Source organism: Clostridium tertium (assembly GCF_902652255.1).
In the GTDB taxonomy this organism is placed as follows: domain Bacteria; phylum Bacillota; class Clostridia; order Clostridiales; family Clostridiaceae; genus Clostridium; species Clostridium tertium_A.
On record NZ_CACRTO010000013.1, the window covers coordinates 1 to 57,671 of the forward strand.

Sequence of the window (57,671 nt, forward strand, 5' to 3'; positions counted from 1 at the left end):
ACAAACAATAGCAACTCTTTCTTCTTCAGTAAACTTTCTTATGAATCTCGTACTCATTTCTTTCCCCCTCAAGTAAGTTATTTTAATTATAATTACACTGAGTGTAATAGTCCAACATTCTGAGGGGGCCTATGAGTTCTTCATTTTTAATTTTTAATTCTTAATTTGGGCTGTTTGTGCGACAGCCCCTTTTATTTTAAATAGTTCTAATAATAATATATATTTTAGTTGAAAAATATGGATTAAATAAATATAATAAGAATGAAAAAGTTTGTAGGAGGTTTAACAAATGAGAAAGTTAAACAAGAAATTATCTTTAGTTTTATTATTAGTATTTTCTATATTTTTAATTGGATGTGGAAATAAAGAAAAAGCAGAAGAAGTAAAAGAAGATCCAACATTGAAAATTGGCTTAATGCCTGCAGTTGATACAGCTCCGATTCTAATTGCTGAAAAGAATGGATATTTTAAGGATGCTGGAATTAATGTTGAAATTGAAATTTATACTAATGCTCAAAATAGACAAAGTGCTCTTCAAAGTAATGAAATAGATGGAGCAATGACAGATTTTATTGCAGTCGCAACAAATGTAAACGGTGGCTTTGATATAAAAGCTACAACTATGACTGATGGAATGTTCCCAATTTTATCTAATGAAGGCGCTACTGAAAAGAAAGATGTTAAAGTAGGAGTTATGGAAGTAAGCGTTACTAATTATTTAATAGATAAGTGGTTAAGCGAAGACTATAATATAGAAAAAGTATTTGTTACTGAGATACCTGCTAGAATGGCTGCTTTAAAAACTAATGAAATAGATATGGGTATATTCCCAGAACCAGTAGCTTCAAATGGAGAATTACAAGGATTAACTAAAAATATTTATGGAATGGATGATGAATTCTCTCCACAATGTATGGTATTTACAGGAGATTCTATTTCTAAAAAACCAAATACTATAAAAGCTTTCCATGAAGCATATAATAAAGCAGTTGATGAAATTAATAAGAATCCTGAAATTGCTAAAGAAATATTAATAGAAAAAATACCAAATACTAATCCGGAAGTTAAGGATATTATGACATTGCCAACATATAAGAAAGCTGCCCTTCCAAGTGATGAGTACTTACAAAGTATAATAGATTGGACTGAGAAAACATTAAATAAAGATTTAAATGTGAAACCAGCTGATTTATTAGAAGGAAAATTTGTTGAATAATTTAATAAAAATTAAAGACTTATCTGTAAAGTATAAGGAAGAAATAGCAATAGATAATTTAAGCTTATATATTGAAAAAGGAAAATCTTACGCTATTATAGGCAAGTCTGGATGTGGAAAGACAACCCTGCTATATACTATGGCAGGGCTTATTTCTAATTATGAAGGGGAATTAGAAATAGATGGAGAAACATCATTAATACTACAGAATTTAGGACTTTTTAATTGGTTTACAGTATATAAAAATATATATTTAGGATTAAATAAGAGTAATTTATCTAAAGAAGAAAAAAATAAAGTAGTCGATATGATTATTGATGAATTGGGACTAGCTGATATTAGAAATAAGTATCCTAAGGAACTGAGTGGTGGACAAAAACAAAGAGTGGCTATAGCAAGAACAATAATAAACAATCCAGAAATACTTTTATTAGATGAGGCTACATCAGCTCTAGATTCAATTAATAAAGAAATGATTCAGGAGTTATTACTTGAGATTAAAATAAAGAAGAATATTACTATGATTTTAGTTACTCATAATATAGAGGAAGCTGTTTATTTAGCAGAAGAAATAATAGTAATGAAATATGGTAAGATAGATAACATAATTCCTAATAAATACTTTGGTGATAAAGATATAAGGACAAAAAACGAATATATAGAAATATGTAATAAAGTAAGAGGTAGTCTTTATGATTAAGGATAAGGTTTTAAAATTTTTTAAAAGTTTATATGGAGTTATTATAATAATTATCTTATGGTATTTATTAAGTTTAGCAATAGGAACTAATATGGTACCAACACCTAAGGCTACATTATTAGAATTAATAAGACTAATGCAGAATGATTTTATGTATCATATTTTATATAGTCTTTATAGGATATTAGGAGCCATAATTATCTCATTAATTATAGGGATTCCTCTTGGGATATTACTAGGTAGAAGCACTATTTTTGATAAAATAATATCACCAATAGTTTACTTGCTTTATCCAATACCAAAGATAGCTTTTTTACCAATCTTTATGGTTATGTTTGGTATAGGTGATAAATCAAAGATAATACTTATGGTTACTATTATAGTATTCCAAATCTTAATAGTAACAAGAGATGCAGTAAATGAAATAGATAAAGATGTTTTAATATCTGCTAAGGTTATGAAATTCAATAAATTTCATACAATGACAAAAGTAATAATACCTAGTATTTTGCCAAAGATATTTTCAGCTTTAAGAGTAAGTATAGGAATAGCTATTTCTGCATTATTCTTTAGTGAGAATTATGCTACAAAATATGGACTAGGTTATTATATAATGAACTCTTGGTCAATGGTAGATTATAAGGGGATGTTTGCAGGAATATTAGCTTTAAGTATAATGTCATTAATAATATTTAGGATAATAGATTTATTAGAGAAAAAAATATGCCCTTGGAAATAAATATCATAGAAAAAGTCTGTATCAAATTTTATATTAATATTGATACAGACTTTTTTTATACATAATTAATTGCCTATTATTGTAGAACTATCAAGTAATCTTTATAAATAAGCCAAGAATAAGTTCAATAGTGACCTCTTCTGCAACTAATGTAAAATGTTTAATTATATTCTTGTATTTATATTCTAAATCTTTAACTCCAGAAGTTATAACCATATTAATCTCCTTAAAATGATATAATATTAATACAATTATTAACAAATAAAGTGTGATAGTATAAATTTAATATTAATTTAAGGTTAGTGTGATAAAATAATTTAAAGTTAAATAATTAGAAGTTTTTCTTTTGAAAAGAGGTGTGTTAATATATGAGATTATTACTAATTGAAGATGAAAAAGAATTATCTGAAGCCTTAGTTGAAATATTGAATAAAAATAAATATGTTGTAGACGCTGTTTATGATGGAGAAGATGGATTAAATTACGCATTAACAGATATTTATGATGTTATAGTTCTAGATATTATGTTACCTAAATTAAATGGTCTAACTGTATTAAAAGAGCTAAGAAAAAAGGGGATATCAACTCCAGTAATTATGTTAACAGCAAAAAGTCAAATTGAAGATAGGGTTCAAGGACTAGATTTAGGGGCCGATGATTATTTAACTAAGCCTTTTGCTGCAGAAGAGCTACTTGCAAGGCTTAGATCTATAACAAGGAGAAAAGGTAATGTCATAAATGATAATTATCTTTCTTACGGCGATGTGAAATTAGATTTAAATACATATGATTTAGAGGTAAATGAAGAAAATATTAGGCTTACTCTTAAAGAATTTGAAATAATAAAATATTTTATGGAAAGACCTAAAAGTGTAGTTAGTAAGGATGATCTTATTACTAAGCTTTGGGGATTTGATTCAGAAGTAGAGTACAATAATATTGAAGTTTATATTTCTTTTATTAGAAAAAAACTTCTACATCTAAACTCTAAAGTTAATATAGTGACTATAAGAGGTGTTGGATATAGAATGGAGGAATAGTATGTTCGAAAAGTTAAAAAAGAAATTCATTCTTATAAATATGACTCTTTTAACATTAGTTTTTATACTTATTTTTGGAACTATATATGTTACTACTGTAGCTAATATGAATAGAGATTTAGAAAGGGATTTAAGAGGTGCTATTCAAAACCCTAGAAAGCCAGGACCGGACTTTAAAAATGGAAATAGTATTATAATAGATTTAGATTCTGAGAATAATGTAGCAAATGTAACTACAAATATAGAAATTAATAATGATGAGTTAGAAGGTGTTATATATTCTATAGTTAAAAGTGAAAATATAACTGATAAGATTGATATTTCAGGAAGTAGCTATGGCTATTTAAAAGAGTACACTCCAAAAGGTTTAAAGATTGCATTAATAAGTAGAGAACTCCAAATAGATATGATTAATAACCTTCTAAAGGTTTTTTTAACTGTAGGAAGCATAAGTTTGCTATTACTTTTCTATATAAGTGTTTATCTAACTAACAAGACTATTAAACCAATTAAGGAAAGCTTTGAAAAGCAAAAGCAGTTTATAGCTGATGCATCTCATGAGCTTAAGACTCCTCTTGCAATAATAAGAACTAACACTTCAGTAATAACTTCTAATAAAGAAGAAACTGTAGGTAGTCAAATGAAATGGATAAATTACATAAGCAATCAAGTAGATAGGATGGCGAAGTTAATAGATGATATGCTATCTTTAACAAAGCTTGATAGTAATATAATTGTAGAAGAAAAAGTAACTTTTGATTTTAGTAAGGCTTTAAATAGTATACTACTAGCTTTTGAGGCAGTTGTTTTTGAAAATAATATTATATTAGAAACAGAAATACAAGAAAATATAAGCTTAAAGGCAAATAAAGAAGAAATTAAAAAGCTTTGTAGTATATTACTAGATAATGCGTTAAAGTATACAAATTATAATGGGAAAATAAATGTTTTATTATATGAGGATAAAAATAAGGTTTATCTTAAGGTTAAAAATACTGGAGATGGTATTAAGAAAGAGGATTTAGATAAGATATTTGAAAGGTTCTATAGGGTAGATACTTCAAGAGCTAGAGAAACTGGCGGATATGGATTAGGATTATCTATAGCAAAATCAATAGCTAAAAGTAATAATGGTAGAATATATGCTGAAAGTGATATTGGAAAAGATACTACTTTTATAATTGAGTTTAATCTTCAATAGAATTATTAAGGTTAAAGTTCTGACTATTTTAAGGTGAGCTTATTTTAATAAAGAGGTGAATTCATATTTATTGGTATATAGATACCATAGATTATAGGGTTATAGATATTTAAATAGGGAGAGAATTATTATGAATGATAGAGAATATATAGAAAGAGAAGCAAGAATACTTTATAAATATATAGTAGAGGATAATGAAAAGTTTGATAATAACAAACAGTTATATGCAAGAATATTAAATAATATCAGGAGTACTGCTGAATGTGATATTGGTGGAATTGAAACACTAGATTTGTCATTAAGTGAAATAAAAGAAATTATTAAAGATATAGTAGAAAACTATAAAGAAATATGATTATGGTATGATAATAGGAATTGTTATACTTAATAAGTAATAATGAAGATGAAAACTCAGCTTTTAATAGCCTCACTTAAAATAGTGAGAATAAAATTGAAAGCTGAGTTTATTAGTTCAAAATAATAATAGCAAATTTAAAGAATCAATATAAATGTGCCAATAGTAATGAATATTCCACCTATTACTGTTTTAAATGTAACTGCCTCTTTTAAAATTACAAAGGCAAGAACCATAGTGATTACAACACTAAATTTATCTATAGGAACTACTTTAGAAGCTTCTCCTATTTGTAATGCTTTATAATAAAATAGCCAAGATAGACCAGTTGCAATTCCGGATAATATTAAAAATATCCAACTTTTTTGAGTAATATTGCTAATTTGATTTATACTACCATTAATTAATACAATTCCCCAAGCCATAACTAATACAACAACTGTTCTAATAGCAGTTGCTAAATTAGAGTTTATGTTTTCGATACCTATCTTAGCTAAAATTGAAGTAAGTGCAGCGAACAGAGCTGATAGTAAAGCATAGACTATCCACATGTTGGTTCCCCCTTTAAGATTAATTTTCTTAAACATTATTATTTCCTCCATAAAAATGTAGTTAGTATTATTATATAGTAATAGATTGTATAATAAAAGATTACATGTTTTGTATTGTTATAAATTATATATTTAAAGGAAAATCATGTTATAATTTTAATACATATGATATATGTCATTATTTTTACTATAAGTTTAAGAGCAGGGGGAACTATGAATAGTACAACTTTAAAATTGATAGCACTTTTTCTAATGTTTTTAGATCATATTTTTGCTTTTATTGATGGGATGCCAATATGGCTTACATGGCTTGGGCGTATATCAGCTCCAATTTTCATGTTTACTATGGTATGGGGATTATATTATACACATGATAGGAAAAAGTATTTATTAAAGATATATTATTTTAATATTATAATGGCTGTTGGGGATGTTATACTTGCTATGGCTTTTCCAAAAAGTGATAAATTACTAGTAAATAATATTTTTAATACACTTTTATTAATAGGAATTGTAGCCACAATAATTGATAAATATAAGAATGGCGAAAAGATGGAAGGTAAGAAGCTTCTAAATAAATTTTGGATTTTACAAGGAATTAGTATTTTAATTACAGTTGTAATAGTAGCAATGTTCCATAAAATTTATAATTTAGCCTTAATACCATCAGCTATTTTACCTAATATTTTATTTTGTGAAGGTGGACCACTTTGGTTTGTTATAGGAATAATGTTATATGTATTTAAAGATGACAAAAAGAAGCTTATGATGTATTATCCAATATTTTCAGCAATAACATTTGTATTTATAAGTGGTTTTTCATTTACCTACGAAAATCTATTTTTAATTAATTATCAGTGGATGATGATTTTAGCTCTGCCTTTTATGCTTATTTATAATGGTGAAAAAGGAAGAGGCCTTAAGTGGTTATTTTATATTTTTTATCCAGTACATATTTTTATCTTATTTATATTAGGAAATTATATTTAAAAGACATTAATTGGGTTGTTAAATAATGAATAAGTAGAGTATTTAAACTTTCTAATAAAACCGTAAAAAGACTTAGCATGATTTAGTGATTTGAAACAAATTACATAAGTTACTACTAAATATTAATTAGTAATTGTATTAAGGGCTGATTTATTCCAGCCCTTAATAGTTATTTATAATCAGTATGAGTTGAAGGCTCACTTTCACCGGAAGGTGTTTTTTTTATTGCCTTATTTCTAGACTTATCTTTATAATTTGGTGCAGTGGGATCAAGTGTGTTTTTAGACTTCATATAGTTACCTCCTTTAGCTGAATTCTATAATTATCTTTTCCAATTAATAAATAAATATTATACTTTTAATTAAGTTATATTTTATAATAATAGAGTTATGTAAATTACTAATTAAAACATATATATTAATATTAGAAGAGGGTGTAAAAATGGATACAAAAAAGATTTTTATTATTGAAGATGAGAAGAAAATAAGAAATGAATTATGCACATTTTTAAATAAATATGGATATATAACTAACTACTCAGTAGATTTTGAAAATATAGTAGAAGAAGCTTTAAAAGAGAAGTATCATTTGATTTTATTAGATATAAATTTACCTTATTATGATGGTTATTATGTATGTAGAGAAATAAGGAAGAAAAGTAATGTGCCAATTATAGTAGTTACAAGTAGGGATAGTGAAGTTGATGAACTTATGAGTATGAATTTAGGGGCAGATGATTTTATTACTAAGCCTTATAATACTCAAATACTTTTAGCTAGAATTGCATCTATATTAAGAAGAAGTTATAGCAATCAGGAAGTAGATATTTTAGAGTATAGGGAGTTAGAGCATAACTTATCTACTAGTGAAGCGAGCTTTAAAGATAAGAAGATTGAACTAAGCAAAAATGAAAGCAGAATCTTATATGTACTCTTAAAAAATAATGGGAAGATAGTATCAAGAAATGAAATTATTGAAGCATTATGGGAGTCTGATGAATTTGTAGATGATAATACATTAACAGTAAATATAAATAGGCTAAGAAAAAAGCTAGAAGGAATAGGAGCAGGAGATTTTTTAAAAACTAAGAGAGGTCAAGGATATATTTTAATATGAATATAGTAGATTTTTTAAAAGAAAGAATATTGTTTTTAATTTTAAGTCTAGCTGTTTTAATGTTTTCAAGTCTACTTCTTATTTATTTGAAAGTAGATTTGTATGCAATTATTTTTATTGCATTATTAAATTTAAGTAGCCTTTTAATTTATCATCTATATGATTTTTTTAATAAGAAAAAATATTATGATGAGGTAATATGCAACCTTGAAGCTTTAGATAAAAAATACTTAATTTCAGATGTTATTGAAGAAGGTAGCTTTTTAGAAAGTAAGCTTATATACCACATTATTAATGAGGTTACTAAATCAATGAAAGATGATATATCAGAGCTTAAAATAAATAATAGAGAATATAGAGAATATATAGAGCTTTGGGTACATGAGATAAAGACACCTATATCTAGTTGTAAATTACTTATAGAAAATAATAAATCAGATTTAACTGATAGTATTAATGAGGAAGTTATAAAGGTTGAAAATTATATTGAGCAAGCTTTATTTTATGCAAGAAGTAATACTCTTGAGAAGGATTATATTATCAAAGAACTTAATCTGAAGAGTGTTGTTAATAAGGTTATAAGGAAGAATTCCAAGATTTTAATTCAAGAAAGAATAAAAATAGAAACTAAAGATTTAGAGAAAACAATATATACAGATAGCAAATGGATAGAATTTATTCTAAATCAAGTTTTATCAAATTCTATAAAGTATATTGATAATAGTAAGAGTGAAAACAAAATAAAGTTCTATACTAGAGATATAGGTGAAAATATAGTTTTATATATTGAGGACACAGGAATAGGAATAACTGAAAAAGATGTTATAAAGGTTTTTGAAAAAGGATATACTGGAGAAAATGGTCGTAGATATAGTAAGTCTACAGGGATGGGATTATATCTATGTAAAAAGTTAACTTCAAAACTTGGGCTTGGAGTTAATTTGGAATCAAAAGTTAATAAAGGTACGAAGGTAGCAATTATTTTTCCTATAAATAAATACTTTATAGAGATGCAATAAAATAATTAGGGTTAAGGATAAATATTATGAAGATAAGAAGATATAAATCAGAAGATTTCAAAGAAATTGCAGATCTATTTTACAATACAGTTCATTCAATTAATATAAAAGATTACACTGAAGAACAAGTTAATGTATGGGCAACTGGAAAATTAGATTATGAAAAATGGAATAAATCCTTAGAGGAACATTTTTCATTAGTAGCAATAGAAAATGAAGTAATCATTGGATTTGGAGATATAGATGATACTGGATATTTAGATAGGCTTTATGTACATAAGGATTATCAGGGAAGAGGAGTTGGAACTTACATTTGCAATGAATTAGAAGTAAAATGTAAAACTAAAAATTTCCTTGTTCATGCTTCAATTACGTCAAAACCTTTCTTTGAAGGAAGAGGGTACAGAGTTGTCAAAGAACAGGAAGTAGAACGTAATAGTATTAAGTTAAAGAATTTTATAATGAAAAAAGAAAATAATTAGTATAATATTTACAGCATATGTTATAATTGAGATATAAAATCAATCAGATATTATTTATTTAGTTAAAAAAATTAAATAAATTAAAGGAGGAGAAATATGCTTGAATTTAAATATGATACTCAATTATTAATTGAGGGAACTAATTTATCAGAAGATGGAATTAATGAATATATAACTAAGAACATAGAAGGAGATTGCTTGCTAGCAGTAGGGGATGAAGATTTAGTAAAGGTGCATTTCCATACTAATACACCTTGGAAGGTTCTTGAGTATTGTGCATCACTAGGAGATATCTATGACGTAGTTATCGAAAATATGGAACGTCAAGAAAATGGTCTACAAGGCTAGTTAAATAATTAAAAATGAATAATGAAGAATGAAGAATTGATGAAAAAACTCCTAGGGGAGTTTTAAATAAGAAAAATGATTTAATGTAATTCTAGAGAATTATATTAATAATTCTTCATTTTGATTTGGCTGTCTTTGTGACAGCCTTTTTTATTGATTAAATTGAATATAATATCTATTTCTAAACTTACAAAAGTGTAAGTTTAATGTTATATATATCAATGGATTAAATTTTGAAAAAGCAATAAAATAAGCCTATAGTAAGAAATAGGAGGATTAAGCATGAGTAAAGAAATTTTAAAAGTTAGCAATATAGAGAAGTATTATGGAAAAAGAGGAAATATAACAAAGGCTATAGATAATATAAGCTTTACAGTAGAAGAAGGAGAATTTGTTGGGGTAATGGGTGCTTCTGGTAGTGGGAAAACTACGCTTTTAAATTGTATTTCAACTATTGATAAAGTAAGTAGTGGACATATTTTTATTTCTGGAAATGATATTACAAAATTAAATTCTAAGAAGATTTCTAAATTTAGAAGAGAAGAATTAGGATTTATATTCCAAGATTTTAATTTGCTAGATACCTTAACAGCTTATGAAAATATAGCTTTAGCTTTAACTATAATGAAAGTGAATCATAAAGAAATAGATAATAGAGTAAAAGAAGTTGCAAAGAAATTAAATATTGAAGAAGTTTTAAATAAATATCCTTATGAAATGTCCGGTGGACAAAAGCAGAGAGTTGCATCAGCAAGAGCAATAATTACTAAGCCTTCATTAATTTTAGCAGATGAACCAACAGGTGCCTTAGATTCTAAATCTGCAAAGATGTTACTTGAAAGTATGGAAGATTTAAATAAAAATCTTAATGCAACTATTATGATGGTTACTCATGATGCATATTCAGCAAGTTATGCTAAAAGAATATTATTTATTAAAGATGGTAGGATATTTAATGAATTAATTAGAGGTAATGATTCAAGAAAGGAATTCTTTGATAAGATAATTGAAGTTATTACTCTTCTTGGAGGTGACCAAAATAATGTATTCTAAGTTAGCTTTTAGAAACTTAAAAAGAAGTTTTAAAGATTATGCAATTTATTTTTTAACATTAGTATTTGGTGTTTGTATATTTTATGCTTTTAACTCAATACAATCTCAAGGAATAATGTTAGATTTTAGTGAAGTTCAAAAAGAAGCTTTTGAGATGGTTGATCAAGTAATGGGATATGCGTCAATATTTATATCATTTGTTTTAGCATTTTTAATTATATATGCAAAAAATTACTTAATAAAAAGAAGAAAAAAAGAGTTTGGAGTATATATGACTCTAGGAATGGATAAGGGGAAATTATCTAAAATACTTTTTATTGAAACATTATTAGTTGGTATAATATCCCTTGTTATAGGCTTAGGACTTGGGATTATTATATCTCAAGGTTTATCGTTATTAACTGCAAAGATGTTTCAAGTTAAAATAAGTCATTTTAAATTTGTTTATTCGCACTCAGCTATGATTAAAACTATAATTTCCTTTGGAATTATTTATATATTAGTATTAATGTTTAACTCAGTATCAATTGGAAAGGTACAGTTAATAGATTTATTAAATTCTTCAAAGAAAAATGAAAATATAAAAGTAAGAAATGTTTGGGTTTCTGTTTTTACATTTATAATAAGCTTAGTTATGATAGGCCTAGCTTATTATACAGTTCTTGATAATGGAGCTTCAACAATAGGTATAAATGGAACAAGTATCTTACTTGGTGCTGGTGGAACATTTTTATTCTTCTTCTCTTTATCAGGATTTTTATTAAAGCTAGTGCAATCTAATAAAAGATTTTATTTAAAAAACTTAAATATGTTTGTGCTAAGACAAATAAATAGCAAAATAAATACTGTATTTATATCAATGTCCTTTATATGTTTATTATTATTTACAGGTATATGTATGCTTGCAGGAGGTCTTGGAATCAGTAGTGCATTAAATTCTGATTTGAAAGATTTAACTCAACATGATTTAACTATAATAAATTATGATGGAGTAGATATTGAAGAATACTTTAAGGAAAAAGGATTAGTCTTAGGTGATTATTCTGATGATTATGTTAGTTACATTAATTATAAAAGTGATTTAAAATATAATGATATTATAAAAGAAGAGGATAGAAAAGAATTAAAGGATTTATATCCAATTGCAACTAATAGTGAAGTACAAATAATTTCTTTATCAAAGTTTAATGAACTTATGAAGATGGATAATAAAAAGGAAATATCTTTAAATCCTGGAGAGTATGCAATATTTTCTGATATAAAGGAAGCTAATAAGGCCTTAAACACTGCTATAAAAGAAGATAAAGAAATTAATATAAATGGAAATATACTAAAGCCATCAGATAATAAGGTTATTGAATTAGTAGCATATAATGATATTATGAAAAATAATATTTGTACTATTATAGTAAATGATAATATTGTAAGTGATTTAATTCCCTATAAATCATATGTAAATATGAATTATAAAAATGATGATAGTAAGATAATTATTGCTAAACTTGAAGAAGTAAATAAAAGAAGTGGAGATACTTACTTTGTGTCTAATGATAAAGAATCATTATTAGCAAGTTCATCAAGCATGGGAGCTACTATAGCATATTTAGGAATATATATGGGAGGTATCTTCTTAATAACATCGGCTGCTGTTTTAGCTCTGCAACAGTTATCAGAATCAACCAATAATATTGCAAGATATAACTTATTAAAGAAGATAGGTGTAGATGAAAAACTTATAAATAAATCATTACTAATACAAATAGCAATTTACTTTTTAATGCCGCTGTCTTTAGCCTTAATACATTCAATTGCAGGATTAGAATTTTCTAAAAGAGTAATAACTATGTTTGGAAGTATTAGCATTATGAAAAATGTATTAATAGCACTGGCAGTTTTAGTTGTTATATATGGAGGATACTTTATATCAACTTATTTCGGGGCTAAGAAAAATATAAATAATGTAATTTAGATTTAAACACCGTATTATTCAAAATGAATATACGGTGTTTTTTTATTAAAATCTATACTTGAAAATATTTCTCAAATAGTTATAGTGTATAATAAGAGTATAAAATGAATATTTAAGAGAGGTAGGAAAATGAATATTAAGTTAAGTGCATTAGATCAATCTCCTATAAGAGAGGGATCTACATCAACAGAAGCATTGAATAATACTATAACCCTTGCGGTAGAATTAGAAAAGTTAGGATATTATAGGTTCTGGGTGTCTGAGCACCATGATACAAAAAGCTTAGCAGGATCAAGTCCAGAAGTTCTAATTTCAAGTATTGCAGCTAGGACTAATAAGATTAGGGTAGGATCAGGTGGAGTAATGCTTCCTAACTACAGTCCTTATAAAGTTGCTGAAAACTTTAAGGTTCTTGAAGCACTATATCCTAATAGAATAGATTTAGGGTTAGGTAGAGCCCCTGGTGGTATGCCACTTGCAACAAAGGCATTAATGCAAGGAAGAAGTATTTTTAATGACAATTATGAGGAGAAGGTATTAGATTTAGTTAGATATATTTATGATATAGTTCCAGAAAATCATGAATTCAGTGGCTTAAAGGCGACACCAATAATAAATACTTATCCAGAAATTCATATACTAGGATCTAGTGGTGGAAGTGCAGGACTAGCATCAGGTATAGGGGCATCTTATGCTTATGCACAGTTTATAACTGGAGGGATGGGAGTAAGTTCTGTAAATTGGTATAGAGACAATTTTAAGAAATCAGTTATTTCTTCGGCACCTAATACTATAATTTGTAGTTTTGTAATTTGTGGAGAAACAGAAGAAGAAGTTAATAATCAAATAGCGATAATGGATTTGACATTATTACTAGTTGAAATGGGAAAATCTTTAGGTGTACCTTCACTAGAAAAAGCATTGAATTATAAATATTCTGAGGCAGAGATGAAAGTTGTTAATAGGAATAGAAAAAGAATGATAGTTGGAACACCAGATAAAATAAGAGAACAGCTTATAAATATGAGTAAGCTTTATAATACTGATGAATTTATGATAATTAATTTAAATACAAGTTTAGAGGAAAAGTTAAAGTCTTATAGATTAATTTCAGAAGCTTTTAAGGAATAGAGATTGTGTTATATGCACAATCTTTTTTATAATAATTAAATTTATGATAGTATATAATATGTAATAATACTTATTTTAGGAGGTCTAACATGAAAATATTAATTACTAATGATGATGGAATAAATGCAAGAGGAATATATGCTTTAGCAAAAGAGATAGCTAAAAAACATGAAATTACAGTTGTGGCACCTAGAGAGCAAAAGAGTGCTTCAAGCCATTCTATATCAATTCATAATCCTATAAGGATAAGAGAAGAAAAGATAGATGATGGATTTAAGGCATATAGTTTAGTTGGAACGCCGGCTGATTGTACTCAGGCTGGTTTATCATTACTTTGTAAAGAGGTTGATTTAGTTATTTCAGGAATAAATAGAGGACTAAATTGTGGAACTGATATACTTTATTCAGGAACTGTTTCTGCTGCGGTAGAAGGAGCTATATATAATGTTCCTTCAATTGCTATTTCTATGGAGGTAGATTGGGAAAGGGAAGATGAAGATTATAGCAAGGCAGCTAAATGGATAAGTAAAGTAGTAGATATAGCTGAAAAAAGTTATTTAAGAAAAGATGTTGTATTAAATGTTAATGTACCAAATGTTGATGAAAAAGAAATAAAAGGAATTAAGGTTTGTAAGCTTGGTAAATCTACTTATAAAACTAATTATATTTTAGTAGAAGAAAATGAAGATATGATATATGAAATAAAGGGAACTAGAAATGCAATATCAGAAGACGATTCTGATTTATATTTCTTATCACAAGGTTACGTAACTTTAACACCTTTACATTATGACTTTACTAATTTTAAGATTTTAGATGAGGTAAAAAATATATTTGAAAACTAGGTGATAATAGTGGATGAAGAAAATATAGAGAAGATTTTAAAAGAAAGAAAATATATGAAATTTAGACTAGTAATACAAGGGATAATAATTGGATTATTAGTAGGGATAGTAATAGTTTTAAATAGAATATTAATAAGTAAATTATCAAATGTATTCAAAGGGTTTTATCTTTGGGGAAATAAAGGTATTTTAAATGTAGTTCTTGTTTTGATAATTTTAACTTTGATTGGATTAATTGTAGGTTATATGAGTAAAGTTGAGCCTATGATTTCAGGTAGTGGTATTCCACAAGTTAAGGGAAGAGTATTAAATAAGCTGAAATTAAATTGGCTTAGAATTCTAGTCTTAAAATTCTTTGGTGGAGTTATAGCATTATCAGCAGGTCTAACTTTAGGAAGAGAAGGTCCATCTGTACAAATAGGTGCCTCTGTTGGAGAAGGAGTCGCAGAAAAGACATATAAAAGATTTCCTGTAAAAAAAGAATTCTTAATAACTGCAGGGGCTTCTGCTGGGCTATCTGCAGCTTTTAATTCTCCATTATCAGGAATAATATTTGCTTTAGAAGAAATACATAGAAATTTTTCACCTTTAGTATTATTACCAGCAATGGCTTCTGCCATTACTGCAGATTTTGTTTCTAAAAACTTTTTAGGAATGGAACCATCACTGAACTTTTCTGAATTATCAATAATACCACTAAAGTATTACTGGATATTAATATTATTAGGAATTTTTGTTGGTATAATGGGAGTTTTATTTTCTAAAGGAATAGTTTTATTTCAAAATATCTATGCAAGGTTCAAAAATTTAAGTCAAGAAGTAAAAGTTATGATTCCATTTGTTATAACAGCAGTAGTTGGACTTTTATATCCTAGTTTATTAGGCGGAGGACATGAACTAATAATGGATTTGACATCTAGCAAAATAACATTAATAGCTTTAGTAATAATATATATTATAAAATTTTTACTTCTATTAATATGTTTTGGCTCTGGTGTACCAGGAGGAATCTTTTTACCTATGCTTTTATTGGGGGCTATTTTAGGGAATATAGCAGGTGTGATTTCAGTAGATTATTTTGGCGTAAATGCTATTTATATAAATAATTTTATTGCTTTAGGTATGGCTGCATACTTTTCGGCTGTAGTTAAGGCTCCTATAACAGGTATAGTTCTTATAATGGAGATGACAGGATCCTTTAGTCATTTATTATCTTTATCAATTGTAGTAATCATTTCTTATATTACTTCAGAATTATTAAGAAACGAGGCGATATATGAAACTTTATTGGAAAGATTGCTTAAGAAAGTTGGTGTTTCTAATAACGATGATAAGGATAAGAAAACTATATTAGAATTTGTAGTTGAAATGGGAAGTTTGGCAGAGGGAAAATATATAAATGAAGTGGAGTGGCCAAAAGATTCTCTATTAGTTTCTATTAAAAGAGGAGAAAAAGAAATAATTCCAAGAGGATATGTAAAGCTAGAAAGTGGCGATTATATAGTTATTCTTGTAAGTTTACATAAGTCTCCACAGGTTATAGATGAGGTTAATAGTTTAACCTTAGTATAATAACTTATTTAAATTTTATAAATAAATTATATTTTATGGGGGCTGTCGCACAAACTGCCCAAATTAAGAATTATTCATTTTTAATTTTTCATTGTGCGACAGCACCATAAAAATCTATTTGGGTAATTTGGAACAAATTACATCCTTAATTGTTAATTATCAATTATTAATTGTCAATTGTTCCACGATTCCTTCTTTTAGTGCTTTTGCAATTTTATCTTGGTTACTATCTAATGTTAAATATCTCTCATCTAAAGAGTTACTTAAAAAACCTAATTCTACTAAGGCTGATGTAGCTGAATTTAATTCTACTACGGCTAGAGCATCTTCTTTTTTTACATAGGTTTTAACACCTCTATTGTCTGTATAGTTTAAATTTTCTAGTGATAACTGAATATTCTCAGCAAAAGCTTTACTTTTCTCATCTGAAGCTTTATACCATGTTTCTATACCTTTAGCACTAGTATTATCATAGTTACTATTGCAATGTATTGAAATAAATAGATCAGAATTAAAAGCTTCTGAAATTCTTATTCTTTCCTTCAGGCTATCATTTGCATCATCTACCCAAGAAAGTGAGTCATTAGTTCTAGTATAAACAACTTTAATATTTTCCTTTTCTAGTAATTCTCCAAGTTTCAAAGTAATATTTAATACAATATCCTTTTCTAAAGAACCAGAAAGACCTTTTGAACCAATATCAAAATCACCATGGCCAGCATCTATACATACTATAAAGTCTTTTTCTTTTGATGGAGCAAATGTAACTTTTTTGTTAATAAGGCCTTTGCTATTTAAAATAAAATAAACAGATAAGCAAAATATTAAAGTGAATAATAATGTTAAACGAAATATTATCTTTCTTCTTCTTTTTCGTTTATAAAGGAGTTTTCTTTTGTTTGCTAAGTCAAAGCTAGGTATATTCATATTACACTCCTTACTAGTATTATATCTTTACATAATATAAGTATAATAAGAAAAAAGATAAAAGTAAATATTTGGAAATGAATAAGTGTTATTTCATTAGTTGATAATATAGAAATATTGATATAAACTATAGTAAAGGGGGGAACTTATATGCCTAAGATATTACAAAACGCAAGAGAAACTATACTAAAAGAAGGCTATATCTTGCTAGAAGAAAAGGGATACAATAATTTTAGTATGAGAGAGCTCGCTAATAGATGTGAAATAGGACTCGGAACGGTATATAATTATTTTGATAATAAGATGTCTCTAGTTATTGAGATTTTTAATACAACGTGGATTGAAATAATAGAAGAATTAAGAAGTATAAAAGATAAGGATATTAAGTTAGAAGAAAAAATAAAGTTTATATATAAAAGCTTAGAAAAGTTCTTAAAGTATCATAAAGAAGTATTTTTTCATATTACTAAGGAAGAAATGGTAGTTAAAGCAGAGAAGACAAACTCAGATAAATGCACAAAGTATGATGTCATGGAAGAATTATATGTTATAGTAGATGAAATAATAGAAGTACATAAAGATAATAAAGATATTACTATAAATATGGAAACAAGAAAATTAACTTCTTTTTTAATAAGTAATATGATTACTTTATCTATGAAAAATACTGAATATACTATAGATGATTTTCTATATATGTTGGTGAATAAATTATAAAAAAATAAAGGAGAAATCTAGTATATGAATTGGTTGAATAAGCTGGAAAGAAAGATCGGTAGATTTTATATAAAGAATTTAATGCTAATAATTATAGCTGGAACAATTTTAGTGTATGCTTTTAGTATGATGGCTCCAGATTCTAATTTAATTAATAATATTATTTTGGATCCTTCTAAGGTAATGGAAGGAGAAGTATGGAGGTTAGTAACCTTTATATTTGTGCCATCTAGTCTTAATATTATATCCTTTATATTTGGATTATATTTTAATTATCTAGCAGGTACAGGACTTGAAAATGAATGGGGAGAGTTTAAATTTAATTTTTATTACTTTGTAGGTATGATAACTACAATTATAGTATCAATGATAACTGGTGTAAGTGCTACAGGATCATATATTAATATGTCTCTATTCTTAGCATTTGCTATGATTTATCCTAATTTTCAAGTGTTATTATTCTATATAATACCTGTTAAAGTAAAATATTTAGCTATACTTGATTGGGTATTTATTGGTTTGAGATTTATAGGGTTCTTAAGTATATTTAGTATTGGTGGAATGCTTATAACTTTAGTTCCAGTGTTAAATTTCTTTATATTCTTTGGAAAACAATTAGTTACAGGCACTAGAAGTAATGCAACTAATTTCAAGAGACAACAAAAATTTAAGTCTCAAGTAAGACCATTAGAAGTTCTTCATAGATGCGTAGTATGTGGTATAACAGAAGCGGATGACCCTAAGATGGAGTTTAGATATTGTTCTAAATGCTCAGGAAAGCAATGTTATTGTATTAACCATATTAGAGACCACGAGCATAAATAATGAATAATGTATAATTAAGGTGGAAACTCAGATTAGCTGGGTTTCTTTTTTGTTTTAAAACTCATATATGAGTTTTTTCATTAATTCTACATTATAGATTATAAATTATAAATTTTTTAATCGTGCGTAGCACTGACCTTTCTTATTAAAACTAAAGATGTAATTGTTTAATTATGGTATAAATAAGAATAATTATTAAATAAGAGTAATAGTAATTATCATTTGTTTATAGTATAATATAGTTGATAAAAAATGAGTATTTATTAAATGTGAAATATAATTATATTATTTTTATATATTAAAATACAGATACATATAGATTTTATTTTTAGTAAGAAGGGAAGAAAAATGGAAAGTAACGATTTAAAAAAAATAAATGATAATCCTTTATATATAAGGTATATAGAAAATCCAAGTGAAGATATTATTTTAGCTGCTGTTAAGAAAAATGGATTAGCAATAAGATATGTGAATAATCCTTCAAAGGAAGCTAAGGAAATAGCTATTAGAAATAATCCATTAGCTGTAGAGTATATTGAGGATTTAGATGAAGAAAATTCTATTTTAGCAGTTAGATTATTGTGGAATTCATTAAAATATATTAAGAATCCTACAGAAAAAGTAATGCTTGAAGCAGTAAATGCTAAGGGCTGGGCAATACAATTTATAGAAAATCCAAGTGAAGATATAATGCGTAAGGCTGTAAGTAAAGACTATGATTCAATTAAATATATAAAGAATCCTAGTGAAGAAGTTCAATTAGCTGCTATAAATAAGTATTGGGCAGCAATAAAGTTTATTAATAATCCAAGTTTAGAAGCTAGACGAGCTGCTGTTATTGGAAATGAGGAAGCTATTAACTATATAAACTTTGATTTAGATGAACTAAGGATATTAATTGGTGACAACATAAAAGTTGTAAAATATGTTTATGACTCTATAGATGTTGACTTTGTAGTAAATATTGTTATTGAAAAAGTTAAAGAAGAGTTAGTAGATGAAAAATACATTAAAGACTTTTTAGAACTTGAGATACTAGATATGGATAAGGTTAATTTTATAAGAGAGTATGGAAGTAAGAAAGCTAAAGTTATATTAGTTGATTATAAACTTTCAAGATAAGGCATGAGAGAGGTGAGAAAATGAAATTTTCAGAAGCAATAAATACAGTAGAATTAGTATTAGAATCAGGAAGTGTACCTTTAATAATAGGGGAAGCTGGTATAGGTAAGACTTCTTTAGTAAAGAAGATATGTAATGAAGATAATTATTACCTAGTTAATATAGATGCAAATCTTCTTAAGGAAGGTGAAATTGGAGGACTCCCTATAGTTGAAAATGGGAGAACTAAATATGCAACTCATTATAAACTTATAGAAATAGAAAAGGCAATAGAAGATGAAAAGTATAATGGAGTATTGTTATTTATAGATGAGTTAAATAGATGTGAACATGCAGTTCAGCAAGAACTTATGAATTTAATTTTAAATAGAGAAATAAATGGCTTTAAATTACAGGATAATGTTAGAATAGTAGCTGCTATGAATCCATCAAACAAATATGATGGTTTTGAGGATAGTGACTATCAAGTAGTTGATATGGATAAGGCTCAAGAGGATAGATTTGTATGGTTAGAATTAACTTCAGATATTAAAGAATGGATTAAATGGGCAATGAGTGAGGAAGTAAAGGTCCATGAACATATAATAGAATTTTTATCAACATTCCCAGAATATCTAAATACTCCAAACTCTAATGAGTCTATTAAAGCAACACCAAGAAGCTGGGAAAGAGTAGCTAAAGCTTATGAGGTATATATAAAAAATACAAATAATTATTCTTTAGATACTTTCTACAATGTAGTTAAAGGTAATATTGGTGTTAGTATAGCTACTGACTTTTTAAACTATATTAAGAATATAAAAAATCCTTTAATTAAACCTGAAGAATTGTATCCTTATACAATTTTACCAATGGATATAAAAGAGGAATTAAGAAAAGAAAGTCATTCAAGATTATATATTTTAGCTAAGAATTCTTTAAGATATTTAAGTGAAAATAATAACGAGTCAAATAGGAGATTATTCTCTGACTTATTGACATGTTATCCTAAAGATTTAAGACTTGGGATTATGAAAGAAATAAAAGATGATGTATCCTTAGAACTTTATAATGAATTATTAAATGAAGATATGTTCTTAGATGCATTCTTTGAAATATTTGGATAGAAGGTAATGCTATGACATTTGAAGAAAAAAGAGATAGTTTACTTAAACAAGCCATAGATATTAAGGAAAATGGAAAAATATATAGTGCCTTTGAAAGAGAGTTCTTTTCATTGGTTGAAGGTGTAGTTATTGATATGCTTGAAGGAGAAGATAGCTTCTTTGGGCAATTTCTAGTTAGAATAGAGAGAAGCATTAGATACAATATTACTTGGCCACTAGCAACTATCCCAAAGATGCAGGGCTTTAAAATGTATTTTAATCCTTTATTATTTCTACTTTGTGATAAAAGGGAGATGCAAGCATTATTTAAGCATGAAATATATCATATAATGTATGGTCACCATCAGAGAGAAAGAGAACTTAAAAATAAATATACTACTACAGCTGTTAACCTAGCTTTAGATATATCTATTAATCAATTTATTAAGAATCTACCTACGGATAGCTATAAATTAGAAAGAGTAAACTTAGAGTATGGTGCAAATTTAACTGAAGATGCGCCTATAGAAGTATATGCAGAGGAAATAGAAAAGGCAATTAAAGCAAAAATAAAAGATAGCAAAAAAGCAGAAAAAGATGAAGTTGTTGGGGATATGTTGGATATTTCAAAGGCTCATGATGTTTGGGAAGAAAGCAATTTAAATGATGATTCAATTAAAGATATTACTAAGAAAACTGCAATAGGATCATATAATGGTAAGGCTCCAAAGGATATCGAAGGTATTATTAAAGCTTATAATGAGAAAGCGGAAATATCATGGCAGGATGCCTTAAAGAAAGTAATACCATCTTTAAGAGCTGGAGAAAAGAAAACAGTTATGAGAAGAAATAGAAGGCAACCGGAGAGATTAGATATTAGAGGAACTTTACCTAATAGTGTCCCAGAAGTTATTGTAGCCTTAGATATAAGTGCTTCTATGAGTGAACAAGAATTTAATAAAATATTAGTTGAGGTTTTAGAAATAACTAGAACTAGAACAAATAAGATTACGTTAATTGAATGTGATAATGAAATTAGACGTGTTTATGAAATAAAGTCTAAAAATGATATAAAGAAAAGGGCATCTAAAATTGGTTCAACAAGGTTTTCGCCAGTTTTTAAATATATAAGAGATAATAATTTAAGAAACCATGTAGTAGTATATTTTACAGATGGTGTTGGGGAAAAAGAACTTGAGTACAAACCATTTAAGAAGAATACTATCTGGGTTTTAACTGGAGATGAAGAGCTATCTTTAAATGAGCCTTATGGTGAAATAAAGAGAGTTGAAACTAATTCAGTTAAGGGTGAAGGTGGTACTGCTGGATTAGATATGATTAAAGAGTATCAACAGGAGCATGGAAGATATTTTTAGAAGATAATTTTAGCAGCTTGATTCATTCAAGTTGCTAATTCTTTACATCAGTATATGTAGGCTAGTATTTGTCAATAATTTATGATATAATAGCAGAGTGGGGGTGCTCTATGAGGTCTTATAAAATAAGTAAGAATAATAGTATTCTATTAATAATAGGAATTCTAATTGTCAGCCTACTAATAAACGTTTACAGTTCTATTATGAATTCGCGTTATAAGTTATTAATAGGTAAAGAAACTTATTATAGTGTGAAAGAAATAAAAAATAGGAACGAAAGTGTTTTATCTTTATTAGATCAGTGTATTAAGGCGAAAAGTGTAACTAATGAGGAAATGCTTATATTATATAAGAATTATACAGCTATTTCTGATGAATATAATAATTTATGGTCCAAGTATAAAGATTATGGCAAAGAAGAAATTATAAGTTTTAATAAGAAGACAAAAGTTAATGATATTTCTAATGAAATGTCTACTAGCCAAGTTTATACTAGGATAGAAAGTTTACTTTTTGAATATTTGAGTTTTGAAATGAAAAACCGTAATGAAAAAATTATTTTAGAAGGCGGTATTCTTGATGACTTTTTAGCTATGAAAGAGATGTCGAAGAGTATAGATACTTTCTATAAGGATTTCAATGATACTAAACTGAAAAATGTTGACGAAGAAAATAAAGAGTCTACTTATATTAAAAAAGAGTACTGGATTGATGTTCTAAAAGAAATAAATTCAGTTATGGAACCGTATTTAAATTATGAATTTACTATAAAAAAATAGGTATAATAAAAAACTCAGCGAATAGATTAGCTGGGTTTTTATTATAATTATAAAGGTATTATTTAAAAACATTATCAAAAATAAACAAACAATAATAGTATATTTTATATTTTTTATTTTAAAATTGAGTTGAACCATGAATTTTATGATATATTAAATATATAGTAATAAATTATACTATTTAATAAAAATTAGTTAATATAAATTTGTAGTAATAAAAGAAAGGAGAAAGTATGATTTTAAATAGAAATGATCAATGCTGGTGTAATAGTGGCAAGAAATATAAGAAGTGCCATTTGGAATTTGATGAAAAGATAGAGGCTTATAAAGCTAAGGGGCATGAAGTTCCGTCAAGAAATATGATAAAGAATAGTGAGCAAATTGAAGGCATTAAAGAAAGTGCTAAGATAAATAATGCTGTATTAGACTTAGTACAAGAAAAAATAAAAGTGGGAATGAATACTGAAGAAATAAACAAATTGGTTCATGATCTTACAGTAAATAGTGGAGCTATACCTGCACCTTTAAATTATGGAGGATTTCCTAAAAGTGTCTGTGTATCTATAAATGATGTAGTATGTCATGGTATCCCAAGTGAAGATACTATATTAATGGATGGGGATATAGTAAATGTAGATGTATCAACAATTTATAATGGATACTACTCAGATGCTTCTAGAATGTTTATGATAGGGAATGTAGCCGAAGAGGATAGAAAGCTAGTAACAGTTGCAAAGGAATGCTTAGACAAGGGATTAGAGGCAGTTAAACCTTGGGGATTCTTAGGCGATATAGGAGCAGCTGTGCAAGAACATGCTGAAGCTAATGGATTTTCAGTAGTAAGAGCTTTTGGTGGTCATGGAGTAGGAATAGAGTTCCATGAAGATCCTTTTGTTGCCCATGTAGGTGAAAGAGGCGAAGGGATGCTATTAGTTCCTGGAATGGTATTTACTATTGAACCTATGTTAAACCAAGGTGATTATGAAGTGTTTGTAGATGAAGATGATGAATGGACAGTATTTACTGAAGATGGCGGATATTCAGCTCAATGGGAGTACACTGTATTAGTTACTGAGGATGGTGCTGAAATAATAGCATACTAGGAAATTAAAAATTAAGAATTAATAATGAATAATTAAGGAGAAAACTCAATTTGGAGTTTTTGAAATTACATCATTTTTAAAGGAGCTGTCTATATGGCAGCTCCTTTAATGTAAAATAATATAATTAATTAGGAAGCTTATATAATCTAATTTAGAGTATAAAAAATGAGCTATTGCTAACAGAAAACTGTTAATACAATAGCTCATTAATATTATGTCATAAAATTTAAAGGATTAGTGACATCCGCCACCGCAAGATCCACATCCGCCACTTTCTGATTCAATGATTGGTTTAAGAGATAATCCTCTTCCTTCATTTTCTTCAGTTGAAAGTAGTTTAAATCCACCAAATTCATCAACTAGTTTTTCTTCAACTACGAAAACTATGTCGTTAACCTTTTGAGTAATGTCTCCTTCTTTAGCATCATCTACTGATATATTAAAAGCAGGACCACTACATCCAAATCCAGCTAAATTTACTCTTATGCTGTAGTTATCAACTTCATTTTCATCTAAGAATTCCTTGAATTCTTTGTATGCTTCTTCGCTTATTATAATTTTATCCATATCTTCACCTTCTATTTCTAAATGATAATTTATATCACTAGTATATCATAGTGGACATAAATATCAAGAGTTTTTTAAAACAATATATCAAATTTACAAATACTTATTGTTTTTATTATGTATCATAAATATAATAATTATTATAACATTAATAATCAGAGTAGAAGGGAGGCTTTAAATTGAAGCCTTATGATTTTGACTATATAAAAAATAAAATAAATGAATATAATGGTTTGATATCTGCTGGAAAGATAGGAAACTTTGAAATAAAAAATATAAAAAATCCAGGTGAATATATAGATGGATATATGTATAGGAGAAAAGGAGAACTAGACTTAAGCATATTAGAATTACATGGACCAGATAATATTTGGATGAGAATTTCCCCAATGGAAATCGAAAGTTCTTATATGTTTATTAAGTATGCAAAAGGAGTAATTGGAGTAGTGGGACTTGGACTTGGGTATGTTGTCCAAGAGCTTGCAAAAAAAGAAGATGTAGATAAGATTATAGTTTATGAAAAAGAAAAAGATATAATAGATCTTTACTATTCAAATTTTAATCCAAATAAGAAAATTGAAATAATAAATTCAGATGCCTATAAAGCAAAAGGTGAGAGATTTGATTATTTTTATGTAGATATTTATGAATATAAATTACATAGTAGGGTAGTAAATGATTATAAAATATTTAATAAGCTTCACAATATAAAAGAATATTTCTTCTGGGGACTTGAACACTTCTTATTAAGTTGTAGATATGAAGAAATAGTTTGGGTTTATATACCTGAATTATGGATGGATATTAGTAAAAAAATATTTGTAGCTTTGCAAGAGTCAAATCTATTATGTTACTATAAGCAATTAGATGAAGATTTAGTAAGTCAGGTTTTAAGTGAATTTAAAGTCGTTTTAGATGAATAATATCTACAAATGAAAAATAGGAGATATAAATGTTTAGTATAGATAGTATAGTTAGCTTATTAAGAGAGTATAGTATGTATTCTATTCCTATTTCTTTATTAATAAGTACTATTATTGCATTGCTTGGAGTAGTACCATCTGTTTTTGTAACAGGGGCCAATATATTGTTTTTTGGACCATTATACGGATTTTTAATTTCTTTATTAGGAGAAACTATAGGCGGATATATAACCTTTATAGTATATAGATTAGGTTTTAAAAAAGGAGCAGAAGGAATAAAGCATAAACATAAATTATTAAAATCAATAGTAGAAGGAGAAGGAAAAAGTGTCGGATTCCTAATTTTTGAAGGAAGACTTATTCCTTTTATTCCATCTGGATTTGTAACTTTAGCTGCTTCAATAAGTAATGTAAATGGGGTAATATTTAATATTGCAACCTTCCTTGGGAAAATACCTTCTATTGCACTTGAAGCATTAGTAAGTTATGATTTAATAAATATAGAACAAAATTATGTAAGGTTAGGATTCACCCTAGTTGCTTTAGTATTATTGTATTTAACATTAAAGAAATCAAAAATTAATAAAAAATGATATTGTTCCAGCAAAGTGGCTCAATATCATTTTTTTTATTTACTAGAAACAAGGTAAATATCTAAGTGATCATTACTATTACTACTATAGAAACTTTTAGCGACTTCATCAAAGGTGAGGGTATCATCATTGGATAAAATAACAAATGTACTTTCAGCTTTTGCATTTGGCATAGTTCCAGTAACAGTTAGTTTATATTTATAGATATTTCCATAAGGATCCTTATAAGTTTTATTAGATGGAAATGCAAATAATAATATTACAACTAATAATAGTAAGGAGATTATAGATAGAGATATCTTTTTATTTAAATTAATCACTCCTAGTTAGTATTACTATAATTTATTATAACAAATATTGACATTTAGATATAGAAGTATGAAATAAATATTATTATTAACTCTTATAGCCCAAATATTAAAAAGCTATACTGAAAAAAAGTGGTATAATTAAATGCGAAGTTAAATTGCAATTATACAGGACTTCAATATAATATAGGAGGTTTTATGAGAAAAATTTGGAGATATAAATCAGTTCAATTTATAGTATTCATATTAATAGCATCGTCATTAGGAATAATAATAAGTAATCTAGAAACATTACAATTTGTATTGAAAAGTGGAAATTTGGCAATTGAAAATGATGTAGTTAAATATTTAATAAAATATATAAAAACTGTACAAATTACAGCTGTTATATTATGGGTCTTCGCAATAGGCTTATATTTAAATTTTATATATTCAATTAATAGCAAAATAACTAAAAAAACTAATTCAAAATCTTAAAATATTACGAATTAAAGACCAGCAAATAACTTTGCTGGTCTTTGTTAATAATATAATAGTATATAAAAGTTAGAATTTTATTATCTTTTTTAAATTTACTCTTGATAAAATTTAATACTCAGTTTACTTTTACTTTACTACTATATTAACAAGTCTTCCTTTAATTACAATAACTTTTACAATGTTTTTACTTTCAGTAGCAGCAATAATATTTTCATTAGCTAAAGAAGCAGCTTTAATTCCTTCTTCATCTAAATCAGTAGGAACATTTATCTTAGCTTTTATCTTTCCATTAACTTGAATAGCGATTTCAACTTCATCTTTAACTAAAGCCTTAGGATCAAATTTTGGCCAAGCTTCATTGAAGATTGAGAAGTCTAATCCAAGTAGGCTCCATTGTTCTTCAGCAAAGTGAGGTGCAAATGGTGCTAATATCTTTAAGAAATCTATGCATGTATTCTTTAAGAATTCTAAATTCTTAACATCTTCTTGAAGATATTTAGAGAAGGCATTTACAAATTCCATCATTCTAGCTATAGCAGTATTGAATTGCATTTTATCTGCATCTTCTGTAACACCTTTTATTGCGTTGTGTAGCCAGAAGTTTAATTCTTTTTCAGCTTTATCTACTGTAGTTTTATTATTTTCACCTTTATTAATAGCTTCGATTGCAGTTTCAAGATATCTTTCAATTCTATCAACAAATCTTGCAACAGATTTAAGTCCATCATCACTCCAAGCTCCACCTTCAACATAAGCAAAACCAAACATTAAATACATTCTAAATACATCTGAACCATATTCAGAAATATAATCATTAGGAGAAATAGTATTTCCCTTAGATTTACTCATTTTTAAACCGTCTGGTCCTAATATTAAACCTTGGTGAGTTAAAGATTTAAATGGTTCATCAAAATCTAAGTAGCCCATATCTCTTAATGCTTTAGTAATGAATCTAGCATATAGTAGATGCATACAAGCATGTTCAGGTCCACCAACATATTTGTCTACTGGAAGCATTTTATTAACTATATCTTTATCGAATGCTTTTTCAGTGTTATGACTATCTGGATATCTTAATTGATACCAAGAAGAACAAACAAATGTATCTAAAGTATCTACTTCTCTCTTAGCTGGTTTTCCACACTTAGGGCAAGTTGTATTTACAAAATCATCACATTTTGCAAGTGGTGACTTACCATCTGGAGCAAACTCAACATTGTATGGAAGTTCAACTGGTAATTGGTTTTCAGGTACTGCAACAGTTCCACAATCATCACAGTGTACTATTGGAATTGGAGCTCCCCAGTATCTTTGTCTAGAAACTAACCAATCTCTTAATCTATAATTGACCTTTGCAGTTCCTAATTCTTTAGAAGCTAACTTTTCAACGATTTTTTCTTTAGCTTCTTCAGTTGTAAGTCCATCAAATTCACCTGAATTAACTAGCTTACCGTATTCACAATATGGTAGTTCATCATTTCCACCATTTTTACTAGTTATAACTCTTTCAATAGGTAAGTTGAATTTAGTTGCAAAAGCAAAATCTCTTTCATCATGAGCAGGTACAGCCATAACAGCACCAGTCCCATAAGTAGCTAATACGTAGTCTCCAACCCAAATTGGAACTTCTTTATTATTTATTGGATTTACTGCATAAGATCCCGTAAATACACCTGTTTTTTCCCTAGATATAGATTGTCTTTCTATATCAGATTGTTTCTTAGCTTCTTCTTTATAGTTTTCAACTGAATCTTTATACTCAGCAGTAGTAAGCTTATCAACTAATGGATTTTCAGGAGCTAGAACAACATAAGTAACACCATTTAAAGTATCAACTCTAGTAGTAAATACATCAAATTTAATATCAGAATCCTTAACTTTAAATGTAACTTCAGCTCCTGTAGATTTTCCAATCCAGTGCTTTTGCATAGCAACAGTTTTTTCAGGCCAATCTAGAGTATCAAGTTTTTCTAAAAGCTCATCAGCATAATCAGTAATTTTTAGGAACCATTGAGTTAAATCTTTCTTAGTTACTTCAGTTGAACATCTTTCACATGCACCATCAACTACTTGTTCGTTAGCTAAAACTGTATTACAAGATGGACACCAGTTTACCGGAGCTTTCTTTCTATAAGCTAATCCTTTTTCATAAAGTTTTAAAAATACCCATTGAGTCCATTTATAATAATCTGGATTACATGTTATAACTTCATTTTCCCAGTTAAACATAGCACCCATTGCTCTTAATTGCTTTTCCATAGTTTCAATATTTTTATCTGTTGAATCCTTTGGATGAATTCCAGTCTTTATTGCAAAGTTTTCTGCTGGAAGTCCAAAAGCATCAAATCCCATAGGTTGAAAAACATTATATCCCTGCATTCTTTTCATTCTAGCCCAAGAGTCTACTGGTCCATAGTTAAACCAATGTCCAGCATGTAATTGACTTCCTGAAGGATAAGAAAACATTTCTAATACATATAGTTTTTCACCTTCTTTATTTGGATCAAACTTATAAAGTTTAGTTTCTTCCCACTTATCTTGCCATTTTTTATCAATGGAAGTTCCGTATTTAGCCATAATAATCCTCCTTAAATAAGTAAAAATAAATATAAAAAAACCCTCGATCTCAATTAAGAGACGAAGGATATTCGCGGTACCACTCTTATTAGAAAATAAAATTTTCTCACTCGACATTATAACGGGGATGACCCGTACTTGCTTTTAACAAGTAAGCTCCTAGGCAAGTTCTTATAAAATAAACACTGTTTTACAGCAAACAACAGCTCTCTAAAGAATATTATTATAATACTACTCCTATTCATAGCATTTTATATATAATTTTAATATATTAAATTATATATATTATTACATTATAAGTCAACATTTTAACAAAACTTAAAGATAATACTTGTGGAACAAGATATAACTATATACATTATTACTTTCAAGGATATAATTAATATAAGAAAATAATAATATTTTTTTAGAATTTTTTTAAATTTAGAGTATAATATACTATTTATAAAATCAGCTTATGTTGATAAAGTTAATTAATATACCTAGATTAAATATATGAAAAGTTGGAGGGTAAAGAAATGGATATAAGAGATATGATAAAACTAAATAATTGGGCTGTTATAGGAGATGTTTCAAATCAAAGTAAGTTTGCATATAAAATTATAGAAAAGTTTAAAGAAAAAGGATATACAGTTGCAGGTGTTCATCCAAGAGGGGGAGAAAATATATATAAGTCATTAAAGGATATACCATTCAGGGTAGAAGCTATTGATCTATGTATAAACTCAAAACTTGGTATTAAGTATTTAGAAGAAGCAAATGAACTTGGTATAAAGAATGTATTAATTCAACCAGGGGCAGAAAGTGAAGAAATACTAAAGTACTGCATGGATAATAAAATTAATGCAATAGAAAATTGTGCTTTAGTCCAATTAAGAAGTAAATAAAAAAATAATGGAATGGGGGAGTTTTAGATGTCGTGCTTAGGAAATATTATATGGATAATATGTGGAGGATTTTTTAATGCTGTAGGTTGGTTTTTTACTGGGTGTCTATGGAGTATTACAATAGTAGGTATACCAATAGGATTACAATGTTTTAAAATGGCTAAATTACAACTTGCTCCTTTTGGTAAAGAAGTTGTAACAATAAGTGATGGTAGCGTGAGTTTAATATTAAATATTCTTTGGTTAATATTCGGTGGATTTGCTCTTTGTGTTGCTAATATAGTTAGTGCTATATTTTTATGTATTACGATAATAGGAATACCTTTTGCAAAACAATCTTTAAAATTAGCTAAACTTTCATTAATGCCTTTTGGAAAAGAAGTAATTTAAATTTTAAATTTTTGCATATATTAAATAAAGATATTTATTATTAACTTTTATAGTAGTATTATAGTATTTATATGCTAAAAATAAATTGGAATTATTTATTTACAAAAGGAGAGATATTAATGACAAAAGCTAAAGTTAATTTAGGTGAGGGGTCTGTTGGAAAGTTATTAATAAGTTTATCCCTTCCTGCAATAATAGCTCAACTAGTTAATGTACTTTATAACATAGTTGATAGAATATTTATTGGGAGAATGGCAAATGGTGAAGTAGCAATGGCTGGTGTTGGGGTTGCTTTTCCACTTATAATGATAATTTCTGCATTTTCTGCTTTAGTTGGCATGGGCGGAGCGCCACTTGCAGCAATTAAGATGGGGAAAAAAGATAATGATGGTGCTGAAGAGATTTTAAGTAATAGTTTTTCTACATTAATTATTATTGGAGCTATATGCACAGTAGTATTTCTAATTTTTAATGAAAAGCTATTATGGGCATTTGGAGCTAGTGATGCAACTATTGGTTATGCTAAAGAATATTTAAATATTTATTTAGTAGGAACTGTTTTTGTACAAATAGCATTAGGTATGAATTCTTTTATAAATACCCAAGGATTTGCTAAAATTGGTATGACTACAGTAATTATTGGTGCAATTACAAATATAGTATTAGATCCACTATTTATATTTGTTTTTGACCTTGGAGTAAAAGGTGCTGCTTTAGCAACAATACTTTCTCAATTTGTGTCTGCAATATGGGTTTTAAAGTTTTTATTCGGAAAACAAAGTATTCTTAAGATAAGAAAGAAGTATATAATGCCAAAAATGAAAGTTTTACTACCGATTTTTGCACTTGGAGTTTCACCTTTTATTATGCAAGCAACTGAAAGCTTAGTTTTAATTAGTTTAAATAATAAGCTTTCTATGTATGGAGGAGATTTAGCTGTAGGTGCAATGACTATAATGAGTAGTATAATGCAAATAATAACTATGCCATTACTAGGATTATCACAAGGTGCTCAGCCTATAGTTAGTTATAACTTCGGTGCTAAAAACATAGAAAGAGTTAAGAAGACATTTAAATTACTTTTAACTTGTTGTTTAATTTATACAATAATAATGTGGGGAGCATTAATGATATTCCCTGAAGTATTTGTTGGAATATTTAATAATAAGCCAGAACTAGTGGAAATAACATCATGGAGTATGAAAATATTCTTTGCAGGAATATTTATATTTGGAGCTCAAATAGCATGTCAACAAACATTCTTAGCGTTAGGGCAGGCTAAAATTTCTTTAATAATGGCTATTTTAAGGAAAATAGTTTTACTAGTACCATTAATATTCATACTACCTATGTTTGTTAGTGAAAATAATAAGCTTGCAGCTGTTTTATTTGCAGAGCCAGTATCGGATATAGTTGCAGCTTTAACCACAATAACAGTATTTATTATTTTTTATAAAAGGACTTTAAATAAAATAGTAGAAGATAATATTAATAAAGTCTAATAAAAATGTTTGGGGGATAAAATTTTGGAAAGTGAAACAAGTAAAATACCTTTTATAGAAATTAAAACCTATGAACAAGCTTATTATTATAATTCAGATCCAAGTGATAGAATGAATTATAATAAGTATAAAGTAAAGCCAGAGAAAAATAAAAAATTCAAGATGAGCAAAACTTTAGGTGAAGTAATAGGAACTTCTGTAGAAGGGGTCTTAGAAATATTATTCTCGTTTTTAGATTAAGATTTTACAAACTAATATTAATATATAAAGGTGAACAACTTGAGTTGTTCACCTTTTATTTGTATTGAAAACCACTGGCTATGCCGGTGGTCAAAAGGGCTTAAGCTCTGAACAAAAAAACTCCTATGATAAAATTAAAACGACTGACAATCGTAAAATAATAAAATCATAGGAGGTGTGTCGTATGGGTAACGACATAGAAAGCTTAGCACATACAAAATGGAGGTGTCAATATCACATAGTATTTGCACCGAAGTATAGAAGACAAATAATATATGGAAAATATAAAGTGGAGATAGGAAAAATATTAAGAACTATATGTATGAGAATAGGAGTAGAGATAATCGAAGCGAATGCATGTAAAGATCACATACATATGTTAGTGGCTGTCCCACCTAAAATGAGTGTGGCAAAATTTGTGGGAACATTAAAAGGTAAAAGTAGCTTAATGATTTTTGATAGATTTGCACATTTAAAGTATAAATATGGGAATAGACATTTTTGGTGTAGAGGATATTATGTTGATACAGTAGGAAGAAATAAAACTGCAATTGCAAAATATATACAAAATCAAATCGAAGAAGATCAAATAGCAGAGCAGATAAGCATGAAAGAATATATTGATCCCTTTACGGGATCGCCGGTAAAAGGTAGCAAATAAAAAAACACCCGATGAGGGTGTTAGCTGTAAAAGTTTTGCGATTGGCAGTTTTTCAGAGCACGAGTAGTGCTGCCAGTACCATGCCCTTATAGGGCTTAATAAAGCCACCAGCTAAGCTGGTGGTACATGACTATCATCAAATGAATATAAGTTAATAAATGACTGTGGAAATAGATAGATAATAAACATTTTTTTGTTTTGATAAAGTAATTATGATATTGTATACAAAAAATCAAATTATAAAATTATTCCGATGGGAATACAATGAAAATATCACTTATACAAATAATTGGAAATATATTGAAAATACATTTAATCCTAGCTATAATGATAAACAATAATAAAATAAAAGAGGGGAAAAATTATGAAAAAAAGATTTTTAGCATTAGCATTAGCAACAGTAATAGCAGTAGTAGGGCTAGTAGGGTGTGGAAAAAAAGAAGTTAAAACTACAGAAATTAAAGTAGGGGCAACAACATCGCCCTATGGAGATATACTAGAGTTTTTAGTACCGATTTTAGAAGAGGAAGGAATAACATTAGAACCAATTATAGTTGATTCAAGCGCTACTCTAAATGATGCATTAAAAGCTGGGGATATTGATGCTAATTTCTTTCAACACATGCCATATTTAAAGGAGTGGTCAAGTAAACATGATTTTGAATATTATGCATCAGAGCCAGTACACTTAGGACCAGTTGGTTTTTATTCAAGTAAAATTGAATCAATTGATGAGCTTAAGGATGGGGCAACAATAGCGGTATCAGATGATCCATCAAACCTTTATAGACAGCTATTATTGCTTGATAAGCAAGGAGTTCTAGAAGTTACAAAGGGATTAGATCCTACAAAGGTATCACTAGATTCAATTAAGTCAAATCCAAAGAGTCTTAAGTTCGTTGAAGTTCCTCAGGCTCAAATTCCAAGAATGCTTCCAGATATAGATGGAGGATTAATTGTTGCCTCATCTGCTTTAGATGCTGGTCTTGATGTTAATAAAGCCTTGTTTAGGGAAGAAGATGCAAAGGATTCTATATATTCTATAGTTCTTGTAACTAAAAAGGGAAATGAAGATAATGAGGCTTTTAAGAAATTAGATGAGGCTATTCATTCACCTGAAGTTAAGAAATTTATAGAGGAAAAATACAAGGGTGCAATAATTCCAGCATTCTAAAGGGAGTGACTATATTTGGTAGAAAATATGATTGAAATAAGAAATTTATCAAAAACATTCAAAAGTAGGCAAGGTGAGATGGAAGTTCTAAAAGGAATAGATTTAGATATAAAAAAAGGTGAGATTTTTGGTGTTATAGGTTTTAGTGGAGCAGGAAAATCAACTCTTATTAGATGTTTAAATGCTTTGGAAATACCAGAAGAGGGAAGCATTAAAATTGGAGATAAGACGATTACTTCATTAAATAAAAAGGAGCTACGAGAAGCAAGAAAAGAAATTGGAATGATATTTCAACAATTTAATTTGCTTGAAAGTAAGACAGTATATGAAAATATAGCTTTTCCCCTTAAGATTGCAAATTATCCAAAGGAAGAGATTCCTCAAAGGGTAAGGAAACTTTTAGAGATAGTTGAATTAAGTGAAAAGGAAGAGGCTTATCCAACTCAACTAAGTGGAGGACAAAAACAAAGGGTTGGAATTGCAAGAGCTTTAGCAAATAATCCAGAGGTGCTTCTAAGCGATGAAGCAACCTCAGCTCTTGATCCATTAACAACCTATTCAATATTAGAGCTTTTGAAAAGTATAAACAAACAGTTTGGAATAACAATAGTACTAATTACTCATGAGCTTGATGTAATAAGGTATTGTTGTGATAATATGGCTGTTATTGAAGATGGTAAAATAACTGAGAATGGAACAGTAAAAGGGTTATTTTTAAATCCTAAGAGCAACACTGCAAAGAGGTTTATAGAAATAACAAGATCTTTTCAAAATAACTTTGTATTTGAAGGAGGAGAGGGGATATGAGTACTTCAATGAGTGAGATACTAATAAAGGCTATTTTTGAGACTTTGTATATGGTTGTATTAACTGGAGTATTTGCATTTTTCTTTGGATTCTTATCTGGAATTTTACTAGTTGTTACGGATGAGGGGGGCATATCACCAAATAAAGTTTTTAATAGGATATTTGGTGGAATAATAAATATAGTTAGAAGTTTTCCAAGTATGATATTTATTGTTGTGTTATTGCCTTTATCAAGGCTTATAGTTGGAACAGCCTTAGGAGAAACAGCAGCAGTTGTTCCTTTAGTTATTTTAACTTCTTGCTTTATTGCAAGGGTTGTTGAAAGTAGCTTAAAGGAAGTTGATAAAGGGAAGATTGAAGCGTCGATTTCTATGGGAGCAACTCCAATACAAATAATTTTTCAGGTTATTATTCCAGAAAGCCTTCCTTCTTTAGTTAGAGCTATAACATTAAGCGTAATAACTATTATTGGTGCAACAGCAATAGCCGGTGTAGTAGGAGCAGGTGGTCTTGGGAGTATCGCTATCAGGTATGGATATCAAAGGTTTCAAGATGAATATATAATTGCTACAGTAATTATTTTAATTATTATTGTACAAGGAGTGCAAATTCTAGGGGATTATATAGTGAAGAAAATATATAGAAGGAGACATAGTGGGTAAATTTTATAGAATGCGAAGGAGCCTTTAGCATATTGCTCTTGGCCTCCATCGCAGGCTCCAAGTTGGCTTACGCACAATATGTTAAAGACTCTTGCATAATCTCAAATATATATATTCTTTTTCATATAATAACGTTTATGTTCCATTGGAGAGCAGTCTAATACCAAAAAAACTTTATATCCATATTTAATGTAGAAATCTGTTGCTTGAAAATCAAAGGTATCTAAGTGAATTAAATTGTATTCTTCTTTTGTACTTTTTTTCACAGAATAACTTTTCATATTTAACTTCTCCTAGTTTAACATATAGATTTTTTATATTTGAAATGAGTACCGTAAATATTCATTTTACCATCAATTATCTTAATGAATGAGTTATCATAGAGTCCATAAATTGTTGTAAACCGTGATGCCTCATAAATAGCTTTTATACCAGCATCACTTATGGAATCTAAATGAGGATAAATATTTATATCTACAAGGCCAATGCCCTCATAAATTTCTAGCTTTGGAATATTATCATTTAGGGTACTTGGCAATACAACTCTTTTAGCCATATTTATTGAACCTGCACTCATACCAATAGTAAGACCTTCCTTTTTCTGCAGAATTGGAATTAGGTTATATTCTTTCAAATACTTAATCTGTTTAAGTGTATCGCCACCTGAAATCCATATAACATCAGCTTCCTTTGTATATTCCATTGCCATTTCTTTCGTAATTCTATCATCAATGATATGAGTATCATTAAATATAATCCCATTGTCTTTAAACCTCTTTAAAAATGTGTTTGTATGTTTGTCTGTTTTTGAATGGACTGTGAAATCAGAGGCAATAAGCACGAAGGAACCAGTATTAACATAATGTTCCTTTACACATTGAATGAAATCATCAGTAAATCCATTAGGAAAGGCGCTAGTTAAGATTGATACCTTCATTTTTTACCTCGCTTTGTATTCTTTATAGCAAGAATAATTTAAAGTTCCTTTATATTGATATTATACATAAATATGGGATATAATACTATAAAGATATTAGTTAACGAAAGTTATATATTAGTTAAAAATATAAAATTGTTTTCTTAAAGTGAATAGGGCACTGTTTATATATTTAAAGAGGTGAAAAGTATGGATATTAATGTTTTACTTATTTTTAACTTACTAATAGTATTAGCAATACCCATTGCTATTGTAGTATTTGTTATTAAAAGTTTAAGTAATCAAAATAAAATGAGAGAAGAAATTAGAGAATTAAACTTAAAGTTAGAAAAACTATCAGAAAAGATAAAATAAGAATAAAGAAAATAAGATGTCTATTTATAAAATAGATACATATTATGCGTATGTCGACTTGGAACTTGTGACAGTAAGGTAATGAAACTTTCATATTTAAGAATATATACTTATTAGAAATTCAGCTTGTCTGAATTTCATCCTTTAGTACCAATATATTAAAGAATGTAATAATAGAAAAAAAGTATATATGTTGTGCGTTAGTCGACTTGGAGCCTGCGACGGAGACGAAGCACAACATATATACTTTTTCTATGTTACATCAAACCCTCTTATGAATTCTATCTAAGTAGAATGATATTAATAAACTTAAAGCATAATCGTATACTAAAAATACTGGCTGAGCAACTACAAATAATAAGCCTATTGGAAGTTTTGTTATTTCTATTGCTACAAAGGAATTAAATACGAAAATAGATAAAACTAGGACTATATTAAAAAATATAAGTTTTAAAATTATCTCTACTGGAAGCTTATTAATTTTTTCAATAAAGTATTTTACGATTCCATAAAATCCAAAGAATAATATATAAAGTAATACAATATTTATTGGAAGAATAAAGAACCCTATAATTGATGATGATATATAAACTAAGATTGAACTCTTTATAGAGCCCCTTATTAATGCAACTGGTATTAAAGCAGATGCTAAGGTTAAAATACTAATTGTACTTATAGGTAATAATAAATTTAAATATAGAATAACTATGGTAAGAGCTGTTAAAGCAGCACTTACAGTCAATTCTCTTGCTTTCATATTTTATTCACCACCAATACTATATTGTCTAGCAACAGCCTATAAGGTCTCCACCCATACATTCACACATAGAGTCTAAGCACCATAAGTTTATACAACAATCACATGCGTTTGCTGAATTTGCACCAGTAGTTCTATAATAATTATTGCTGTATGCAGAAGTTCTTTGGTGTAATGAATTTAAAGTCTGTCTATATTCAAAATTATTAGGATCCATATTTACAGCAATTTGAATATGTTTAAGACCTCCATCAAACCATCCCTTATTAGTTAATAAAACTCCATATAAAAAGTTCCATTCTGCATTTCTGTTTTGAATAGAATTTAATCTTCTTTCAGCTTCTTGTAAATTTCTATTTTGAATTAACATTCTAATTTCTTGGAGAGAATAAGAATCATTAGAATTATTATTTGATGAATTACTATAAGAACTATTATATGAGTTGCTAGATGAAGCATCTCCATTTTTAGCTAACATATCATATGCTTGATTAATTTCTCTCATTTTTTCTTCAGCTAAATCTTTTAAAGGGTTATCACCGTATTGATCTGGATGATATTGCTTTATTAAGTTTCTATAAGCTTTTTTTATTTCTTCTTGACTTGCACCTGGTTTTAATCCAAGAACCTCATATGGATTCATTATGGTCACTCCTTCTTATCTTCACTAGTTTTTTTAAGTATTCCAAGGTATTTATCCATCATACCTAATTCTAGAACGTTTCTTAATATATCTTCATTCCTTTTAATAGGTAATCTATCTAGAATTTGTTTACAATTAAATGAGCAATTTAAAATAGTAAATTCAAGTCTATCCTTAAATAATGGAAGCAATTCTTCATAAGGTAGCTTATCCTTATTAAATAAAAAGTTAATAGGGTTAAATTTATTTTTATCCATATCTTCCTTTAAATCATCAAAGGCATCAACTAAGTATATCCATTTTCCTAAGGTATATCCGAGGTTGTATAAATCATCCCTTATATCTATAGTATCTTCAACTAAGGTTTGAGGATATGATTTTAATATACTTCCAACAATATGACTAAAAGGATGAGCAATTTCATCTATAGTAGAAAAGTCTTTATTTTTTTCTAAAGCACTAAGTTCTCTTAAACTTTGCTCAATTATATTACTTATATCTTCAATGTTTGAGTTTACTTTCTTTTCATAAGGTAATAATATTTTTTCTAAAATCTTTGATTTTAGATTATTATCATCCTCAACATCATCTTTAACTTTATAATAGTATAAAGTTAAGTTTATAGCAGCTGCATATTCAAGTGCATCATTATTCATAATTATTGGTTTCTTTTCAATAGGATGAACTATACAGCGTTTAATTTCTACACTAGGTTCTTTTGTAGATAGAGAATCTAAAAGTACGGCTAAAAATGTCATATCATAATTTAGAACCATTCTTGGAAGATTGCCTGCACTGCTTTTAATATGCATACAAAGTCCACAATAGTAGCTTCTAAATTTAGTGAAATCCTTAACTTTAAGCTCAGCTTTTAGAGGAGTTACATATCCAAACAATAAAAACACTCCTTAATATTAGTTTAGATTAATTATACAAAAATAAAATATTATTAACAATGCTTTAAACAAATTTTAGAAAATATTAAAGAAATAGAAACAAATACAAAAAGTGTTGACAATAAAATCAAGCAAAGGTATATTTTGAGTATAAATGGAGGGGATATAATGAAAAAAATAATTAGTGTTTTAATTTCAGTAATAATTATTGTATTAATAGCCTTTGGGGGATATAAATATTTTAATAAAAATTCAGAACTTACAAATCTAAATGATACGCAAAATGAAGAAATTAATGGAAATGAAGAGCCAATTATAGATGAAAGCGAAAATGATAATAAAGATAAGATTAATGAAGAGGATTATGTTACATTAAATATTGAGGATGTAAAAGTTCCTATATTAATGTATCACTCAATTTCTGATGCGGATCCAAATAATAGTTTACTTGTTCCACCTGATATGTTTAGAGAACAAGTTAAATACCTTAAAGAATCAGGATTTACTCCAATGCTTTTAGATGATGTTGTTGAAGCCTTTTCAACAGGACATGTTCCAAAGAAACCTGTTGCAATTACTTTTGATGATGGATATTCAGATAATTATACAGAAGCATATAAAATATTAAAAGAATATGATGTGAAAGCTACATTTTTTATAATAACTAATAATACTGATCAAGATGGTTATTATTTAAACTCAGAACAGCTTAAAGAAATGAAAAGTGGTGGTATGGGAATAGAAAGTCATACATCAAGACATTTAGAATTCACAAATATATCTAGGGAGGATAAGAAAGCTATTATAAAAGAAGCTGTAGATACTTTGAATGAAAAAGTTGGAGTTGACAGTAAATATCTTTGTTATCCTGTTGGAAGATATGATGATGAAACAATTGAAGTAGCAAGAGAAATGGGAGTCGAAGCTGCAGTTACTACTGAAGGTGGAATTGCCACTGCTAATGATGGACTACATTCCTTAAAGAGAGTTAGAATGTCACCGATGAATATAGAAGCTTTTAAATCTATATTCTCAGATTTTTAGGAGATAGCAATGTTAGGAACAATAGTTAATTGTATAACAATAGTAATAGGGGCCTTTTTAGGCCTTTTTGTTAAAGGGAGAATGAATGAAAATATAAGTAAGACAATAATGAATGGACTGGCTTTATGTGTAATATATATAGGTATATCTGGTGCTTTAAAAGGTAATAATACTATCGTACTGATAATATCTATTACTATAGGAGCTTTTATTGGAGAAGTAATAGACATAGATAGCAAGCTAGAATCTTTAGGTAAATCAATAGAAAATAAATTTAGTGAAAACAAAGGTGATTCTAAAATTGCTGAAGGATTTATTACCTCTACCTTATTGTTTTGTGTTGGGGCAATGGCAATAGTTGGAGCTTTAGAAAGTGGAATAAGTAATGATCACAGTACATTATTTGCTAAGTCTTTATTAGATGGTATAAGTTCTTTAATATTTTCATCAACATTAGGAATAGGAGTAATGCTGTCAGCCATAAGTGTATTTGTCTATCAAGGAAGTATTACTTTAGCAGCAGGGCTATTATCAAATGTTTTAAGTGATGTAGCTATTAATAATATGTCAGCAGTAGGAAGTTTATTAATAATTGGATTAGGACTTAATATGTTAGGAATAACAAAAATAAAGATTTCTAATTTACTTCCTAGTGTATTAATTGCAATATTACTTAGTTTTATTAACTTATAAAAAAAGTTTGAAAAATTATGAAAAGTCATATAAAAAGGTGCTTTTTAATAAAAAAGTTTTTTATACGTAGGTTTTGGTAATATTTACATATTATTAAGGGATTTATTTAAGGATTTTCGCTATTAATTCAGTAAATAAAACTTTTTTATTTGTTGAAATAGCGAACTATATATTGTATAATCTTTTTGAAAGTTCGAAAGATAAAACTAGTGTCAATACAAAAGATTAAGGAGGATTTTTTTATGAAGAAAAAAACGATTGCTTTAGCTTTAGCAGCGCTAATGGTTACAGGCTTAGTTGGTTGTGGAAATAGTTCAAGCAGTAATGCAGAACAGTTAAAGGTAGGTATGGTAACTGATGCAGGTACAATAGACGATAAGTCATTTAATCAAGGTACTTGGGAAGGAATATTAAAGGCTAAAGAAGAATTAAAAGTGGATGCTAACTATTTAAAGCCAGCTGGAACTACTGAAGCTGATTATATGAAGGAAATAGGAAACCTTTATGATACTGGCTATAAGTTCATAGTAACTCCTGGATTTAAATTTGAAACTGCTATTTTCCAAGCACAAGAGAAGTATTCAGATGCTAAATTTGTAATTATTGATGGTTCTCCTAACAATGGTAAAACAGGAAACGACAGAGTTGAAAAAGTAGGCGATAATGCAGTTTCAGTATTTTTTGCTGAAGAGCAAGCAGGATTCTTAGTAGGAGTTGCAGCAGCTGTTGAGTTAAAAACAGGTGATTTAGGCTTTATAGGTGGTATGGAAATTCCATCAGTTCAAAAGTTTAACTGGGGATTCCAACAAGGAGTTAAGTATGCTAATGAAAACTTAGGAACTAGCATGAGCTTAAAAGCTGAAAATATAGTTTACCAAGGTACTTTTGATAATGTTGCAGCTGGACAACAACTTGCAGCAACAATGTATGATAATGGTGTTAGAGCGATATTCACAGCAGCAGGTGGTGTTGGAGTTGGATCTATAAATGAAGCTAAAACTAGAGCAGCAGCTGGAAAAGAAGCTTGGATAATTGGTGTTGACGTTGACCAATATACTGATGGTGTTATGGATAATGGTAAATCTGTTATACTTACTTCAGCTATGAAGATGATAGATACTGCTACATATGATATAATTAAGGATGAATTAGATGGGAATTTCCCAGGTGGAAAAACTTTAACTTTTGATGTTAAAAATGATGGAGTTGGTCTTCCTAAAGAAAATCCAAATTTAAGTTCAGAAACTATCTCTAAAGTAGATGAAGTTTACAACAAAATTAAGAATGATGAGATTAAAATAAGTGCTGAACAAGGTGATTTAATTAAATAGTCATTCACACCATAGATATACTAAGGAAAAGGCGGAGGTACCGTCTTTTTCTTCTATAAGGAATGATCTAGTTTAATTTTCCATAAAAAGATAATATATCCATAAAATTAAAAATAATAAAATAGGGAGGATACTCATGAGTTATGTAGTAGAAATGCTCAACATTCGTAAAGAGTTTCCTGGGATTGTAGCTAACGATAATGTTACGTTACAACTCAAAAAGGGGGAAATCCATGCTCTTTTAGGAGAAAATGGAGCCGGGAAATCAACATTAATGGGAATGTTATTTGGAATGTATCAGCCGGAGGCTGGTGTCATTAAGGTTAAAGGAAAGGAAGTTAAAATTTCTAGTCCTAATGTAGCAAATGAATTAGGAATAGGAATGGTACACCAACACTTTAAACTTGTAGAAAACTTTACAGTAACAGAAAATATAATACTTGGTCTAGAACCAAAGAAGTTTTTAACTGTAGATATAAAGTCTGCAGCTAAAAAGATTGAAGAGTTATCTAAATCTTATGGATTAAATGTAGATCCTTATTCAAAAATTGAAGATATTTCTGTTGGTATGCAACAACGTGTTGAAATATTAAAGATGTTGTATAGAAATGCTGATGTATTAATATTTGATGAACCAACAGCTGTATTAACTCCGCAAGAAATAGAAGACTTAATAAAAATAATGAAGAACCTTATAAAAGAAGGAAAGTCAATTATCATTATTACTCATAAATTAAAAGAAATAAAGGCAGCAGCAGATAGATGTACTGTAATTAGAAGAGGAAAATATATTGGCACAGTTGATGTTAAAGAAACATCAGAAGCTGAAATGGCTAAGATGATGGTCGGAAGACAAGTATCCTTTAAAGTTGATAAGAAAGAAGCTAATCTTGGTGAAGAAGTACTAAACATTGAAAATCTTTCTGTTAAGAACAATAAAAAAGTACTAGGACTAAAGAATTTCTCATTAAAGGTTAGAAGAGGAGAGATTGTTGGTATTGCAGGAGTAGAAGGAAATGGGCAATCTGAATTAGTTGAAGCTCTTACTGGTATGAGACCTGTAGAAAGTGGAAGTATATTCTTTAATGGAAAAGACATAACTAAATTATCTATTAGAAATAGAATTGATGAAGGAATAGCTCATATTCCAGAGGATAGACATAAAAGAGGACTTATTTTAGATTATAATATGGAAGATAATATGGTGTTAAAGGTATATAAGAATAAACCTTTCTCCAAAAATGGACTTATAAATAGAAAAGAAGTAGAAAAATACGCTAATGATATTATTGAAACTTTTGATGTAAGATCAGGTGAAGGTGGTAAATCTATGGCTAGATCTTTATCAGGTGGTAACCAACAAAAAGGTATTATTGGACGTGAAATTCAATCAAACCCTGATTTATTAATTGCTGTTCAACCAACAAGAGGACTTGATGTAGGTTCAATTGAGTATATTCATAAGAGATTAGTAGAACAAAGAGATAATGGTAAGGCTGTTCTTTTAGTTTCGCTAGAGTTAGATGAAGTTTTAAATGTTTCAGATAGAATTGCTGTTGTAAATAATGGTGAACTAGTTGGTATTGTAAATGCATCTGAAACAGATGAAAATGAAGTTGGATTAATGATGGCAGGAATAAAGAGAGGTGAAAGCTAATGGATAAGAATCAAGGCTTAAAATCTATAATGGCGATTGTACTTGGATTAATCGCAGGAGCATTATTAATGTTAGTTATGGGCTTTAATCCTGTTGAAGGATATAAATACCTATTTAAAGGTGGATTAATGAATTCAGAAAGAATAGGTAATACAATAGCAACTGCTACACCTTTAATGCTTACTGGGCTTTCAGTTGCTTTTGCCTTTAAGACAGGTCTATTTAACATTGGAGCTCCAGGACAAATGTTATTTGGAGGATTTTGTTCAATCGCGGTTGGATTAACTTTAGATCTTCCTAAACTTTTATTAGTACCAGTGGTAGTTATTGCTGGTATCCTAGGAGGAGCTATTTGGGCAACAGTTCCAGGACTTTTAAAAGCTAAATTTAATGTTCATGAAGTTGTTTCTTCAATTATGATGAACTGGGTAGCTTATTGGCTAGTTTATTATGGTGTTCCTAAATATTTTAAAGGTGAGTTCCTAGAAACAGAATCAAGAATGCTTTCTGATAATGCTACACTAAGAGTAGAATGGTTATCAAATATGTTTAAGGGTTCTTATATAAACTTGGGTATTTTCTTAGCGATAATTGCAGTAATAATTATATGGTTTATATTAAATAAAACTGTATTAGGATATGAATTAAAAGCTGGTGGATATAATAGATTTGGAGCAGAATATGCAGGTATGCCAGTTAATAGAAATATAGTATTTTCTATGATGATTGCAGGAGCTTTAGCTGGTCTTGCTGGTGCAATTCAATATACAGGTAACTCAAATATAATGCAAATTGGTGTTATGCCAACTCAAGGATTTGATGGTATAGCTGTTGCTTTACTTGGAGCAAGCAATCCAATTGGAGTAGTATTCTCATCATTATTCTTTGGAGTATTATACGTAGGAAAAGGATTTATGAATGCTGCAGTTAAGGTACCACCAGAACTTGCAGATACTATAATGGCTACAATAATTTACTTTGCAGCAACAAGTATGGTAATGGATAAAGTAATTAAGAAATTTAAAAAGAAAAAAGATAAAGATTCAAGTAATAATGGTGATTCTTCTGAAAGGGTGGTGGAAAAATAATGTGGAGCATAGTTGAACAAATTTTTCCATATGCAATTGCCTACACAATACCTTTATTAATAACTGCTTTAGGAGCATTATATTGTGAAAGAAGTGGTATTGTAAACATAGGGCTTGATGGACTTATGATAGTAGGTTCCTTTGCAGGTGCCTTAACAGTTTCTAAGCTTCAAGCAAATGGAGTAGCAGGAGCTTTATGGATTGGACTTTTAGTAGCTGTTATAGTTGGAGTTTTATTCTCACTATTACATGCTTTTGCAAGTATAAATTTAAATGCAGACCAAGTAATAAGTGGTACAGCCATCAATATGATAGCAGGAGCTTTAACTGTATTTTTAGCAAGAAATATTACTGGTAGTGGTAATATAAGAGTTAACTCTTTTATACCAAAAGATGTTCCTTTCTTATCAGAAATACCAGTTATAGGACCGCTATTTTTCACTAAAGTATATGCAACAACTTGGCTTGTTATAGCTATCCTTATAATTAGTATATTTATATTATATAAAACTAGTTTCGGTTTAAGATTAAGAGCGTGTGGAGAGCATCCTCAAGCAGCTGCGGCAGCTGGTGTTAGCGTGTTTAAGATGAGATATCTAGGGGTTATGATATCTGGTGGAATGTCAGCTTTAGGTGGAGCAATAATATTATTAACTTATTCTGGTGAGTTTAATGGTAGCGTTGCTGGACTTGGATTCTTAGCATTAGCAGCTTTAATATTTGGTCAATGGAGACCACTTGGTATTTTAGGTGCAACATTCTTCTTTGGATTTGCATCAACTATAGCAAATGTATCTCAAGCAATACCATCTTTAGCTACAATACCAGGGGTGGTATTAAAGATATTCCCATATGTAGTTACATTAATAGCGTTAGTTTTATTCTCTAAATCTTCACAAGCGCCTAAGGCGTCTGGTGAACCTTTTGACACTAGTAAAAGATAGATATGAGCTGCCTTCGGGCAGCTTTTTTATTGTGAATTAATAATTAAAATAAATTCTTGAGGATGTGATTTATTCCAAATTACAGAAGGCGATTTTTTTAAAACTCTTAACGATTTTTTATTTTTTATAATAGTATTTTTGCAAAAGAAAATATTATAACGAAAATAATAATAATTAGGTAGAATAATAATAAATTGATTAAAAAACTTAAAATTTTTTACAAAAAATTAAGTTATAATGGTAAATTTTTAAATATATTAGTATAATAGATATATTAGCAATAAGTACTTGATTTAGTGCTAAATATTTAATAAGGGGGAAGCGAAATGAAAAAAGTCAAAATTGCTTTATTGGGGCTAGGCAATGTAGGACGAGGCGTTTGGATGATTCTAAATTCAAACAAGGAAGAAATAATGAAAAGATCAGGCTATGAAGTAGAAGTAGCCAAAATATTAGTAAGAGATACTAGTAAAACAAGAGGAGTTGATGTTCCATCAGAATTATTAACTACAGATTTTAATGATATCGTAAATGATGATGATATTAAGATTGTTGTAGAAGTAATGGGTGGAATTGAACCGGCAAGAGAATATATGCTTGCAGCTATGGATAAGAAGAAGCATATAGTGACTGCGAATAAAATGCTGCTTGCAACTGGTGGAGATGAACTTTTTGAAAAGGCTGATAAAGAAGGCGTAATGTTTAATTATGAAGCTAGTGTTGCTGGTGGAATTCCAATAATAAATGGTATAAATGAAAGTTTAACAGCTAATAAAGTTGAAAGATTATATGGTATAGTTAATGGGACTACAAATTATATTTTAACTAAGATGGCTTTTGATGGGTTAGATTTTAGCGAAGCATTAAAAGAGGCTCAAGAAAAAGGATATGCTGAAGCAGATCCAACTTCAGATATTGAAGGTTTTGATTCTCAATATAAACTTGCTATATTATCATCTTTAGCTTTTGGTACTAAAATAAAAGTTGATGATGTTTTTAGAGAAGGTATAACTAAGATAGAGTCAGTAGATATTAAATATGCTGAGGAGTTTAAGAAGGTTATAAAGCTATTAGCTATAGTTAAAGATAACAAAGGTAAATTAGAGTTAAGGGTACATCCTACTATGATACCTGAAAATCATCCTTTAGCAAATGTGTATGATTCATTTAATGCAGTATTAATTAAAGGTAATGCTGTTGGAGATTTAATGTTCTATGGTAGAGGTGCAGGTGATTTACCTACAGGTAGTGCAGTGGTTTCAGATATAGTATCTATATTAAGAAGTAATATTGAAAATGACAATTTAAATCCTGTTGTTAAAAACAACTTATGGGTAAAGGAAATTTACAGTATTGATGAAATAGAAAGTAAATACTATATGAGATTAACAGTAGAAGATAGACCTGGAGTGTTAGGAGAAATAAGTTCAGTATTTGGAGAAAAGAACGTTAGTTTAAGATCAGTAATACAAAAAGGTTTAGATGTAGACAATCAAAATCAAGTAACTATAGTACTTGTAACTCACAAGACTAAGGAAGGTAATGTGAATTCTGCTATTGAAGATTTATGCAAATCTAATTTCGTTTACAAAATAAACAATTTAATTAGAATAGAAGATTTTAATTAAGAAAAATATAAGGGCAAATTAAAGTAAGGAAGAATTACTTTGATTTGCCTTTTTTTATTTAATGTATTGTATATAGAAAAGCAAAGGAATATAATAAGAGAAAAACAATAGGAGAATAGTATGATTAAATCAATAAATAGTACTCAAGCTGAAAGACTTATTAAAGATAAAAAAGACTTAGTAATCTTAGATGTAAGAAGACTAAATGAATATAAAGAAGGTAGATTATTTAATTCAATTAATATTCCAGTAGAAGAATTAGAATGGGAAGTATCTGAGATAGAAGAATATAAGGAAAAACCCATTTTAGTTTATTGTAAAGTCGGAGTAAGAAGTAGTGTTGCATGTAACTTTTTAGAAGAAGAAGGATTCAAAGAGTTATATAATTTAAGAGGCGGCATATTAGATTTCAGCGGAGAAATAGAAAATTAAAACATAAATAATACAAAAATTATATAAAAAAACGAATAAATAGTTTTATTATTGTATAAAATAAATATTATAAAATAATTGACACAAATTAAAAAAAATGATAAAATACATTGTATGTAAAGTAGAAACAGCCGTTTCTCACCTTACGGCTATGCTTAGTAGGGTAATTAGTTTTAATAATATCTAGTTTATGTAACTAGGTTTTTATAATGACTAGAGGGCGGCATTAGTCCTCTATTTTTGTTGTGTATTTATTTAAAATTTTGGAGGTGACTTGATATAAGTAAGGATTTTACTTGTAATGAAGCAATTAGAGTTAAAGAAGTTAGAGTAATTGGGGATGATGGTTCACAATTAGGAATACTTCAAACAAAGGAAGCTCAAAAAATGGCATATGAGAAGGAATTAGATTTAGTAATGATTTCTCCTAATGCAAATCCACCAGTATGTAAGATAATGGATTTAGGAAAATATATTTATGAGCAATCAAAAAAAGAAAAAGAAGCAAAGAAAAAGCAAAAGGTTACTACTCTAAAGGAAATTAGATGTAGTTTAACTATTGAAGAAAATGATATCGCTATAAAAGCGAAAAATGCTAGAAAATTTTTATTAGATGGTGATAAAGTTAAAATCACTGTTAGATTTAAAGGTAGAGAAGCACAATTAGGACATATAGGACAAAGAATATTAGAGAATTTTGTTTCTAAGTTAGAAGATGTTTGTGTAGTTGAAAAACCTGCAAAACATGAAGGCAGAAATATGACAATGGTTGTAGGGCCAAAGAAAGCATAACTTGAGAGGAGATTAGTATTATGCCAAAAATGAAAACCCACAGAGGTGCAGCAAAAAGATTTAAAAAGACTGGAACTGGAAAATTAAAAAGAGCTAAGGCTTTTAAGAGTCATATATTAACTAAGAAAAGTTCAAAGAGAAAGAGAAACTTAAGAAAAGCTGCTTATGTTTCAACTACTCAAGAAAAAGCAATGAAGAAATTATTACCATATTTATAGGAGGTTTGAAACATGGCAAGAGTTAAAAGAGCGGTAAATTCACGTAAAAATCATAAAAAAGTATTAAAGCTTGCAAAAGGTTACTATGGTGGAAAGAGCAGATTATTCAAAACTGCTAATGAATCAGTAATAAGAGCTTTAAGAAATGCTTATGTTGGAAGAAGATTAAAGAAGAGAGATTTCAGAAGACTTTGGATAGCAAGAATAAATGCTGCTACAAGAATGAATGGATTATCTTATTCAAAATTCATAAATGGAATCAAATTAGCTGGAATAGATATGAACAGAAAAATGTTATCTGAAATAGCTATAAATGATCCTAAAGCATTTGCAGACTTAGTAGAATTAGCAAAGAACTCTCTTAAGTAATTTAATAAAATTATAGTAGGACTTTGCTTATTAATAGATTTATAGAGAAATAAATTTATTAGTTAAGTCTCATAAAAAGGAGCTAATGTTAAGAAGATTAATATCTACTTAGCATTAGCTCCTTTTTTATAAAATGTTCCCTTTTAAAATAATATACATTACCAAAACTCAATTAAAACAGACCATTAAAAAAACTCCCTAAGGAGTTTTAAAGTAAATTTAAATAAATAATTTCCAAGGAGTTAAATCTTAATTATTCATTATATATTTCTAATTTTAAAGCCATGCCTTAATCAATATATTTTCTATATATCTTGCAATGACATTGTAGAAAAATATTATTCCTCCACAATAAACTGTGTTCAATATAATTGGTTTAAGGTCATCTTTTGCTTTAAATCCTTTTATACTTTTATGTATGAAGAATAAGGCAATAGCCCAAGGGACAATATCTTCTATTGATACAATAGGCATTATAAACATAATTACTATTAAAATCTTTAAAACTACTTTATTATTCATTAATACCAGCCTCATCTCTATAATAATTTCCTCTTATCATCTTGTCACTTATATCTATCAGACTTTCTACATTCTTCTGTTCTTCTTCAGTTAATCCGTTATGAAGTAGTTCTCTATTTGAAAGAATTACATAATCTTTATTAGTATTTAATAAATTTCTCCCTAACGTTAATGAATTAGAATAATCCTCCTTTGGCGCTCCAAATAAATAAGCTAGAGTTGGTAAGGTATCAACTTGTCCACCGTATATTGAAAAGGTCTTTCCTTCAAGATCTTTATTATAAATAATCAATGGAATCTTTCTATTGTTTTCTTCCATCCAAGGTTCTAATCCTTTAATACTAGCTACTTCATCATCATAGAATTTATGAACGCCTTCATGATCTCCATAAATGACAACAACTGTATTATCTAAAGTTCCATTTTCTGATAAGCTATTAATGAGTTCACCTAAATATTTATCTGTATAATGAATTGAATGGAAGTATCCACCCAGTCTAGTGCCTTCTATATTAGATGGTAACTTAAGTGCCTTTTCTTCATCTGGAATGTCAAAAGGAGAGTGACTTGTTAATGTTACTGTATATGCTAAGTAAGGTTCTTTAATCTCCTTTAAATTATCGCCAAATTGCTTTAAATAACTTTTATCAGATACACCTAGGTTTATTTTATCAGTTGTATCATAATCAGTTGAGTCTAATGTAGTGTTGTATCCTATTGATTTAAGATTAGTTAGCCAATTCCAGTAGGATCCCTTATCTGGATGAGATGCTAAGGTATCATAGCCCATCTTCTCAAATATATTAGGAAAAGAATGATCATATGTATTATTAGGATATCTAAAAAATGTTGATCCTTCTCTTACAGGAAATACTGATGTATTAGTAATTAGTTCTGCATCAGAACTTGTCCCATTATAAGTCTGTTCATAAAAGTTATTAAAATATAGAGAGTTACTAAGTAATTTATTTAAATTAGGTGTTATTTCTTGCCCATCTATCTTTTGATTTACTATGAAAGTTTCTAATGATTCCCATTGAATTAATAATAAATTTTTGCCCTTCATTATTCCGCTATATTCATTATCAGAATTATTTTCTTTTAAACTTGATAAAGTCTTTTTAACATTTTCAAGTTCTTCGCCTTCAAATACATAAGGTTTAGATTGCTCATAGAAATTATAGGCATCGAATATATGGTAACCAATAGGACTTAAATTTGACATTGTCTGATTAGGTGCCCAAGAGTTTACAAAAACAAATTGATTTGCAAAGGATATCTTTTTAATATCTATTTTCACTCTAGCGTAGCCAAGGTAAATTAAACTTACTAATAATATAGATAGTCCACCGACTATATTTCTTTTATAATTTATAGTACTTTTTCTACATTTTATATTTCTAAAAGCAATTATTACTAAATCTATAATAAATAAGATATCTACCATTCTAAACATTGAGATTATTGAACTACCTAAGTTGTCCAAATTACTAGTCATCTTAAACATATGATAATTTAAAAATACAGCATTACTTCTAAAGTACCACATATCACCAATAATAATGAATGTGAATAATAAATTCAAAGTCCAAAAAGCCCATTTTTGAACTTTTTCATTGAAGAAGAAACCTAATGATAGAAAAGCTGAGTTCACAGTTATCCAAACTAAAATTGGTGGCATTGAATAGAAAGCTTGCTTAAGATTAACTCCGTTTGCTTTATCATCTGAAATAAGTAAAATAAATACTAAAGTCTTAATTAATAACATTCCTAATGTTGTTAAAAAGTCTTTATTTTTAACTCCTTCGATGAATTTTTTCTTTATTCTTAATGGTAAATTTTCTTTTATAACTATTTCCTCATCATAATTTAACATAAATATGTCCTCCTCCACTAAAATACCTATTAATAATAACATATTCCTTCATAATATTATATTATCTTTATCTTAAGATTTATATTTATTATATTTATGTGTAATATTTACTCCTTCAATGTAGAATGTTCTTATATGAAATATTTATTACTAATATAAAATATGTTTAAATATTTTACTAAGGAGGTTAGTTATTATTGTGAAATTTAGGTAAATATTGATATAAAAAAGTGAATAAGTTATAATTTAATCCATAAGAAGAACAATATTTAATATTGATTTTGTGTAATATTCAATGATTTTAATATGGAATTAGTAATAGTTAAATAACTTATGAAATTTTGAAATATAAACTTAAGAAAGAGGAATTAGCAAAAGAGAAGTAGTTATTATATAATGAAGAATAATTACTAATGTTATAAAAAAGAGGGGATTTTTATGAAGATAGGATTGGTATTATCTGGTGGTGGAGGTAAAGGTGCTTATGAACTTGGTGTCTTTAAGGCCTTAAAGGAACTTGGAATAGATAAATACATAGAGGTATTTTCTGGCACCTCTATAGGAGCTTTTAATGCAGTTCTATTTGCGCAAGATGATATAGATGCTGCAGAAGCATTATGGGAAGAAGTAACTATAGATAAGCTTATACCAATTAGTAAGTTTGAGTTATTAAAAAAAGGTATTGGACTATTTATTGGTGGTAAAAATTTAAATGTTGCTAAAAAATATATGAATCAAAAAATTAATGAAGGTGCAGTATCTAAAGATGGTGCTAGAGAAATAATTAATAAGTATCTGGATTTTGGAAAAGTAAAAGAAAATAATAAAATTTGTTATGCAGCATGTACAGAACTTCCAGACTTTAAAGTGAAATATTTTAATGTAAGTAACCATGATGAAGAGATGGGAAAAGAAATAGTTATTGCATCAGCATCCCTTCCATTAATATATGAAGCCACAGAATTATTTGGGGGGAAGTATATAGATGGTGGAGTTACAGATAATACACCTATTCAGCCTGTATATGGAGAAAACTGTGATATTATAATTGTAGTTTTATTATCTAGAGAAGTTAGGGTAGATAGATCCTTATATCCAAATACTCATATTATTGAGATCTTTCCAAGAAATTTAAATGAGAATGTTATAAATGGTACTTTGAATTTAGATGAAATAGCAAAAAGGGCAAGGATAAGAAGTGGATATGAAGATGCAATGTATATGCTAGAACCAATTATGAAGATGACAGAATTAAAAGTCAGATTAGAAGAAGAGGAAAAGAATCCAAAACTTTATAAAGTATTTAATAAAGTTAAGAAAGTTATAAATAAAGAAAAATAGTTATAATAATATTCAATAAACTTTAAATAATAACGCCCATTGATTTAGCTAGATTGCAAAAGTCAATGGGCGTTATTATTTGAAGTTTTATTTTACTAAGAAATTAATTCTTCGATAGTATTTCTATAATCATTAGTAAGGCCTTCATATACAAATTCTTTTTGAGTTATTTCTAATAAATCACTTGGCTTAATAAGGCTTGGACATTTGTTTGAATTATAAATATTGCTATTAATCAATAGTTGGGATACAAATTCTGAACAAAAGTATCTATTATTTCTTTTAATAGGCCTTTGTAGTACAACTCCGAACAAGCCAATTAAGTTATAACCATATCTTTTTTCACTATTAATAAATTCGTTAAGTTCTTTTTTTAATAAATTATACTGATGATTGCTGATGGTAACTTTATAAATTACACATTTACTATTTTCAAATTTTTTATATACACCATCTTTCAAGTTTTCTTGTACAAATCCACCTATAAAAGGTATGCTTGGATATATTCTTCCAAAGGAGTACATCTTATCAAAAGAATCATCAAAGCTTATAGATACATGAACATATTTATCTTTAGTATATAAGTAGATGCATTTGGACAGTATAGTTCCAGTGTTGGAAAATACTAAGTAAATATTTTTCTCATTCATTTTGTAAATATCCTCCAATTGATTTTCTATAGTTATTATTATAATAGAAAAACCTTAATAAATCCTTAAGAAAATTTAAAAATAATCAAAAATATTAATTATGTGTTCATAAAATTTAAAATAAATAAGAAAAATAATGATATAATTTATAAATAAGAATTTTTATTAATAATAAGAGGTGAGAATTTGAAGAAGAACGCACTACAAAGAGAGTTCAAGAAGCTAAAATCACAAATTAATCATATAAAAGAAATTGCATATAATTCCAAGGTAGGTGCTTTAATTGAACAAGAAAGCGCATTAAGGAAGAAATTAAGATTACTTAAAGATATGGAAAATGAGGGATTTAAGGATTTCTCATCAGTAAAAGAAGAATATGAAGAACTTTTAGAATATGTTTCTAAAAAGTTGTTAGATGATTATAACAGAAAGAATAATACTGATTTTGATTTTTATGAGGTTGTTAGGGGGAATTATAATAGCTTTATTAATTCAGGTTTTATGTCTGTATTAACTAAAATGCATATTCCTAAGTTGATTTCAAAAGAATTTCAAGAGAACTTTCCTAAAAATCCAAAAGATGAATATATCTTAGCTAGAAACATTAAAAGAAAAGTTATAGTTCATTTAGGTGAAACTAATACTGGAAAAACTTATAATGCGGTTGAGAGACTTAAACTAGCTAAAAATGGTGTTTATTTATCACCTCTAAGAATTTTAGCTTTAGAAAATTATGAAAAGTTAAATAATCAAAATATAGTATGTAATTTATTAACTGGTGAAGAAGAAATAATAAAAGAAGGTGCAACACACACTTCTTGTACTATAGAGAAGCTAGACATAAAAAAAGAATATGATATAGCAATTATTGATGAAATTCAAATGATAGATGATTCTCAGAGAGGAGCAGCGTGGACCAGAGCTTTACTTGGTCTTAGATGTAAAGAAATACATTTATGTGGTGCTTTAAATGCTAAAGAAGTAGTTGAAAGAATATTAAGTGACTGCCAGGATGAATTTGAGTTTAAAGAATATAAGAGAAGTATTCCTTTAGTTGTTGAGGATAAGAATTTTGATCATAAAGAAGTAGAAGCTGGGGATGCTATAGTAGTATTTTCTAAAAAGAAAGTATTACAAATAGCTGAGCAGTATTCAAGTGAAGGCATAAAGGTAAGTATAATCTATGGAGATTTACCTCCAGAGGTAAGAAGAAAACAATATGATATGTTTATAAATAAAGAAAATAAAGTTCTTGTAACTACTGATGCTATTGGCATGGGAGTGAATTTACCTATTAAAAGAATAATATTCTTGGATATTCAAAAGTTTGATGGTGAAGAGGTTAGAAATTTAACTTCTCAAGAAGTTAAACAAGTAGCAGGAAGAGCTGGAAGAAAAGGAATATATGAAGTTGGATATGTGGCAACTGTAAGAGGAAATCAGAGGTTTATAAAAGATAAGTTAAGTGAAAAAGATAGAGTTATAAAAGAAGCTGTAATAGGACCTTCAGATACTATATTAAACATAAAAAGCTTACCTTTAAATGAAAAACTTGCTTTATGGGCTACTAGAGAAGAAAGCCTTGATTATTATAGAAAAATGGATATAAATGAGTATTTAATTATCTTAGAGAGTATCAAGAGATTTAAATTAAAAGAAGAAACTCAGTGGGAATTATTAAAAATACCTTTTGATATAAGCAAAGATGAACTTATGAATTGTTTTTTAGGATATATAGAGGAATTATTTATTCTAAAAAATAAAGTGATAAGTAGACCACAGTGCTTTAAGGGGAACTTAGATGAACTTGAAATATATTATCAAAGAATAAATATGTATTATTCCTTCTGTAAAGTATTTAAGTTAGAGTTTGATTTTAAGTGGATTTATGAAGAAAGAATAAAAGTAAGCAATGAAATTAATGAAATATTGGTTAGACTTTAATAGTAATATGGTATAATGATGAAAAATAAAGCTTATTAGGAGGATTAATATGGAGTACAAATTTATATTTAATAATAAGGAATATGTTTTAAGTGAAGATAATCTAGAGTATTTTGCTAATGATGAAGAAAAAGAATTAAAGAATATTGAAGTGAATGATATTTTAAATTTATTGAAAAATAGTGAAGAAGTAGATTTCCAAAGTGCTTATTATGAAAGCTGTTGCAGTAATTGTAAAGCTGGAAAAGAAGAAAAGAAAAAGGTGTTTGATTTCTTAGAATACTATTTTTATGCTTATGGTAAAGATGGTAAGTTTGTTACAAGTAGTATTGATAATGAGTATGATAAAAAGTCTTTTACTAGACTTAGTATGGAAGGTGTAGTTGATACCAGTTATTTAGTTACTATTATGGTTTGTAGACATTGTAGTACTTATGCAATTGAAATAGAAGAATTTGAAGTATAATAAATGTATTAAAAGATTAATTCAGTATAAAATACATTTGAAAGGATGTGTTTTATATGAAAAAGAACTCTATTAACCCGTTGCAAAAAGGTGAAAGAAGACAGAGGCTTAATAAGAAACAAGATAATGTTGGTAATGATAAAAATAAGTCTGAATATAAAGATTTTGATGGAAACCCATTGTAAAAAGAGCTGTGAAAACAGCTCTTTTTACAATTAATAATTAATAATAAAAAGTTTCTTAATTACTTTTAATAAATAAAACGGAATTAAGAAACTTTTTGAAGAAGATAGGATATTTATAATCCCTTATAATTCTATTTTTATACTTATATTAAGGAGGATGAATTTTCTTAAAATATATGGAACTGGGATTATATCAGACTTTGTTAGTACTGTATAGTCCTTATTTTACAAAAAGTAGTCCTTTTTTTAAAAAAATTGCAAAAAAATAAAGGTTATTTGAATTTTTTGTAGAATATTATTGTTGTATGTGTATGCTTTACAGTTTATAAATTATAAGACAATATTAAAGGGGGATAAATATGAATAAAGTTGCAGAGTGTTCTGTTATTATAAAAGATGACTTTAACAATATCTTTTTAGTTATGAAGAAGACAAAGAAAAATGCACCTAAGTATTGGTATAGTGTTTCAAGAAAAATAAAAGGCAAGGAGTCAGAAGAAAAATGTGTGACTCGCGCTATAAAAGATGATTTAAAATCTATAGTATTTAATTTAGACAGAATAGGTGAAATAACTAATAGTATAACAAATGAAAAATGTGCAGTCTTCAAGGGGGAACTAAAAGAAAAAGTAATATTAGGTAAAGATCTTGAAGAAGGAAAATGGGTTAGCATATCAGAAGTACATAATTATGATTTAGCTCCCGATGAAAAAGAAAAGTTAAAATTATTTTTTGACATATAAGTTATAGGAGTTTTTCGAATTTAGTATAGATAATTTTGAGAGACTCCTATATTTATTATTTTAAATTTAATACACTTTGTCAAATAATTAACTATTGACATATAATAAACTAATCTTTATGATGTAAAT

General features: G+C 28.0%; 62 protein-coding genes, 1 pseudogene and 2 other annotated features. Of the genes and pseudogenes, 50 read left to right on the plus strand and 13 right to left on the minus strand.

Translation table 11 applies throughout. The features are described 5' to 3' along the window. Positions 1-289: 289 nt before the first annotated feature. From GPX08_RS04880 to GPX08_RS04905, 6 genes are all read left to right on the plus strand, one after another. Positions 290-1,216: a transporter substrate-binding domain-containing protein gene (locus GPX08_RS04880; RefSeq protein ID WP_156625722.1), complete on the plus strand. Its 927-nt coding sequence runs from the start codon at positions 290-292 to the stop codon at positions 1,214-1,216. After that, positions 1,209-1,916 carry an ATP-binding cassette domain-containing protein gene (locus GPX08_RS04885; RefSeq protein ID WP_156625723.1) on the plus strand — a complete coding sequence of 236 codons (708 nt, stop codon included), beginning with the start codon at positions 1,209-1,211 and terminating at the stop codon, positions 1,914-1,916. Before GPX08_RS04880 ends, GPX08_RS04885 begins: the two co-directional genes overlap by 8 nt. Then, positions 1,909-2,655 (plus strand): ABC transporter permease subunit, encoded by a 747-nt coding sequence (locus GPX08_RS04890; RefSeq protein WP_156625724.1) that lies wholly within the window; start codon positions 1,909-1,911, stop codon positions 2,653-2,655. Before GPX08_RS04885 ends, GPX08_RS04890 begins: the two co-directional genes overlap by 8 nt. Before the next feature lie 368 nt (positions 2,656-3,023). Continuing rightward, a complete protein-coding gene (locus GPX08_RS04895; RefSeq protein ID WP_156625725.1) occupies positions 3,024-3,695 on the plus strand; it encodes a response regulator in 672 nt (223 codons plus the stop codon). 1 nt (position 3,696) lies between these two features. Continuing rightward, on the plus strand, positions 3,697-4,896 hold the full coding sequence (locus GPX08_RS04900; RefSeq protein WP_156625726.1) for a GHKL domain-containing protein: 1,200 nt from the start codon (positions 3,697-3,699) through the stop codon (positions 4,894-4,896). Positions 4,897-5,026: 130 nt separating this feature from the next. Next, positions 5,027-5,251, plus strand: coding sequence for a hypothetical protein (locus tag GPX08_RS04905; RefSeq protein WP_156625727.1), 225 nt, complete (start codon positions 5,027-5,029; stop codon positions 5,249-5,251). A gap of 137 nt (positions 5,252-5,388) precedes the next feature. On the opposite strand, the gene GPX08_RS04910 is transcribed toward GPX08_RS04905, so the two are convergent. Beyond that, complete coding sequence (locus tag GPX08_RS04910; protein WP_156625963.1) at positions 5,389-5,802, minus strand: EamA family transporter; 414 nt, start codon at positions 5,800-5,802, stop codon at positions 5,389-5,391. Positions 5,803-5,967: 165 nt separating this feature from the next. On the opposite strand from GPX08_RS04910, the gene GPX08_RS04915 reads away from it, so the two are divergent. From GPX08_RS04915 to GPX08_RS04960, 10 genes are all read left to right on the plus strand, one after another. Further along, the gene (locus tag GPX08_RS04915; RefSeq protein WP_156625728.1) at positions 5,968-6,792 is read left to right on the plus strand and encodes a hypothetical protein; all 825 of its coding nucleotides are present in this window, start codon (positions 5,968-5,970) and stop codon (positions 6,790-6,792) included. 441 nt (positions 6,793-7,233) lie between these two features. Continuing rightward, complete coding sequence (locus tag GPX08_RS04920) at positions 7,234-7,908, plus strand: response regulator (protein WP_156625729.1); 675 nt, start codon at positions 7,234-7,236, stop codon at positions 7,906-7,908. Then, a complete protein-coding gene (locus GPX08_RS04925) occupies positions 7,905-8,927 on the plus strand; it encodes a sensor histidine kinase (protein WP_156625730.1) in 1,023 nt (340 codons plus the stop codon). Before GPX08_RS04920 ends, GPX08_RS04925 begins: the two co-directional genes overlap by 4 nt. Before the next feature lie 26 nt (positions 8,928-8,953). Beyond that, positions 8,954-9,409: a GNAT family N-acetyltransferase gene (locus GPX08_RS04930; protein WP_156625731.1), complete on the plus strand. Its 456-nt coding sequence runs from the start codon at positions 8,954-8,956 to the stop codon at positions 9,407-9,409. Positions 9,410-9,505: 96 nt separating this feature from the next. Next, entirely contained in the window at positions 9,506-9,757 is a 252-nt protein-coding gene (locus GPX08_RS04935; protein WP_136004118.1) for a kinase to dihydroxyacetone kinase, read from the plus strand. Positions 9,758-10,039: 282 nt separating this feature from the next. Next, entirely contained in the window at positions 10,040-10,810 is a 771-nt protein-coding gene (locus GPX08_RS04940; protein WP_156625732.1) for an ATP-binding cassette domain-containing protein, read from the plus strand. Then, the gene (locus tag GPX08_RS04945; RefSeq protein ID WP_156625733.1) at positions 10,800-12,779 is read left to right on the plus strand and encodes an FtsX-like permease family protein; all 1,980 of its coding nucleotides are present in this window, start codon (positions 10,800-10,802) and stop codon (positions 12,777-12,779) included. Before GPX08_RS04940 ends, GPX08_RS04945 begins: the two co-directional genes overlap by 11 nt. 129 nt (positions 12,780-12,908) lie before the next feature. After that, positions 12,909-13,910 carry an MsnO8 family LLM class oxidoreductase gene (locus GPX08_RS04950; protein WP_156625734.1) on the plus strand — a complete coding sequence of 334 codons (1,002 nt, stop codon included), beginning with the start codon at positions 12,909-12,911 and terminating at the stop codon, positions 13,908-13,910. Positions 13,911-13,999: 89 nt separating this feature from the next. Continuing rightward, positions 14,000-14,755, plus strand: coding sequence for a 5'/3'-nucleotidase SurE (surE, locus tag GPX08_RS04955; RefSeq protein ID WP_156625735.1), 756 nt, complete (start codon positions 14,000-14,002; stop codon positions 14,753-14,755). A 9-nt stretch (positions 14,756-14,764) separates the two neighbouring features. Continuing rightward, positions 14,765-16,327, plus strand: a complete 1,563-nt coding sequence (locus tag GPX08_RS04960; protein WP_156625736.1) for a ClC family H(+)/Cl(-) exchange transporter — start codon at positions 14,765-14,767, stop codon at positions 16,325-16,327. 159 nt (positions 16,328-16,486) lie between these two features. Here GPX08_RS04960 and GPX08_RS04965 read toward each other — a convergent pair whose 3' ends face one another. Next, positions 16,487-17,254, minus strand: a complete 768-nt coding sequence (locus tag GPX08_RS04965; protein ID WP_156625737.1) for an N-acetylmuramoyl-L-alanine amidase — start codon at positions 17,252-17,254, stop codon at positions 16,487-16,489. A gap of 150 nt (positions 17,255-17,404) precedes the next feature. Here GPX08_RS04965 and GPX08_RS04970 point away from each other — a divergent pair, with 150 nt between their 5' ends. From GPX08_RS04970 to GPX08_RS05000, 7 genes are all read left to right on the plus strand, one after another. Continuing rightward, positions 17,405-17,971, plus strand: coding sequence for a TetR family transcriptional regulator (locus GPX08_RS04970; RefSeq protein ID WP_156625738.1), 567 nt, complete (start codon positions 17,405-17,407; stop codon positions 17,969-17,971). Between the two features lie 24 nt (positions 17,972-17,995). Beyond that, on the plus strand, positions 17,996-18,796 hold the full coding sequence (locus tag GPX08_RS04975) for a hypothetical protein (RefSeq protein WP_156625739.1): 801 nt from the start codon (positions 17,996-17,998) through the stop codon (positions 18,794-18,796). A 348-nt stretch (positions 18,797-19,144) separates the two neighbouring features. Then, entirely contained in the window at positions 19,145-19,918 is a 774-nt protein-coding gene (locus GPX08_RS04980; protein ID WP_156625740.1) for a hypothetical protein, read from the plus strand. Between the two features lie 20 nt (positions 19,919-19,938). Next, positions 19,939-21,024: an AAA domain-containing protein gene (locus tag GPX08_RS04985; protein ID WP_156625741.1), complete on the plus strand. Its 1,086-nt coding sequence runs from the start codon at positions 19,939-19,941 to the stop codon at positions 21,022-21,024. A gap of 11 nt (positions 21,025-21,035) precedes the next feature. Next, positions 21,036-22,379, plus strand: a complete 1,344-nt coding sequence (locus GPX08_RS04990; protein WP_156625742.1) for a hypothetical protein — start codon at positions 21,036-21,038, stop codon at positions 22,377-22,379. Positions 22,380-22,489: 110 nt separating this feature from the next. Further along, positions 22,490-23,158 carry a hypothetical protein gene (locus tag GPX08_RS04995; protein WP_156625743.1) on the plus strand — a complete coding sequence of 223 codons (669 nt, stop codon included), beginning with the start codon at positions 22,490-22,492 and terminating at the stop codon, positions 23,156-23,158. A gap of 233 nt (positions 23,159-23,391) precedes the next feature. Continuing rightward, positions 23,392-24,261 carry a methionyl aminopeptidase gene (locus tag GPX08_RS05000; RefSeq protein WP_156625744.1) on the plus strand — a complete coding sequence of 290 codons (870 nt, stop codon included), beginning with the start codon at positions 23,392-23,394 and terminating at the stop codon, positions 24,259-24,261. Between the two features lie 234 nt (positions 24,262-24,495). On the opposite strand, the gene GPX08_RS05005 is transcribed toward GPX08_RS05000, so the two are convergent. Beyond that, on the minus strand, positions 24,496-24,828 hold the full coding sequence (locus GPX08_RS05005) for a HesB-like protein (protein WP_156625745.1): 333 nt from the start codon (positions 24,826-24,828) through the stop codon (positions 24,496-24,498). Positions 24,829-25,007: 179 nt separating this feature from the next. Here GPX08_RS05005 and GPX08_RS05010 point away from each other — a divergent pair, with 179 nt between their 5' ends. Together GPX08_RS05010 and GPX08_RS05015 are read left to right on the plus strand one after the other, a co-directional pair. Further along, on the plus strand, positions 25,008-25,751 hold the full coding sequence (locus GPX08_RS05010; RefSeq protein WP_156625746.1) for a hypothetical protein: 744 nt from the start codon (positions 25,008-25,010) through the stop codon (positions 25,749-25,751). A 29-nt stretch (positions 25,752-25,780) separates the two neighbouring features. Next, positions 25,781-26,344: an alkaline phosphatase gene (locus GPX08_RS05015; protein ID WP_156625747.1), complete on the plus strand. Its 564-nt coding sequence runs from the start codon at positions 25,781-25,783 to the stop codon at positions 26,342-26,344. A 35-nt stretch (positions 26,345-26,379) separates the two neighbouring features. Here the strand turns inward: GPX08_RS05015 and GPX08_RS05020 are convergent, their stop codons facing one another. After that, positions 26,380-26,664: a hypothetical protein gene (locus GPX08_RS05020; RefSeq protein ID WP_156625748.1), complete on the minus strand. Its 285-nt coding sequence runs from the start codon at positions 26,662-26,664 to the stop codon at positions 26,380-26,382. Positions 26,665-26,850: 186 nt separating this feature from the next. On the opposite strand from GPX08_RS05020, the gene GPX08_RS05025 reads away from it, so the two are divergent. Continuing rightward, the gene (locus tag GPX08_RS05025) at positions 26,851-27,129 is read left to right on the plus strand and encodes a hypothetical protein (protein WP_156625749.1); all 279 of its coding nucleotides are present in this window, start codon (positions 26,851-26,853) and stop codon (positions 27,127-27,129) included. A gap of 129 nt (positions 27,130-27,258) precedes the next feature. On the opposite strand, the gene GPX08_RS05030 is transcribed toward GPX08_RS05025, so the two are convergent. Further along, positions 27,259-29,709, minus strand: a complete 2,451-nt coding sequence (locus GPX08_RS05030) for a leucine--tRNA ligase (RefSeq protein WP_156625750.1) — start codon at positions 29,707-29,709, stop codon at positions 27,259-27,261. Positions 29,710-29,762: 53 nt separating this feature from the next. Continuing rightward, positions 29,763-29,963, minus strand: a binding site (T-box leader). A 264-nt stretch (positions 29,964-30,227) separates the two neighbouring features. On the opposite strand from GPX08_RS05030, the gene GPX08_RS05035 reads away from it, so the two are divergent. The 8 genes from GPX08_RS05035 (at position 30,228) to GPX08_RS05070 (ending at position 36,032) form a co-directional block, all read left to right on the plus strand. After that, positions 30,228-30,596 carry a CoA-binding protein gene (locus GPX08_RS05035; protein WP_156625751.1) on the plus strand — a complete coding sequence of 123 codons (369 nt, stop codon included), beginning with the start codon at positions 30,228-30,230 and terminating at the stop codon, positions 30,594-30,596. A 27-nt stretch (positions 30,597-30,623) separates the two neighbouring features. Continuing rightward, on the plus strand, positions 30,624-30,986 hold the full coding sequence (locus GPX08_RS05040) for a YccF domain-containing protein (RefSeq protein WP_156625752.1): 363 nt from the start codon (positions 30,624-30,626) through the stop codon (positions 30,984-30,986). A 119-nt stretch (positions 30,987-31,105) separates the two neighbouring features. Beyond that, complete coding sequence (locus tag GPX08_RS05045; protein ID WP_156625753.1) at positions 31,106-32,488, plus strand: MATE family efflux transporter; 1,383 nt, start codon at positions 31,106-31,108, stop codon at positions 32,486-32,488. Positions 32,489-32,512: 24 nt separating this feature from the next. Then, positions 32,513-32,728 (plus strand): hypothetical protein, encoded by a 216-nt coding sequence (locus tag GPX08_RS05050; protein WP_156625754.1) that lies wholly within the window; start codon positions 32,513-32,515, stop codon positions 32,726-32,728. Positions 32,729-32,912: 184 nt separating this feature from the next. After that, on the plus strand, positions 32,913-33,389 hold the full coding sequence (gene tnpA / locus GPX08_RS05055) for an IS200/IS605 family transposase (protein WP_156625755.1): 477 nt from the start codon (positions 32,913-32,915) through the stop codon (positions 33,387-33,389). A 364-nt stretch (positions 33,390-33,753) separates the two neighbouring features. Beyond that, positions 33,754-34,563, plus strand: coding sequence for a methionine ABC transporter substrate-binding protein (locus GPX08_RS05060; RefSeq protein WP_156625756.1), 810 nt, complete (start codon positions 33,754-33,756; stop codon positions 34,561-34,563). A 27-nt stretch (positions 34,564-34,590) separates the two neighbouring features. Then, complete coding sequence (locus GPX08_RS05065) at positions 34,591-35,370, plus strand: ATP-binding cassette domain-containing protein (protein WP_156625964.1); 780 nt, start codon at positions 34,591-34,593, stop codon at positions 35,368-35,370. After that, complete coding sequence (locus GPX08_RS05070) at positions 35,367-36,032, plus strand: ABC transporter permease subunit (protein ID WP_156625757.1); 666 nt, start codon at positions 35,367-35,369, stop codon at positions 36,030-36,032. The genes GPX08_RS05065 and GPX08_RS05070 overlap by 4 nt, the downstream gene beginning before the upstream one ends. A gap of 101 nt (positions 36,033-36,133) precedes the next feature. On the opposite strand, the pseudogene GPX08_RS05075 reads toward GPX08_RS05070, so the two are convergent. Both GPX08_RS05075 and GPX08_RS05080 read right to left on the minus strand, forming a co-directional pair. Continuing rightward, positions 36,134-36,298 (minus strand): annotated as a pseudogene (locus GPX08_RS05075) (GNAT family N-acetyltransferase); the annotation flags it as partial. 32 nt (positions 36,299-36,330) lie between these two features. Continuing rightward, positions 36,331-36,969, minus strand: coding sequence for a hypothetical protein (locus tag GPX08_RS05080; RefSeq protein WP_156625758.1), 639 nt, complete (start codon positions 36,967-36,969; stop codon positions 36,331-36,333). 189 nt (positions 36,970-37,158) lie between these two features. Here GPX08_RS05080 and GPX08_RS05085 point away from each other — a divergent pair, with 189 nt between their 5' ends. Beyond that, entirely contained in the window at positions 37,159-37,323 is a 165-nt protein-coding gene (locus GPX08_RS05085; RefSeq protein ID WP_156625759.1) for a hypothetical protein, read from the plus strand. A gap of 262 nt (positions 37,324-37,585) precedes the next feature. Here the strand turns inward: GPX08_RS05085 and GPX08_RS05090 are convergent, their stop codons facing one another. The 3 genes from GPX08_RS05090 to GPX08_RS05100 are packed head-to-tail and all read right to left on the minus strand — an operon-like array spanning position 37,586 to position 39,619. Further along, on the minus strand, positions 37,586-38,080 hold the full coding sequence (locus GPX08_RS05090; RefSeq protein WP_156625760.1) for a hypothetical protein: 495 nt from the start codon (positions 38,078-38,080) through the stop codon (positions 37,586-37,588). A gap of 28 nt (positions 38,081-38,108) precedes the next feature. Next, positions 38,109-38,723 (minus strand): DnaJ domain-containing protein, encoded by a 615-nt coding sequence (locus tag GPX08_RS05095; RefSeq protein ID WP_156625761.1) that lies wholly within the window; start codon positions 38,721-38,723, stop codon positions 38,109-38,111. A gap of 5 nt (positions 38,724-38,728) precedes the next feature. Then, complete coding sequence (locus GPX08_RS05100) at positions 38,729-39,619, minus strand: hypothetical protein (protein WP_156625762.1); 891 nt, start codon at positions 39,617-39,619, stop codon at positions 38,729-38,731. 168 nt (positions 39,620-39,787) lie between these two features. Here GPX08_RS05100 and GPX08_RS05105 point away from each other — a divergent pair, with 168 nt between their 5' ends. The 11 genes from GPX08_RS05105 (at position 39,788) to rplT (ending at position 49,815) form a co-directional block, all read left to right on the plus strand. Next, positions 39,788-40,663 carry a polysaccharide deacetylase family protein gene (locus tag GPX08_RS05105; RefSeq protein WP_156625763.1) on the plus strand — a complete coding sequence of 292 codons (876 nt, stop codon included), beginning with the start codon at positions 39,788-39,790 and terminating at the stop codon, positions 40,661-40,663. 9 nt (positions 40,664-40,672) lie between these two features. After that, entirely contained in the window at positions 40,673-41,356 is a 684-nt protein-coding gene (locus tag GPX08_RS05110) for a DUF554 family protein (protein ID WP_156625764.1), read from the plus strand. Between the two features lie 242 nt (positions 41,357-41,598). After that, positions 41,599-42,687 (plus strand): BMP family ABC transporter substrate-binding protein, encoded by a 1,089-nt coding sequence (locus tag GPX08_RS05115; protein ID WP_156625765.1) that lies wholly within the window; start codon positions 41,599-41,601, stop codon positions 42,685-42,687. 136 nt (positions 42,688-42,823) lie between these two features. Continuing rightward, a complete protein-coding gene (locus GPX08_RS05120) occupies positions 42,824-44,344 on the plus strand; it encodes an ATP-binding cassette domain-containing protein (RefSeq protein WP_156625766.1) in 1,521 nt (506 codons plus the stop codon). After that, positions 44,344-45,432, plus strand: coding sequence for an ABC transporter permease (locus tag GPX08_RS05125; RefSeq protein ID WP_156625767.1), 1,089 nt, complete (start codon positions 44,344-44,346; stop codon positions 45,430-45,432). The genes GPX08_RS05120 and GPX08_RS05125 overlap by 1 nt, the downstream gene beginning before the upstream one ends. Further along, positions 45,432-46,376 (plus strand): ABC transporter permease, encoded by a 945-nt coding sequence (locus tag GPX08_RS05130; protein WP_156625768.1) that lies wholly within the window; start codon positions 45,432-45,434, stop codon positions 46,374-46,376. The genes GPX08_RS05125 and GPX08_RS05130 overlap by 1 nt, the downstream gene beginning before the upstream one ends. Positions 46,377-46,702: 326 nt before the next feature. Continuing rightward, on the plus strand, positions 46,703-48,004 hold the full coding sequence (locus GPX08_RS05135; RefSeq protein WP_156625769.1) for a homoserine dehydrogenase: 1,302 nt from the start codon (positions 46,703-46,705) through the stop codon (positions 48,002-48,004). Positions 48,005-48,124: 120 nt separating this feature from the next. Continuing rightward, on the plus strand, positions 48,125-48,436 hold the full coding sequence (locus GPX08_RS05140) for a rhodanese-like domain-containing protein (protein WP_156625770.1): 312 nt from the start codon (positions 48,125-48,127) through the stop codon (positions 48,434-48,436). Positions 48,437-48,549: 113 nt separating this feature from the next. Then, positions 48,550-48,688: a sequence feature (ribosomal protein L20 leader region), on the plus strand. Between the two features lie 27 nt (positions 48,689-48,715). Beyond that, a complete protein-coding gene (locus GPX08_RS05145; protein ID WP_156625771.1) occupies positions 48,716-49,228 on the plus strand; it encodes a translation initiation factor IF-3 in 513 nt (170 codons plus the stop codon). Positions 49,229-49,248: 20 nt separating this feature from the next. Continuing rightward, entirely contained in the window at positions 49,249-49,446 is a 198-nt protein-coding gene (gene rpmI / locus GPX08_RS05150; protein ID WP_016206790.1) for a 50S ribosomal protein L35, read from the plus strand. Between the two features lie 12 nt (positions 49,447-49,458). Beyond that, entirely contained in the window at positions 49,459-49,815 is a 357-nt protein-coding gene (gene rplT, locus GPX08_RS05155) for a 50S ribosomal protein L20 (RefSeq protein ID WP_136004198.1), read from the plus strand. Positions 49,816-50,091: 276 nt separating this feature from the next. Here the strand turns inward: rplT and GPX08_RS05160 are convergent, their stop codons facing one another. Beyond that, on the minus strand, positions 50,092-50,337 hold the full coding sequence (locus GPX08_RS05160) for a hypothetical protein (RefSeq protein ID WP_156625772.1): 246 nt from the start codon (positions 50,335-50,337) through the stop codon (positions 50,092-50,094). Then, positions 50,330-52,255, minus strand: coding sequence for a sulfatase-like hydrolase/transferase (locus GPX08_RS05165; protein WP_156625773.1), 1,926 nt, complete (start codon positions 52,253-52,255; stop codon positions 50,330-50,332). Before GPX08_RS05165 ends, GPX08_RS05160 begins: the two co-directional genes overlap by 8 nt. Positions 52,256-52,651: 396 nt before the next feature. Between GPX08_RS05165 and GPX08_RS05170 the strand changes: the two genes are divergently transcribed. Further along, positions 52,652-53,554, plus strand: coding sequence for a patatin-like phospholipase family protein (locus tag GPX08_RS05170; protein WP_156625774.1), 903 nt, complete (start codon positions 52,652-52,654; stop codon positions 53,552-53,554). Positions 53,555-53,649: 95 nt separating this feature from the next. Here the strand turns inward: GPX08_RS05170 and GPX08_RS05175 are convergent, their stop codons facing one another. Beyond that, positions 53,650-54,204 carry a hypothetical protein gene (locus GPX08_RS05175; RefSeq protein ID WP_156625775.1) on the minus strand — a complete coding sequence of 185 codons (555 nt, stop codon included), beginning with the start codon at positions 54,202-54,204 and terminating at the stop codon, positions 53,650-53,652. A 186-nt stretch (positions 54,205-54,390) separates the two neighbouring features. Between GPX08_RS05175 and GPX08_RS05180 the strand changes: the two genes are divergently transcribed. The 3 genes from GPX08_RS05180 (at position 54,391) to GPX08_RS05190 (ending at position 57,542) form a co-directional block, all read left to right on the plus strand. Continuing rightward, on the plus strand, positions 54,391-56,148 hold the full coding sequence (locus GPX08_RS05180) for an RNA helicase (RefSeq protein ID WP_156625776.1): 1,758 nt from the start codon (positions 54,391-54,393) through the stop codon (positions 56,146-56,148). Between the two features lie 49 nt (positions 56,149-56,197). After that, complete coding sequence (locus tag GPX08_RS05185; protein ID WP_156625777.1) at positions 56,198-56,614, plus strand: DUF3785 domain-containing protein; 417 nt, start codon at positions 56,198-56,200, stop codon at positions 56,612-56,614. Positions 56,615-57,158: 544 nt separating this feature from the next. Further along, a complete protein-coding gene (locus tag GPX08_RS05190; protein WP_156625778.1) occupies positions 57,159-57,542 on the plus strand; it encodes a hypothetical protein in 384 nt (127 codons plus the stop codon). The last annotated feature ends 129 nt before the right edge of the window (positions 57,543-57,671 follow it).

What these genes read in the sequence shown, in the direction of transcription:
- GPX08_RS04880 (WP_156625722.1), top strand. Translation starts at nt 290, where the DNA reads ATGAGAAAGTTAAACAAGAAATTATCTTTAGTTTTATTATTAGTATTT.
- GPX08_RS04890 (WP_156625724.1), top strand. Translation starts at nt 1,909, where the DNA reads ATGATTAAGGATAAGGTTTTAAAATTTTTTAAAAGTTTATATGGAGTT.
- GPX08_RS04895 (WP_156625725.1), top strand. Translation starts at nt 3,024, where the DNA reads ATGAGATTATTACTAATTGAAGATGAAAAAGAATTATCTGAAGCCTTA.
- GPX08_RS04900 (WP_156625726.1), top strand. Translation starts at nt 3,697, where the DNA reads ATGTTCGAAAAGTTAAAAAAGAAATTCATTCTTATAAATATGACTCTT.
- GPX08_RS04905 (WP_156625727.1), top strand. Translation starts at nt 5,027, where the DNA reads ATGAATGATAGAGAATATATAGAAAGAGAAGCAAGAATACTTTATAAA.
- GPX08_RS04910 (WP_156625963.1), bottom strand. Translation starts at nt 5,802, where the DNA reads ATGTGGATAGTCTATGCTTTACTATCAGCTCTGTTCGCTGCACTTACT.
- GPX08_RS04915 (WP_156625728.1), top strand. Translation starts at nt 5,968, where the DNA reads ATGATATATGTCATTATTTTTACTATAAGTTTAAGAGCAGGGGGAACT.
- GPX08_RS04920 (WP_156625729.1), top strand. Translation starts at nt 7,234, where the DNA reads ATGGATACAAAAAAGATTTTTATTATTGAAGATGAGAAGAAAATAAGA.
- GPX08_RS04925 (WP_156625730.1), top strand. Translation starts at nt 7,905, where the DNA reads ATGAATATAGTAGATTTTTTAAAAGAAAGAATATTGTTTTTAATTTTA.
- GPX08_RS04930 (WP_156625731.1), top strand. Translation starts at nt 8,954, where the DNA reads ATGAAGATAAGAAGATATAAATCAGAAGATTTCAAAGAAATTGCAGAT.
- GPX08_RS04935 (WP_136004118.1), top strand. Translation starts at nt 9,506, where the DNA reads ATGCTTGAATTTAAATATGATACTCAATTATTAATTGAGGGAACTAAT.
- GPX08_RS04940 (WP_156625732.1), top strand. Translation starts at nt 10,040, where the DNA reads ATGAGTAAAGAAATTTTAAAAGTTAGCAATATAGAGAAGTATTATGGA.
- GPX08_RS04945 (WP_156625733.1), top strand. Translation starts at nt 10,800, where the DNA reads ATGTATTCTAAGTTAGCTTTTAGAAACTTAAAAAGAAGTTTTAAAGAT.
- GPX08_RS04950 (WP_156625734.1), top strand. Translation starts at nt 12,909, where the DNA reads ATGAATATTAAGTTAAGTGCATTAGATCAATCTCCTATAAGAGAGGGA.
- surE (WP_156625735.1), top strand. Translation starts at nt 14,000, where the DNA reads ATGAAAATATTAATTACTAATGATGATGGAATAAATGCAAGAGGAATA.
- GPX08_RS04965 (WP_156625737.1), bottom strand. Translation starts at nt 17,254, where the DNA reads ATGAATATACCTAGCTTTGACTTAGCAAACAAAAGAAAACTCCTTTAT.
- GPX08_RS04970 (WP_156625738.1), top strand. Translation starts at nt 17,405, where the DNA reads ATGCCTAAGATATTACAAAACGCAAGAGAAACTATACTAAAAGAAGGC.
- GPX08_RS04975 (WP_156625739.1), top strand. Translation starts at nt 17,996, where the DNA reads ATGAATTGGTTGAATAAGCTGGAAAGAAAGATCGGTAGATTTTATATA.
- GPX08_RS04980 (WP_156625740.1), top strand. Translation starts at nt 19,145, where the DNA reads ATGGAAAGTAACGATTTAAAAAAAATAAATGATAATCCTTTATATATA.
- GPX08_RS04985 (WP_156625741.1), top strand. Translation starts at nt 19,939, where the DNA reads ATGAAATTTTCAGAAGCAATAAATACAGTAGAATTAGTATTAGAATCA.
- GPX08_RS04990 (WP_156625742.1), top strand. Translation starts at nt 21,036, where the DNA reads ATGACATTTGAAGAAAAAAGAGATAGTTTACTTAAACAAGCCATAGAT.
- GPX08_RS04995 (WP_156625743.1), top strand. Translation starts at nt 22,490, where the DNA reads ATGAGGTCTTATAAAATAAGTAAGAATAATAGTATTCTATTAATAATA.
- GPX08_RS05000 (WP_156625744.1), top strand. Translation starts at nt 23,392, where the DNA reads ATGATTTTAAATAGAAATGATCAATGCTGGTGTAATAGTGGCAAGAAA.
- GPX08_RS05005 (WP_156625745.1), bottom strand. Translation starts at nt 24,828, where the DNA reads ATGGATAAAATTATAATAAGCGAAGAAGCATACAAAGAATTCAAGGAA.
- GPX08_RS05015 (WP_156625747.1), top strand. Translation starts at nt 25,781, where the DNA reads ATGTTTAGTATAGATAGTATAGTTAGCTTATTAAGAGAGTATAGTATG.
- GPX08_RS05025 (WP_156625749.1), top strand. Translation starts at nt 26,851, where the DNA reads ATGAGAAAAATTTGGAGATATAAATCAGTTCAATTTATAGTATTCATA.
- GPX08_RS05030 (WP_156625750.1), bottom strand. Translation starts at nt 29,709, where the DNA reads ATGGCTAAATACGGAACTTCCATTGATAAAAAATGGCAAGATAAGTGG.
- GPX08_RS05035 (WP_156625751.1), top strand. Translation starts at nt 30,228, where the DNA reads ATGGATATAAGAGATATGATAAAACTAAATAATTGGGCTGTTATAGGA.
- GPX08_RS05040 (WP_156625752.1), top strand. Translation starts at nt 30,624, where the DNA reads ATGTCGTGCTTAGGAAATATTATATGGATAATATGTGGAGGATTTTTT.
- GPX08_RS05045 (WP_156625753.1), top strand. Translation starts at nt 31,106, where the DNA reads ATGACAAAAGCTAAAGTTAATTTAGGTGAGGGGTCTGTTGGAAAGTTA.
- tnpA (WP_156625755.1), top strand. Translation starts at nt 32,913, where the DNA reads ATGGGTAACGACATAGAAAGCTTAGCACATACAAAATGGAGGTGTCAA.
- GPX08_RS05060 (WP_156625756.1), top strand. Translation starts at nt 33,754, where the DNA reads ATGAAAAAAAGATTTTTAGCATTAGCATTAGCAACAGTAATAGCAGTA.
- GPX08_RS05065 (WP_156625964.1), top strand. Translation starts at nt 34,591, where the DNA reads ATGATTGAAATAAGAAATTTATCAAAAACATTCAAAAGTAGGCAAGGT.
- GPX08_RS05070 (WP_156625757.1), top strand. Translation starts at nt 35,367, where the DNA reads ATGAGTACTTCAATGAGTGAGATACTAATAAAGGCTATTTTTGAGACT.
- GPX08_RS05080 (WP_156625758.1), bottom strand. Translation starts at nt 36,969, where the DNA reads ATGAAGGTATCAATCTTAACTAGCGCCTTTCCTAATGGATTTACTGAT.
- GPX08_RS05085 (WP_156625759.1), top strand. Translation starts at nt 37,159, where the DNA reads ATGGATATTAATGTTTTACTTATTTTTAACTTACTAATAGTATTAGCA.
- GPX08_RS05090 (WP_156625760.1), bottom strand. Translation starts at nt 38,080, where the DNA reads ATGAAAGCAAGAGAATTGACTGTAAGTGCTGCTTTAACAGCTCTTACC.
- GPX08_RS05095 (WP_156625761.1), bottom strand. Translation starts at nt 38,723, where the DNA reads ATGAATCCATATGAGGTTCTTGGATTAAAACCAGGTGCAAGTCAAGAA.
- GPX08_RS05105 (WP_156625763.1), top strand. Translation starts at nt 39,788, where the DNA reads ATGAAAAAAATAATTAGTGTTTTAATTTCAGTAATAATTATTGTATTA.
- GPX08_RS05110 (WP_156625764.1), top strand. Translation starts at nt 40,673, where the DNA reads ATGTTAGGAACAATAGTTAATTGTATAACAATAGTAATAGGGGCCTTT.
- GPX08_RS05115 (WP_156625765.1), top strand. Translation starts at nt 41,599, where the DNA reads ATGAAGAAAAAAACGATTGCTTTAGCTTTAGCAGCGCTAATGGTTACA.
- GPX08_RS05120 (WP_156625766.1), top strand. Translation starts at nt 42,824, where the DNA reads ATGAGTTATGTAGTAGAAATGCTCAACATTCGTAAAGAGTTTCCTGGG.
- GPX08_RS05125 (WP_156625767.1), top strand. Translation starts at nt 44,344, where the DNA reads ATGGATAAGAATCAAGGCTTAAAATCTATAATGGCGATTGTACTTGGA.
- GPX08_RS05130 (WP_156625768.1), top strand. Translation starts at nt 45,432, where the DNA reads ATGTGGAGCATAGTTGAACAAATTTTTCCATATGCAATTGCCTACACA.
- GPX08_RS05135 (WP_156625769.1), top strand. Translation starts at nt 46,703, where the DNA reads ATGAAAAAAGTCAAAATTGCTTTATTGGGGCTAGGCAATGTAGGACGA.
- GPX08_RS05140 (WP_156625770.1), top strand. Translation starts at nt 48,125, where the DNA reads ATGATTAAATCAATAAATAGTACTCAAGCTGAAAGACTTATTAAAGAT.
- rpmI (WP_016206790.1), top strand. Translation starts at nt 49,249, where the DNA reads ATGCCAAAAATGAAAACCCACAGAGGTGCAGCAAAAAGATTTAAAAAG.
- rplT (WP_136004198.1), top strand. Translation starts at nt 49,459, where the DNA reads ATGGCAAGAGTTAAAAGAGCGGTAAATTCACGTAAAAATCATAAAAAA.
- GPX08_RS05160 (WP_156625772.1), bottom strand. Translation starts at nt 50,337, where the DNA reads ATGAATAATAAAGTAGTTTTAAAGATTTTAATAGTAATTATGTTTATA.
- GPX08_RS05165 (WP_156625773.1), bottom strand. Translation starts at nt 52,255, where the DNA reads ATGTTATTATTAATAGGTATTTTAGTGGAGGAGGACATATTTATGTTA.
- GPX08_RS05170 (WP_156625774.1), top strand. Translation starts at nt 52,652, where the DNA reads ATGAAGATAGGATTGGTATTATCTGGTGGTGGAGGTAAAGGTGCTTAT.
- GPX08_RS05175 (WP_156625775.1), bottom strand. Translation starts at nt 54,204, where the DNA reads ATGAATGAGAAAAATATTTACTTAGTATTTTCCAACACTGGAACTATA.
- GPX08_RS05185 (WP_156625777.1), top strand. Translation starts at nt 56,198, where the DNA reads ATGGAGTACAAATTTATATTTAATAATAAGGAATATGTTTTAAGTGAA.
- GPX08_RS05190 (WP_156625778.1), top strand. Translation starts at nt 57,159, where the DNA reads ATGAATAAAGTTGCAGAGTGTTCTGTTATTATAAAAGATGACTTTAAC.